Below are 57671 nucleotides of genomic sequence, written 5' to 3'. Positions count from 1 at the left end.
GGCCGGGTCGACGCGGACCCGGGTGCGCTCGAACAGGACCCGCGCCAGCTCCTCGACCATCGACCCGCGGGCGGGGTCCATCTCGCGCAGGGCGGCGGCTGCGTGGTCGGGCGCCGGGACGAAGTGCACGCGGGTCGCCTTGGGGAGCGAGCGGACGAGCGCGACGGCCAGCTCGTCGCGCAGCCCCGGCACCTGCCAGTCGAAGCCGTCGGACGAGAGCCGGTTGAGCACGGCGACGGGCACGTGGACGGTGACGCCGTCGGCGGCCTGGCCCGGCGCGAACTGGTAGGTGACGTCGAGCGCGAGGTCGCCCTGCCGCCAGGTGCGGGGGTAGTCGCTCGCCGAGACCGACTCCCCCGCGTCGGAGGTGAGGACGTCCTCGGTGAGGTCGAGCAGGTCGGGGCGGCGGCGCCGCTCACCGCGCCACCAGCGGTCGAAGTGCCGCTCGGAGACGACGTCGGGCGGGATCCGGCTGTCGTAGAAGGCGAACACGATCTCGTCGTCGACGACGATGTCGCGGCGACGGGCCCGCTCCTCGAGCTCGGCGACGCGGGCGAGGGTGCGCTGGTTGCGCTTCCAGAAGTCGTGCACCGGCTCCCAGTCGCCCTCGACGAAGGCCGACCGCAGGAAGATCTCGCGCGCGGCCTCGGCGTCGATGCCGGCGTACTGCACCGTGCGGTCGGTGACCAGGGGGACGCCGAAGAGCGTGACCCGCTCGGTGGCGACGGCCGCGCCGGCCTTCCGGCTCCAGCGCGGCTCGCTGACCGTGCACGTCACGACGTGCTGGCCCGCCTCCTCGGCCCACTCGGGGTCGATGGTCGCGACGGTGCGCGCCCACAGGCGGGAGGTCTCGACGAGCTCGGCGGCCATGACGAACTCGGGCTTGCGCCGGAAGAGGGTCGAGCCGGGGCTGATGCCGAACCGGGCCCCGCGGGCGCCGAGGTACTCGCGCTTGACCTCGTCGCGGACGCCGACGTGCGAGAGCAGCCCGGCGAGCAGCGCCTTGTGCACGGTGTCCCAGTCGGGGTCCTCGCCCTTCGCGGCGGTCGCGAGCTCGGGGTCGAGGCGGGCCTGCCGCGCCGCGCGCCGCAGCTGCGCGTGCAGGTCCTGCCACTCGCGGATGCGCAGGTAGTGCAGGTACTCGCTCTTGCACATCCGGCGGAACGCGCTGTGCGAGAGGTCCTTCTGCTGCTGCTTGAGGTAGATCCAGAGGTTGAGCAGGGCCGCGAAGTCGGAGCGCTCGTCCTTGAAGCGGGCGTGCTGCTGGTCGGCCTGCGCCTCCTTGTCGACCGGCCGCTCGCGCGGGTCCTGGATGGACAGCGCCGCGACGAGCACGAGCACCTCGCGGGTGCAGCCGAGCCGGCCGGCCTCGACGACCATCCGGGCCAGACGGGGGTCGAGGGGCATCCGGGCGAGGGTGCGCCCGGTGGCGGTCAGCCGGCGCGCGCGGCCTCGGTGGCGACCCGGGCCGCGCTCCTGCGTCGAGAACGCCCCGAGCTCCTCGAGGAGGCGCACGCCGTCGGCGACCTGGCGGGCGTCCGGGGGGTCGACGAACGGGAAGCGCGCGACGTCGCCGAGGCCGAGCGAGGTCATCTGGAGGATGACCGCCGCGAGCGAGGTGCGCTGGATCTCGGGCTCGGTGAACTCGTCGCGCGCCTCGAAGTCCTCCTCGGAGTACAGGCGGATGCACACCCCGGGCGCGACGCGGCCGCAGCGGCCGGCGCGCTGGGCCGCGCTGGCCCGGCTCACCGGCTCGATCGGCAGCCGCTGCACCTTGGTGCGCTGGCTGTAGCGCGAGATGCGCGCGGTGCCGGTGTCGACGACGTAGCCGATGCCGGGCACGGTGAGCGAGGTCTCGGCGACGTTGGTCGCGAGGACGATCCGGCGGCCGCCGCCGCGGCGGAAGACCCGGTGCTGCTCGGCCGAGGAGAGCCGGGCGAACAGGGGCAGCACCTCGGTGTTCGGCAGCCGGAGGGCGTTCAGCGCGTCCGCGGCGTCGCGGATCTCGCGCTCCCCGGAGAAGAACACGAGGATGTCGGTGGCGTCCGGGGCCGGCGGCTCCTCGGTCCACAGCTCCTCGACGGCCTGCACCACCCCGGTCACCTGGTCGCGCTCCTCGACGACGTGCTTGCCGTCCGGGCTCGTCTCGACGAGCGGGCGGTAGCGGACCTCGACCGGGTAGGTGCGTCCCGACACCTCGAGCACCGGGACCTCGCGCACGACCTCGCCGCGCTCGTCGGTGCCGAAGTGCCGGGCGAAGCGGTCGGGGTCGATGGTCGCCGAGGTGACGACGACCTTGAGGTCGGGGCGCCGCGGGAGCAGCTGCTTGAGGTAGCCGAGGATGAAGTCGATGTTGAGGCTGCGCTCGTGCGCCTCGTCGATGATGATCGTGTCGTAGCGGCGCAGGTCGCGGTCGCGCTGCATCTCGCTGAGCAGGATGCCGTCGGTCATCACCTTGACGCGTGTGGCGTCGCTGCTGTGGTCGCCGAAGCGCACCTGGTAGCCGACGGTGCCGCCGAGCTCGACCTCCATCTCCTCGGCGATGCGCTCGGCCACCGACCGGGCGGCGATGCGCCGCGGCTGGGTGTGCCCCACCTGGCGGCCGCCGGACCCGCGGCCGAGCTCGAGGCACATCTTCGGCAGCTGGGTCGTCTTGCCGGACCCGGTCTCGCCCGCGATGACGACGACCTGGTGGTCGCGCAGGGCCGCGAGGATCTCGTCGCGGGCCGCGACGACCGGGAGGTGCTCGGGATAGTGCAGCTCCGCCGCGGCGACCGCCTCGGGGGCGGCGTCGGTGCGAGCGGGCATGCCCGACAGGATAGGTCGCCCTCACCGCACCCCCCGACCCGATGCCCCCTGCTCCTGCGGCGACCGGTCGGTCGGCACGACCCGGGGCAGGCCCTTGCCCGCGGCGTGCAGACCGAGCCCCGCGGTGTAGAGGCCGACCGTCTGCGCGCCCCCGGCCCGGACCAGGCGCAGCTCGCGCCCGGCGGAGGCCACCCGGGCCCGGACGACCCGGACCCCCGCGGCCCGCAACCGTGCGGCGGCGCCCCCCGTGACGACGGGAGCGGACGGCGCGACGCCGGCCGCTGTCGGCGGCGCGAGCATGAGCCGGACCCGCGCGTCCTGCAGGCGCGTGCGGGCGGTCGCCCCCGCCCCGAGGAGGATGCGCTCCTGCGTGCCGAGCGTCCTGGCCACCGCCACGCCGTCGGGTCCCACGACCGTGCGGACCTTCGCCCCGGTGCGCAGGGCCTGCCCCCCGAAGCCGAGGGCCCACGCGCCGGCCGCGACCCCCACGTCGCGGACGCTCCCCTCGTCGTAGCCGACGAGCAGGACCCCGTCGGCGAGCGTCCCGACACCCTCGCCGACGAACCCGGCGGCCGCCAGCGGCGGCGCGACCCGGGTGGGCAGCGCGGCGAGCATCCCGACGCCGTGCCCGAGCGAGCTGGCCTGTCGCAGTGCGCGGTAGAGCGCCGAGTCGCCGATGTCGTCGTCGGCCAGGGCGCCGAGCACGCCGGCGCACCGGGCGTCGGACGCCGCCAGCCGCTCGAGGGCGGCGGCGTGGACGGCCTCCGCGTGCAGGACGGTGGCCATCTCGTCCTGCTGGGCGCCGCGGACGGCGAGCACCGTGGGGTCGGACTCCGCCCCGCCCGCCGCGACGAGCGCGGCCGCCCGCTCCTCGAGCATGCGGTAGGCGTCCCAGGCCTCCCGGTGGGCCACGACCGCGCGCTGCGCGTGCGCCTGCTCCTCCTCGAGGGCGGTCGCGTGGGCCCGCATCGGACCCGCCGCCCCGAGGAAGCGGTCGGCCGCGCGCTCGAGCACCGCCGGGGCCGTCTCGATGCGCGCCCCGAACGCCTCGCCCGCCGGCCCGTCCCAGACCGCGGCGTCGCGCAGCCGCACGAGGTCCGCTGCGGTGTCGGCCAGCCGCCGGCCGGTGGCCTCGCAGGCAGCCGCGACCGCCCGCACCGCCTCGGCCGACCCCTCGACGGGGGCGAGGGAGGTCACCACGTCGGACCACCGCCGAGCCCGCGCGAGACCCCGGCCTCGGTGTCGAGGTAGGCCCCTCCCGCCCCGGCCGCGGACTCCCCGAGCACCGTCAGCGCGTCGGCCAGCCGGAGCCGGGCGTGGCGCCACCCGCCGAGCAGCTCCTGCGCGGCGGCGCCCGAGCGCCCCGGCCCGAAGGCCCAGTGGTCGGCCGCGGGGTCGCCCATGAGCGCCAGGACCTCGGCGAGGTCGACGAGGCCCTCCCCCACCTGCAGCACGGAGCGTGCGTCCACCCGGTACGTCGTCATCCCCCGACGCTAGGCCGGGTCGGCGTCCCGCCCGCCGGGATATCCACAGGCTCCGGCGGGCGGGACGGCGGGTCAGCCCTGCGTGGCCCCCACGAGCTCGGGCGCGGCGTCGCCGGCGCCCCCGCCCTGGGCCGCGGCGAAGCCGGCGTCGAGGTCGGCGAGGATGTCGCCGATCGACTCGATGCCGACCGCCAGGCGCACGAGGCCGGGGGTGACGCCGGCCGCGAGGCGGTCCTCGTCCCCGCCCTGGCTGTGCGTCGTCGACGCCGGGTGGATGGCGAGGGAGCGCACGTCGCCGATGTTCGCGACGTGGCTGTGCAGCGACAGGCCCTCGACGAACCGGCGCCCGGCCTCGATGCCCCCGCGGATCTCGAACGCGAGCACCGCGCCCGCGCCCTTCGGGGCGTACTTGTCCGCGAGCGCCTTGCCCGGGCTGCTCTCCAGCGAGGCCCACCGCACGGACTCGACCTGGTCGTGCTGCTCGAGGTACTCGGCCACCCGACGGGCGTTCTCGAGGTGGCGCTCGAGGCGCAGGCTGAGCGTCTCGAGGCCCTGCCCGATGAGGAAGGCGTTGAACGGCGAGACCGCGGCGCCGAGGTCGCGCAGCAGCTGCACGCGCGCCTTGAGGATGTAGGAGAGGTTGGCGCCGAACGGGCTGCCGACGCCGAGGTCGGGGCCGAAGCGCAGGCCGTGGTAGCTCTCGTCGGGGGTGTTGTAGTTCGGGTAGCGCTCGGGGTCCTTCGTGTAGTCGAAGGTCCCGCCGTCGACGATGACGCCGGCGATCGAGGTGCCGTGGCCGCCGAGGTACTTCGTCGCCGAGTGGATGACCACGTCGGCGCCCCACTCCAGCGGCCGGATGAGGAACGGCGTCGCGATCGTGTTGTCGACGACGAGCGGTACGCCGACCTCGTGCGCGACCGCGGCGACGGCCTCGATGTCGAGGACCTCGGCCTTGGGGTTGGCGATCGTCTCGCCGAAGAACGCCTTGGTGTTGGGGCGGACGGCGTCGCGCCAGGCCTGCGGGTCGGTGTGGTCCTCGACGAAGGTGACGTCGACGCCGAGCTTGCGGAAGGTGTACTTCAGCAGGTTGACGGTGCCGCCGTAGAGGGCCGCGCTCGAGACGATGTGGTCGCCGGCCTCGGCGATGTTGAGCAGGCCGAGCGTCGTCGCGGCCTGGCCGGAGGCGACGAGCAGCGCGCCGACCCCGCCCTCGAGCGCCGCGACGCGCTGCTCGACGGCGTCCTGCGTGGGGTTCATGATGCGCGTGTAGATGTTGCCGAACTCGCGCAGCGCGAAGAGGTTCTCGGCGTGCGCGGTGTCGTTGAAGACGTACGACGTCGTCTGGTAGATCGGCAGGGCCCGGGCGCCGGTGGCGCTGTCGGGCTGCTGGCCGGCGTGCACCTGGCGGGTCTCGAAACCCCACTGGGACGGGTCGGTCATCGGTTCGCTCCTGACTCGTGGGTGCGACCGACCGGCTGGCCGGGCGCACGCGGACGTGTGCTCGGCGGGGTGCCCGAGGGCTCCCGCGCTTGCGTGCGACGGGTGCCGCACGCCTGGTCCTCACCCGGGGCACCCCACCGCGGAGGAGGGTTGCCGGCCAGCGAGCCGGGGCTTGACGCTGGCGCTCATGACCTGCCGCGAGGATACGCCGGGCTGCGCACGGGGTCAGCCCCCTCCCCGACCCCGTCTCACCCCCCGAACGCGGCAGGATGGGCGCATGACCTTCCACGCCGACGAGTACAAGGCCGCCGCGGGCCGCTACCGCGCCGGGATGCCCTACCGCCGCACCGGCCGCTCCGGGCTCGACCTCCCCGCCATCAGCCTCGGGCTGTGGCACAACTTCGGGGACGACGTGCCGCTGGAGCGCCAGCAGGCGACCCTGCGCCGCGCGTTCGACCGCGGTGTCACGCACTTCGACCTCGCGAACAACTACGGCCCGCCCTACGGCAGCGCCGAGCGCAACTTCGGGACCCTCTTCGCGCGCGACTTCCGCCCCTACCGCGACGAGCTCGTCATCAGCTCCAAGGCGGGCTACGACATGTGGCCCGGTCCCTACGGGCAGGGCGGCGGCTCGCGGAAGTACGTCACCGCCTCGGCCGACCAGTCGCTGCAGCGCACCGGCCTCGACTACTTCGACATCTTCTACAGCCACCGCTTCGACGAGACGACCCCGCTCGAGGAGACCTGCGGGGCGCTGGACTCCCTCGTGCGCTCCGGCAAGGCCCTGTACGTCGGCATCTCGTCGTACTCCGCGCAGCGCACCCGCGAGGCCGTCGAGATCCTGCGCGCGATGGGCACGCCGCTGCTCATCCACCAGCCGTCCTACTCGATGCTCAACCGCTGGGTCGAGGAGGAGGGCCTGCTCGACGCCCTCGGCGAGACCGGCGTCGGCTGCATCGCGTTCTCCCCGCTCGCGCAGGGGATGCTGACGAACAAGTACCTCAAGGGCATCCCCGCGGGCTCGCGTGCGGCGCAGGGCAAGTCCCTCGACCCGGCGCTGCTCTCGGACGTCGCGCTCAAGCACATCCGGGCGCTGGACCGGATGGCGAAGGCGCGTGGCCAGTCCCTCGCGCAGATGGCCCTCGCGTGGGCGCTGCGCGACCCCCGCGTCACCTCGGTGCTCATCGGCGCGAGCTCGGTCGAGCAGCTGGACGACAGCCTCGACGCCGTCAAGAAGCTGCGCTTCACGAAGGACGAGCTTGCGAAGATCGACAAGCACGCGCAGGACACGGGCATCAACCTGTGGAAGACCTCGAGCGACAAGTGAGTTGAGGACCGACATGAGCGACGACTACATCCCCTCCCCCTCCGACTGGGTCCGCGAGCAGGTCTCGACGATCGACGAGACCGGCGACACCCGCTCGGTCAGCGTCCAGGACCGCCCGGTCGTCATGCTGACGATGCGTGGCCGCAGGACCGGCGCCCTGCGCAAGGTCCCGCTGATGCGCGTCGAGCACGACGGCACCTACGCCGCGGTCGCGAGCAAGGGCGGCGCCCCCGAGCACCCCGTCTGGTACGGCAACCTCCTCGCCGACCCGACCCTCACGCTCCAGGACGGCACCGAGTCCTGGGAGGCCGTGGCCCGCGAGATCGACGGCGCCGAGCGCGAGGAGTGGTGGGAGCGCTGCGTCGCGGCCTTCCCGCCCTACGCGGAGTACCAGACCAAGACCGACCGGCTCATCCCCGTGCTCCTCCTGGAGCGCAAGGACGCCTGAGGCCTCCTCGCTCCGGCCGCCGCGTCAGTCGGCGGTCGGGGCGACGCCCTCGGACGCCTGCGCGCGGGCGCCGCGCTCGACGCGGCGGAACCACAGCAGGCCGAGGACCGGCAGGACGAGCGGCACGAAGCCGTAGCCCTGGCCGAAGTGCGACCAGACCGTCTTGTCGGGGAACGCCGACGGGTCGAGGTAGGACGCCAGGCCCACGAGCAGCACCCCGGCGAGCTCGACCGCGCAGGCGACGATGCCGACGCGCACCCAGCGCCCGCCCTTGGCGAGGCACCAGGTGGCGAGGACGTAGACGACGGCGGCGAGCGCCGAGAGGACGTACGCCAGCGGGGCGCGGTCGAAGTACTCCGTGATCTGGAGGACCGACCGGCCGGTGGCGGCCAGGGCGAGCACCCCGTAGACGACGACGAGCAGCACGCCGGGGCCGCCGAGGGCCCTGCGGTCGCGCGGGGTGGGGTCAGTCATAGAACATCCAGATCTGGGCGAGCCGGGCGGCCATCACGCCGACGGCGAAGGCGCCGACCGCGATCGAGCCCATCGCCCAGCGGGACTTCTCCTTGATGGCGAGGAACGCCGTCCCCGGGGGGATCACCGGCAGGCTCACGAGGTAGGCGATGTACGTCGCCCGCTCGGCCGCGTCGGTGATGTGCCCGATGCCGACGAGGCCGGCGACGAGCAGCACGACCAGCGCGAGCTCGAGGAACCCGGCGATCCCGAGCAGCAGGTCGTCGATGAGGCGGTCCCGGACGGCGTAGACGATCGCCGCGCCGCAGAGGACCACGGAGAGGCCCACGACGACGTACGTCAGCGCTGCGATCACCCGGTCATGCTAGACGGGGCTCCTGCGCCGACCGGGCGGGTGCCCACCCCACGCGCCGGGTCGGGGTGCGACACTGCGGACATGGCAACGGCGCAGCTCGGTGACGTGGAGATCGCCTACGAGGTCGACGGGCCCGACGACGGGGTGCCGATGCTCCTCGTCATGGGGCTCGGGACGCAGCTCGTCGGCTGGCCGCAGGACCTCGTCGACGGTCTCGTCGCGCGCGGCTTCCGGGTCATCCGGCACGACAACCGCGACATCGGCCTCTCGAGCTTCACCCCCGGCCCGCCGCCGGCGCGCTCGGCCGTCGTCCGCAGCTTCCTGCGCCCGGGCTCCGGCAACGCCGACTACCTGCTCGCCGACATGGCCGACGACGCCGCGGCCCTGCTCGACCACCTCGGCGTCGGGGCGGCGCACGTCGTCGGGGCCTCGATGGGCGGGATGATCGCGCAGCAGCTGACGATCGACCACCCCGAGCGCGTGCTCAGCCTCACCTCGATCATGTCCAACACCGGCAGCCGCCGGCACGGGCGCGTCCACCCGCGGCTGCTGCCGACGATGGCGATGTCCTTCACGCAGCCGCGCCCGACGGACGAGGAGGAGGCGGTGCGCCTCGGCGTCGAGGGCTGGCGGATCATCGCCGGGCCCCTCTTCGACGAGGAGGAGATGACCGCGCAGGTGCGGGCGGCGGTGCGGCGCAGCGTCAGCCCGATCGGCACGGTGCGCCAGCTGCTGGCCATCCTCGACAGCCCCGACCGCACCGAGCGGCTGCGCGAGGTGCGGGTCCCGACCCTCGTCGTGCACGGGCTCGCCGACCGCCTCGTCCAGCCGAGCGGTGGCATCGCGACGGCCCAGGCGGTGCCGGGCTCGCGGCTGCTCATGTTCCCCGACATGGGTCACGACCTGCCGCGCTCGCGCCGGGCCGAGATCGTCGACGCCATCACGCAGAACGCGGCCCGCACGGCCGAGGTGCCGGCGGGGTCCTGAGGCCCGTCCGTCGCGGTCAGCGCAGGCAGGCACCGACCGCGTCGACGAGCAGCCGCACCTCGTCCTCGGTGACGACGAGCGGCGGGGCCAGCCGGATGGTCGAGCCGTGCGTGTCCTTCGCGAGGACGCCGCGGGCCATCAGCCGCTCGCACAGCTCGCGTCCCGACGGGCCGCCGGGCGAGACGTCGAGGCCGGCCCACAGGCCGCGCACGCGCAGGGCGTCCAGGCCCTGGCCCACGAAGGGCCGCAGCCCGTCCTCGAGCAGCACCCCGAGCCGGGCTGCGCGCGACTGGAACTCGCCCTCGGCGAGCATGGTGCACACCTCGTGGCCGATCGCGGCGGCCAGCGGGTTGCCACCGAACGTCGAGCCGTGCGACCCCGGCGTGATGACGTCGAGCACCGCGTGGTCGGCGGTGATCGCGGAGACCGGGTAGAGGCCGCCGCCGAGGGCCTTGCCGAGGACGTAGACGTCGGGGCGCACGTCCTCGTGGTCGCAGGCGAAGGTGCGGCCGGTGCGCGCGAGCCCGGACTGGACCTCGTCGGCGACCATGAGCGCGCCGGCGGTGTCGCAGACCTCGCGGACCGCACGCAGGTACCCCTCCGGCGGGATGACGACGCCGCCCTCGCCCTGGACCGGCTCGAGCAGCACGGCGACCGTCGTGTCGTCGACCGCGGCGCGCAGGGCCTCGACGTCGCCGTAGCGAACGGTGCGGAAACCCGGTGTGTAGGGGCCGTACTCGTCGCGGGCGACCTTGTCGTCCGAGAAGCTGACGATGGTCGTCGTGCGCCCGTGGAAGTTGCCCTCCATGACGACGATGCTCGCGGTGTCCTCCGGCACGCCCTTGACCCGGTAGCCCCACTTGCGGGCGACCTTGAGGGCGGTCTCGACGGCCTCGGCGCCGGTGTTCATCGGCAGGATCGTCTCGTGCCCGGTCAGTCCGGCGAGGGCCTGGGCGAAGGGGCCGAGCTGGTCGTTGAGGAAGGCGCGGCTGGTCAGGGTGAGCCGGTCGAGCTGGGCGTGCGCGCGGGCCCGCAGCCGAGGGTGGCCGTGGCCGAAGTTGAGCGCCGAGTAGCCGGCGAGGCAGTCGAGGTAGCGCCGCCCCTCCACGTCGGTGACCCAGGCCCCTTCGCCGTGCGCCAGCACGACCGGCAGCGGGTGGTAGTTGTGCGCGGCGTACCGCTCGGTGAGGGCGGTGTGCGCGCCGGAGTCGAGTGGGGTGCGGTCTGACGTCATCGTCGAGCCTCCTTGCCCTCGACCCTACCGAGGCGGGCCGACGCCCACCGGGAGGCCGGGACGGAGGTCGTCGGCGTCACGCCGGTCCGGGAGCCACCACGAGGTAGACCGAGGCGGCGAGCGCGACGACGACGGCCGCCAGCTTGTCGGCCGGGAGCGAGGACCCGAAGTGCAGGCGGTCGACGAGGAGGATGCCGACCTGGAGCAGGACGATCCAGCCCATCGTCACGACAGCGAGCTCGGCGTAGCGCAGCGACGACGCGTAGACCCAGAAGAGGACGACGAACGCCACGACGCCGCCGACGAGCGCGACCGGGCTGCCGTCCTCCGCCCAGTGCTTGGCGGCGACGGCCCCGAGGAGGTCGAGGCCGGCCAGCACCGCCATCGCCACCAGCGCGACGACCGGCAGCGGCCAGGCGTCGGGGACGGGGAGCAGCGGGACGGAGCGGATCGAGGGCATGGCGGTCTCCGAGGGCGGTCTGGGCGACCCGGGGCCGGTCGCCCCTCGACCGTCAGGAGGCGGCGCCCCTCACCGGTGATACCCGCCGGGCGTCAGTGGTCCCAGACCTCGGCGATGCGCGGGGCGATCCGTGCGCCGTGGACGCGCGCGGCCTCGAAGGTCTCGGCGCCCCGGGTCATGTCGAGCGGGTTGGCGCCCATGGCCCAGAGGTCGCGTGCGTCGGGCACGATCAGCGCGGTGCGGCTCTCGGCCTTGAGCGGGCGCAGCTGCATCCGCGGCAGGTCGCGCAGGTGCGGGCCGACCGGGTACGGCGAGAGGACGAGGATGCGGCGGTGCCCGCGGGCGAGGTCGACGTTGGCGATGCTCCGCAGCCCGCCGTCGACGTAGCGGCGGCCCCCGACCTCGACGGCCGGGAAGACCCCGGGGACGGCGCAGCTGGCGGCGACGGCGCGCTCGAGCGGCACGCCGCCGCGCCCGTCGAAGACGACCGAGGTGCCGGTCTCGGCGTCGACGGCGGTCACGAGGAGGCGACCCTCCGGCCACGCCTTGCCGACGAGGCCGAGACCGACGGTGCCGAGCCACTCCTCCTCGGTCGGGGTGGCGGCCTCCAGCGCGGCGCGGGCGACGACGGCCCGCCCGCCGCGGCGGTCGGGGCTGAGGGTGGAGCGCACGTAGCGCCCGGCGTCGGCCGGCCCGAGCCGCCCGTAGCTCGTGAGCGGCGCGCCCTCGCGGATCCGGTCGAAGGCGGTGTCCTCGTCGGTGCCGAGGCGCAGGTGGGCGGCGACGATGGACCCGGCGGAGGTGCCGACCATCGTGTCGGCGGTGCGGACGTCGACCCCGCCGTCCCGCAGGCCGAGGACGATGCCGGCCTCCCAGGCGATGCCGGTCGCTCCCCCGCCCGCGAGCACGAGGGCCCGCTCGACGCCGTCGGCCGGTGGGGTCCACTCCTCGAAGTCCGCGCTCGTGGGGTCGGCGACGCGGTGGGTGCCCTCGGGTCCCGGCTCGAGGGAGCCCTCGAGGGAGTGCTCGGCCGGGTCGCTCGGGTCGGACTGCTCGCTCGGGTCGCTCGGGTCGTCGCCCGCGGCGGGGCCCGGCGCGGTGCCGCGCGCGTCGTCGGAGGTGCTCACGTCGTCCATTGTCGGTGGTCGGGCCCGACGGAACCACCTCCGCCCGTCGTGAAGGTCGTCACCGGACGAAACCCCGGGCCTCAGGCCACCTGGCCGGAGCGCAGCCGGCGCACCGCGTCGAGCGGCAGGGCGACGAGGTCGTCACCGACCCGCACCTGGCAGCGGACGGCCCCGACGAGCTCGACCTCGCCGACGAGACCCGCCCACGGACCGACCGACACCTCGACCTCGTCGCCGACACACGGCGGCTCGGCGACGGCCCGGGGCGCGAGCGCCGCCCGGCGCAGGTCGGCGAGCTCGGCCGCGTAGCGCGGGGGCATGGGGGCCGGGCGGCCGCGGTAGCTCCACGTGAAGAGGTGGGCGGCGTCGAAGGTGCGCGAGCAGCGGCCACAGGACATCACGCGTGTCGGCGCGCGGTGGCGGCTGCGCTCGTGCCCGGCCGGGCAGCGCCCCACCCAGTCACCGGGGACCCGGGGCGCGTCGGCGGGCACGCACCGCTCCCCCGAGCATCCGATGCGCACCGCGGTCGAGCGCCACACCTCGTCGTGGCCGTGCTCGGGGCCGACGAGCGCGTGGGCGATCTCGTGGAGGAGGGTGTCGCGCACCTCGTCCTCCGAGTGCAGCCGGGTGAGCGGCGCGCTGATACCGATCTGCCGACGCCCGAAGCGGCACACCCCGGCCCGCGTCTTCGCGCGGTCGGCGACGACGCTCCAGCCGTCCAGCCCGTGCTCGCGGACCAGCCGTCGCCCCATCGCCAGCGCCTGCTGCAGGTCCATCGCCACCTCCTCGGTCGGTCTCGTCGGGACGAGCCTAGGCAGCGCCACCGACAACCGGGCCGCGCCACCCCGGGCCGTCACCGCTCCTGTGGACGACCCGCGACCCGCGCTGCGGCTGTGGACGACGAACGGATCAGTGCGTCGCTCCCGGCCGCCCGGCCCCGGCCCGTGCCTAGTCTCGACCCCGGCGCGCCGAGGGGTGAGCGCCCGAGGCGCAACGACGCGCCGGGAGAAGTGGAAGGGGTACCCATGTCCGCCACCACCACCGCGAGCAGGCCCTCCGGCTCGGGCCTGCTGTCGCTGCTCGACCGCCACCACACAGTGGCGCCGCGCGACTACAACCGCTGGCTCATCCCGCCGGCGGCCCTGGCCATCCACCTGTGCATCGGGCAGGCCTACGCCACGAGCGTCTACAAGGCCTCGATGGTCGCCCACTTCGACAGCTCGCTCACCGCGGTCGGGCTGATCTTCTCGATCGCGATCGTCATGCTCGGCCTCTCGGCCGCCGTCCTCGGCACCTGGGTCGACCGCGTCGGGCCCCGCAAGGCGATGTTCGCGGCGGCGTGCGCGTGGTCGCTCGGCTTCCTCGTCGGGGCGCTCGGCATCGCGACGAGCCAGCTGTGGCTGGTCTACCTCGGCTACGGCGTCATCGGCGGGATCGGGCTGGGGATCGGCTACATCTCGCCGGTCTCGACGCTCATCAAGTGGTTCCCCGACCGGCCGGGGCTCGCGACGGGCCTGGCCATCATGGGCTTCGGCGGCGGCGCGATGGTGGCCTCGCCGCTCTCGCGGCAGCTGCTCTCGTTCTTCGACCCGGAGTACGACCCGTCGGTGTCGTCGTCCCTCGCGAGCGGGCACGCGCTGACGATGCTCTTCGTGAGCCTCGCGGTCGTGTACTTCCTCGTCATGATGATCGGCGTCACGAACGTCCGTGTGCCGGCGCCGGGTTGGGCGCCCGAGGGCTTCGACCCGTCGACGCTGTCCGACAAGAGCGAGCTCATCACCGACCGCAGCGTCTCGGCGGCCAACGCGATCCGCACGCCGCAGTTCTGGCTGCTGTGGGTCGTGCTGTTCTGCAACGTGACCGCCGGCATCGGCATCCTCGAGCAGGCCGCGCCGATGATCCAGGACTTCTTCCGCAGCTCCGACGGGACCTCGTCCGTGGCGGTCGCGGCGGCCGGCGGGTTCGTCGGCCTGCTGTCGCTGTTCAACATGGCCGGTCGCTTCGTGTGGTCGACGACGTCGGACAAGATCGGTCGCAAGCCGATCTACATGGTCTACCTCGGCGTCGGGATCGTCCTCTACCTCGTGCTCGCGCTCATCGGCTCGACGGCCACGGCGATCTTCGTCCTCGTCGCGGCGATCATCATCAGCTTCTACGGCGGCGGCTTCGCGACGGTGCCGGCGTACCTGCGCGACCTCTTCGGCACCTTCCAGGTCGGCGCCATCCACGGTCGGCTGCTCACCGCGTGGTCGGCGGCCGGGGTCGCCGGGCCGCTCATCATCAACGGGTTCCTCGACGCCGCCGGGACGCCGGGCAAGCTGACGGCGGCGGACTACCGTCCGGCGCTCTTCACGATGGTCGGGGTGCTGGCGGTCGGGTTCGTCGCCAACCTCCTCGTGCGCCCGGTCGCGTCGAAGTTCCACGAGCCGGAGGGCCGGACGACCGCGGCGACCGAGGAGGTCGTCGCCGACGAGGCCGAGGGCTCGACGGCGCGTGGTGGCTCGCTGCGGGTGTACCTGTCGTGGGGCGTCGTGCTGCTGCTCCTCGCGTACGGCGTGGTGCAGACTGTCCTCACGGCGGCCAAGCTCTTCGCTTGACGGGCTGTTCCCCCTTCTCCGCGCGACCTGCGGGGCTCCGGGTGCCACCGCACCCGCACCCCCGCAGGTCGCCGGGAGAACAGGCCCGCTGGCGCCCGCTGGCGGCGCGGGACCCTGCCCTCCGGCCCGTCAGCTGCCGTACAGGCGGGCCTTGGCCTCGCGGACGGTCAGCGTCACCGGGTCGCCCTGGAGGTCGACCTCGCCGGGGATGTCGATCCACCCGCTGCCGCCGACCCGGAACTGACCGGTGTAGACGATGTCGACGCGCACCTGCTGCTGGCCGGGACGGGTGTAGGTCTGCACCACGGAGCCGTCGGGGTAGGGGCCACCGAGGTCCGTCGTCGGGCCGAGCGTGCGCTCGCCCAGCCGGTAGGTGACCGACTCCAGGCGGGGTCGGATCTCCACCCGGTGCCCGAGCAGGGTGGCGGGGTCGGGGCGGTCGATCTCGTCGGGACCGAAGCCGGCCTCGGGGAACTGCACCTGGAAGTAGGTCGGGAGGTTCACGAGCGTGACGTCGCCCTCGGGCTGGATGTTGACCGTCGGCTTCGTGAAGTCGGTGTCGCGGAACGCCTGCCGGATCATCGCCATCGTCAGCCCCGGAGTTGCACCCGGCACCAACTGTGGAAGGCAGGTCACACCCAGGGTCTCCCAAGGCGACGGGGGATCACCATCTGTTGAGGCCGTTCGGCGCCAAACGAACATCGCCGGACCCGCCCCAATCGCCGGATTCGTCTCGGAGCAAGGGATGAACGAAGCTGCGCAAAGGTTGTCTGCGCCTTCCTCCCCTGGCTCGTGTTGGCCACAGACGGAGGCGAGCCCGTACTCGTACTTGGGTCCTTTGGAGCCGGGCAGCTGCTGGCTCGCGATGCGCTCAAGGTCTGATCGGAACAGGTTCACCCGGACGTTGGTGTCACCCGTTTCGCCTCCCCACCCATCCGCCGCCACCGCATCGGCATGACCGACAGCAATCAGGCAGACAGTCGTCGCTGCTATTGCGAGATGCCGTCGATTAACCATCGGTCCTCCCGCCATAGCAGTCGAGCCGCGCGCTTGAGCGCTTCTGCTTTCTGCTGATCAACCGCGGCCCCAGACGCGTCAACGATGTCGACACTGCGTTGCTGCAGTCGCATCTCGAAGACAACCTGAGTCTTGCTGGCGCTTAGGCGTGTCAGTTGATCAATTTCGACGGGAGTAGCGGCATATCGACGTCCCTGGGCTACTAGGTCTGTCGCTTCAGACCTGAGATTCCTACACGTCACGCAGTTGCTGGTCGCCAACCCATCAAGTAATCCGGGGTCCGGCGCCATCCACGCCTTGCCCGACGAGTCCAGGTAGTAGCGCAGCATCGCCTCGGCACCGGCGGGGGTCTGCTCGCGGGCCGCCGCGGGGATCTGCGGCCCGCTCTCGCTCGGCGTCGGGCTGGCACTCGGCGAGGCCGACGGGCTGGGGCTGGCGGACGTCGCACCCGCCGTCGGGGTCGGCGACGGCTCGCCGCTGCCCGACGCGTCGCACCCGGTGAGCAGCAGCGACCCCAGCGCGACACCGGCGACGACCCAGCGCGTTCCCCTCGTCATGCCTGCCTCTCCGGGCGCCCCCTCGGCGACCTGAGCACAAGGTACCGAGCATCGCGACGAAGAGCACCCGGTCATCCACAGGCCCGAGCCAGCGCCGCGGACGCGTCAGCGCGAGCGCGCCACGATCCCCTCGGCCCGCTCCGCGACCCAGCCGAGCAGCGGCACGAGGTGCCCGGCCAGCTCCTCGCCCATCGTCGTCAGGCTGTACTCGACGCGCGGCGGGATGACCGGGAAGGCCTCGCGGTGCACGAACCCGTCGGCCTCGAGCGTCCGCAACGTCTGCGCGAGCATCTTCTCGCTGACGCCGTCGGCCCGCCGCCGCAGCTCGCTCCAGCGCAGCGGCCCCTCCGTCAACGACACGAGGACGAGCAGGCCCCACTTGCTCGTCACGTGGTCGAGCACGGTCCGGCTCGGGCACCCGGCGGCGATCACACCATCGGGGTAGATCGCCCGCAGGTCGCTGACCTCGCCACTCACCGTCACGTGAGTACCTTACTCGAAAGTGCGTACTGTCCCTGGGGAAGCACCTCCCCCACTGCCCGGTTGCACCCGTCGACCCCGCACCACCCCGAGAGGACACATCCCATGACCATCGTCGTCACCGGCGCCACCGGCCAGCTCGGCCACCTCGTCGTCGAGTCCCTGCTGCGCCGCGGAGCCTCCCCCGCCGACGTCCTGGCCACCGGTCGCGACGCGGACCGCCTCGCCTCCCTCGCCGGCCTCGGCGTCCGCACGGCCGTCGTCGACTACGCCGACACCGAGTCCCTCCGCAGCGCGTTCGAGGGCGCCGACCGCGTCCTCTTCGTCTCCGGCAGCGAGGTCGGGCAGCGCATCACGCAGCACGGCCACGTCGTCGAGGCCCTGCGCGCCGCGGACGTCGGTCTCGTCGCCTACACGAGCATCGCGGGCGCCGACACCTCGACGATGCAGCTCGCCGCGGAGCACCAGGCGACCGAGCAGATGCTCCGCGACTCCGGCGTGCCCTTCGTCCTCCTGCGCAACAGCTGGTACCTCGAGAACTACACCCCCCAGATCCCGACCTACCTCGAGCACGGCGCCGTCGTCGGTGCGGCGGGCGACGGGCGGGTCAGCGCCGCCACGCGGGCCGACTACGCGGATGCGGCCGCCGCCGTCCTCCTCGACGCCGACGTGACCCCCGAGACGGTCTTCGAGCTCGGCGGCCCGACCTTCTCGCTCCCCGAGCTCGCCGCCGCGGTGGCCGACGCCTCCGGGCGCGAGGTCGTCTACCGCGACGTCCCGGAGGAGGACCTCGTCGGCATCCTCGCCGGCGCCGGCCTGCCCGAGCCCTACGCCCGCGTCCTCGCCGACTCCGACCGCGGCATCGCCCGCGGCGACCTCGAGGTGACGAGCGGCGACCTAGAGCGCCTCATCGGCCATGCCCCGACCTCGATGCGCCAGGCCGTCGACGACGCCGTCGCGGCGCAGTCGTGACCACGCCCCTGCTCGGCGTCACCGGCTCGACCGGCGCCGTCGGCGGCCGCGTCGCCCGTGACCTGGCCGACCGAGGCCTGGCCCAACGCCTCGTCGTCCGGGACGCCTCTCGCGCACCGCGACTCGACGGAGCCGAGGTCGCCACCGCGTCCTACCGCGACGGCGACTCGATGCGCGCCGCCCTCGACGGCGTCGAGGTGCTGCTCTTCGTCTCGGCGTCCGAGTCCGCCGACCGGATGACCGAGCACGCGACCGCCGTCCGGGCCGCCGCCGAGGCCGGTGTCCGCCACGTCGTCTACACCTCGTTCCTCGGTGCCTCCGCGGACTGCACCTTCACGCTGGGCCGCGACCACTGGGCGACCGAGGGGCTGATCCGCGAGAGCGGGATGGCGCACACGTTCCTGCGCGACAGCCTCTACCTCGACTTCCTGCCGCTCATGGCCGGCGAGGACGGTGTCATCCGCGGCCCGGCCGGCGACGGCCGCCTCGGTGCCGTCGCACGCGAGGACGTCGCCCGCGTGGCGACGGCCGCCCTCCTCGACCCCGCGGCGCACGCAGGTCGCACCTACGACCTCACCGGCCCGGAGGCCCTCTCCTTCACCGAGATCGCCGCGACGATCGCCGACGTCACCGGCCGGGACGTCACGTTCCACGACGAGACCGTCGAGGAGGCCTACGCCTCGCGCGCGCCCTACGACGCGCCCGGTTGGCAGCTCGACGCGTGGGTGTCGACGTACACGGCCGTCCATGCCGGCGAGCTCGACGTCGTGACCGACCATGTCGAGCAGGTCACGGGAAGGGCGCCCACCTCGTTGCGGGACCTGCTGTCCCGCGGCTGACGTCGGCGCGCTGAGCGTCCGCAGGTATCACCGGGCGTCGCCCGCACCTCCTCCTCACCAGACCGGCAGCGGGTGCCGGTCCGGTGAGAGGAGCTCACGATGTTCGGCGAGGACTTCAAAGACAGGGCCGCCGCAGCGGCACGCAGCGTCGACGGCCGGGTCGACGACGGCCAGTGGGGCGTCCCATGGGCGCTCAGCGCCGACTCCCCTCTCTGGGACGTCAAGAGCCCTGTCGTCGACCGGCTCGCCGAGGAGTTCGTCGACCTCCAGATCGGCCACCAGCACCAGCTGGTCACGGCCCTCGAGGAGCTCGTCGACACGATGTCGTCGCTGCCCGAGGTCGCCACGCAGCTGCCGCCGCAGGTCGTCGGCCGCCTCGAGCAGCCGGACGGGTCCCCCACCGCCCGCGTCCAGGTCGCCCTCGAGGTCGCGGCGATGTCGACCGCCGACGCGCGGGCGGCGTCCGGCATCACGTCGAGCGACGGCAGCTTCGTCCTCACCGTCCCGCAGGCCGCCCGTGCCGGTGACCGCGATGTCACCCTCGTCGTCACCCACGGGGCGGGCGTGCACCGGGTGACGGACGCGCTCGAGCAGCTACGCCCCTCCGGCACCCTCCCGCCCGTGCGCCTCCCCGAGCCCGCTCCCGCGCTGTCCACCGACCTCGTCGCCGCCCTCCAGTCAGTCGCCGAGGCCTCCCCGTCGAGCGGCCCGGTCGAGACCCACTCCACCCCGGCCATCGCCGTCGGCGAGGACGAGTGCCAGATCGTCTTCCGCAAGGACTCCTCGTCCGACCGCTTCCCGTACGGCGTGCTCTTCCGGCTCACCGACCCCGCCCTCAGCCAGCCGTCGGTGCGCTTCCACCTCCCGAACCGCGACCGCGACGAGCGCGGCTCCTCCCTGACCTACTACGGGCCGCACTCCCCCGCGGCGCGTGTCGCGGGTGCGGTGAACCGTCTGCGCTTCCAGCTGACCGAGCGCGTGCCGCTGGACCGCCCCCTCGACGTCGAGGCCTTCCGCGAGGGGCTGGCCGTCGAGCGCCCCTGGGGCGGCATCCCCGTCGCCGGCTCGCTGTCGGTCGGCTACGTCGTGCAGATGGCGCAGCGCTGGACACCCCTCGGCCTCGCGCTCGGCGACCTCGTCTACTCCCTGCCCCTCGCCCCCGGCGAGCAGCAGCGGATGGCCGTCACCGAGCGCACCTCGACCTCCACCGTCATCGAGTCCGAGCGCGTCGACTCCGCGGAGCAGATGAGCTTCGCCGAGCGGGACGACACCTCCGCCACGGCCACCTTCGCGTCGGCCTTCAACGAGGTCGCCTCCGGCGGTTCGCACTACGACACCGAGGCCAGCTCGTTCTCGGTGGCCGCCGCGGTCGGTGGCGGCGGTGTCTTCCCGTTCGGCTGCGTCGCCGGCGGGGTCGCGACGAGCTTCGGCACCTCCTCGAGCTCGGGCAACACGAACACGTGGATGAGCGGTGCGCGCAGCTCGACGTCGAACGCCGCGCAGGCCACCCACTCCTCGGTGCAGCGCCAGGCGGCGGCCCGCCGCACCTCGTCGCGCACGGCGATGCGCCTCGCCAGCGCCCACGAGAGCACCGAGGTCGTCACCAAGGTCATCACGAACCACAACAAGACGCGGGCGCTGACGATGCAGTACTGGGAGGTGCAACGGCTCTTCGACGTCTCGACGGTCGTCGAGGGCGTCAACCTCGTCTGCCTCGTGCCGCTCGAGATCGTCAAGTTCCTCCCGCCCGGACTCCCCCCGCGTCTGACCGACGCCCCCGACACGCGCGACGAGGTGCTCGACCGCTACGGCCGGATGCTCACCCACGCCGACGTCCTGACCCGTGTCGTGCCGGCCCGCCACCGCCGGGGCCTGACGCTGCTGACCGACTTCGCGTCCAACCCGTCGACCGCGGTCGCCGACCAGTCCGCGGCGACCGTCGAGACGCTCGACCTCGCCCTCACCGGAACGTTTCTCGCGACCGACGAGGTGTCCGTCACGGTCCTCGGACCGCGCGGCGTGCGGGTCGGCCCGATCCGGCTGGAGGGTGACCCGTCGTACGACCTGCCCACGGGCCCGAACGCCTTCGCCTCGGAGGAGGCCCTCTTCGGGGCCCTGCGCACCGCCCGCCGCGCCACCGGCGCCTCGCGCACCTGGACGGCCTCGGTGACGCTCCCCCCGTCGATGGCCCGGCAGGACGTCGTCGGCTTCGAGGTGCGTCGCCGCGCCGCACGGCTCGACTACTCCTTCGCCCCACCGGCGGTCGCCGACCTGCGCATCGCCGGCGTGGTCCTCGGCAGCCTCGGCGAGCAGGCGCTCAAGGCCGCCTTCGAGAAGCCGTCGGTGTCCAAGGCCTTCGCGGCCGACCGGGTCGAGCGCGAGCTCGGCGGACCCCTCGTCACCGCGTTCTCCGCGCAGCTGCCGGCGGCCACCAGCGGTGGCTCGGCGGTCCAGGTCGTCGGCCGCGGCTTCCCCGGCGCCGTCGAGCTGCCGGTCTCGGCCTACCCCGTGCCGGCGCGGGGCATCCCGCCCGTGCTCTCCTACGCCTCGGTCCTCGAGATCGAGAAGACCTTCCAGTGGGTCGTGCGCAACACGATGACGTGCAGCGTCGCCGTGTTCGCCTCCCTCACAACGGAAGAGCGCGCCGTGATGCTCGAGCGCTACGAGATCGGGCTGCCCCCGGACGCCGAGGGGCGCCCCCGCCGGGGCGTGCCGCTCATCTCGTGCATCACCAACAACGTGCTCGGCTACTTCGGTAACTGCATGGTGCTGCCGTTCATGATCCCGGCCGAGATGACCATGGCCACCGGCCTGACGAGCGCGCAGGTGCAGGACGCGCTGACCCGGTTCCACACCGACGGCTTCGACCCGCCCCGCTCGACGATCGCGCTGCCGACGAAGGGTGTCCTCGGCGAGGCCGTGCTCGGGCACTGCCCGTCCGCGGAGAAGATCGACCTCACGCGGTTCTGGAACTGGCAGGACAGCCCGGGCGACAGCGCCCCGGAGATCGCCGCCGTCGGCGCCCCCGGTCAGTCGCTGGCCGGCGCCCTCACGGCGCCCAACACGCTCACGGGCCTCACCCCGCAGATCCAGAACTTCTCGATGGCGCCGGTCGCCGCCGACACCACGCTCGCGGCGGCGCTCGTCGCAGCGGCGAAGGAGCAGAAGGGCTTCGACGTCGGCGCGCTGACGAACGCGGGCAACCTCACGACGCTCGGTGGCAAGACCATCGACACCGGTGAGGCCGCACGCAAGGACGCCCTGGCGTCGGCCACCCAGCTCGCCGTCAAGGCGATGGAGACCTCCGCCTCGCTCTACACGGGCAAGAAGGCCGACGAGAAGAAGACCGACCCCACGAAGCCCGAGAAGAAGCCCGACGAGGACCCCGACCCGGGCCCCGCCGAGCCGCCGCCCGCCCCGAAGCCCGCCCCTCCGGCGACCGCGACCGTGCACTTCGCCCTCGACGAGGACGACCTGGCCGTCGGCCCGGCCCCCGCGGACGTCACGGCGCTCGACGCCGTCGTCACCACGGCGAAGGCCGCCGGGGTCACCGGCGCCGTCGTCCGCGGGTACGCCTCCCCGGAGGGCACCGCCTCCCACAACGCCGACCTGGCCCACCGCCGCGCCGACGCCGTCATCGCCCACCTCGCCACGCAGGGCGTCACCGCCACCCGTGCCGAGGGCGGCGTCCTCGCCGGGGCCCCCGGCGACTACCCGAGGCTGCGGCGCGCCGACGTCGCCTTCCAGTACTGACCAGCGAAGGGACAGACACCATGACCACGACACCGGACGCCGCGGGCGACGCCCTCGTCCTCGCCCTCACCGAGGTGATCAGGGGCGCGACCAGCCCCGAGATCCAGCAGGCCCAGGCGATGCTCCTGCGGCGGCTCGCGACCCAGGGCGACGTCATCCCGTCGCGGGTCCCCGCGCCGCGGAACATCACCGAGGTGGGCGGCTACCTCAACCTCCTCGAGTGGATGCACGAGGACCGGATGCGCACCGACACCATCGGCTCGGCGCTCGGGCTCGCCACCGAGTCCCTCGCCGACCTGCCGAGCACCTCGGTCCCGCCGCTGCGCCTCACCGCCGTCGCGACGCAGCGGCCGGACGGCCCTGCGGGGGGCGGCGTCCCGCTCTCGGTCGCCGTCCGCGAGGACCTCGCGGGACCGCTCGTCGCGGCCCTGGCCGACCTCGCCGGCATCGGTGGGATGCTCCCGCTCTGGGGCCCGGCCGCGGCCCTGCCGGCGCCCCCCGCCGGGACGTCGGGTCCCCCGGACCCGATGCCGTGGCTCGGGCGCGAGGTGTGGGTGGCCCCGACGGTCGTGACCACCGAGCCCGAGACCGACCCGGTCGTGCTGGGGCGCTCCGCCGCCGACGTCACCCCGGGGTACCGCCTCGGCGTCAAGGTCACCGCCGGCTCGCCCGGCTCGGTCACCGAGCAGTGGACGGCCCTCGCGTGGGACGCCGTCGGCCGCGGCTTCGTCGAGCGCGACCTCGGCGACGTGGCCGCGGTCCCGCTCGAGACCGTGCTCGCACCGACGACGTTCCGCTGCCGACGGGTGCCGGTGGCCCCGTCGGGCCGCGCCGACCACGCCTTCGCGCGGGTGCGCTCGGTGGCCGGTCTCGTGCCGGGCACCAGCCGGCTGGGTGACGAGCTCGCACTCGTCTGGTCCGGCAACGACATCGCCCGCAGCGCCTACGCCTCGATGCTCGACCGGGTCTGGGACGGAACGGCGTTCGCTCCCTGACCCGGTCGGGCACCGGTCCCGGGCTCAGGCCACGCGGGCCTGCGGGGAGTTCTGCGCGGTCATCGCGGGGTCGCGCACGACGGAGTCACCGAGCGCGTCGTCGATGGCCTGCATCGCCGACGGCTCGAGCGTCACGCCCGCGGCCTTGACGTTGCTCTCGACCTGCTCGGGCCGCGAGGCGCCGACGAGCGCCGCAGACACGTTGTCGTTCTGCAGCACCCACGCGATGGCCAGCTGCGCCATCGTCAGGCCGGCCTCGTCGGCGATCGGCTGCAGCTTCTGGACGCGGGTCAGCAGCTCGTCGTCCATGAAGCGCTTGATCATGTCGGCGCCGCCCTTGTCGTCGGTCGCTCGCGAGCCGGCGGGCGGGGCCTCGCCCGGCTTGTACTTCCCGGTCAGCACCCCCTGCGCGATGGGGCTCCAGACGATCTGGCCGATGCCGAGCTCCTTGCTCGCCGGCACGACCTCGTCCTCGATGACGCGCCAGAGCATCGAGTACTGCGGCTGGCTCGAGATGAGCTGGACACCGAGGTCCTTCGCGAGCGCGTGCCCGGCCCGGATCTGCTCGGCCGTCCACTCCGAGACCCCGATGTAGAGGGCCTTGCCCTGCCGGACGACGTCGGCGAACGCCTGCATCGTCTCCTCCAGCGGCGTCTCGGTGTCGTAGCGGTGGGCCTGGTAGAGGTCGACGTAGTCGGTCTGCAGGCGCTGCAGGGAGCCGTTGATCGACTCCATGATGTGCTTGCGCGAGAGGCCGGTGTCGTTCTTGCCGCCGGGGCCGGTCGGCCAGTAGACCTTCGTGAAGATCTCCAGGCTCTCGCGCCGCTCGCCCTTGAGGGCCTCGCCGAGGACGGTCTCCGCCTTGGTGTTGGCGTAGACGTCGGCGGTGTCGAAGGTGCTGATGCCGTGGTCGAGGGCGGCGCGCACGCACGCGGCGGCCGCCTCGTTCTCGACCTGTGACCCGTGGGTCAGCCAGTTGCCGTAGGTGATCTCCGAGATCTTGAGACCACTGTTGCCGAGGTATCGGAACTCCATGACCCCACAGTAGGAGGGGTCCGCCCGCTCGAGCTCGACAGGTGCGGGCGGACCCCCTACTCGGACGGAACCGGGCCCGGGGACAGGACGGTCGGCGGCGCCGTGGTCGAGGAGGCCCCGGGCGAGGACACGACGGTCCGGACCGGGGCGGGGGCCTGGGCGTCCGCGGAGGCGGCCCCGCCGGACCCGAGGTAGAAGCCGAGGAGGCCGGTGGCGATCGCCAGGACGATGCCCAGACCGGTGAGCAGGCGCGGACGCGTCCCGTAGAGGCCCGCGGGGCCGGGCACGGCGACGCCGTAGTCGTTCTCCCAGAAGCTCCAGCCCTTCGGCGCGGGCGGCCACCCGGGCTCCGGGCGCCACCCGGGGTCGGGCAGCCAGCCCTCGGGCATGGGGGGCCAGGTGGGGGGCGTGACGAAGCGCATGGTCAGGCGGACGCCTGGCGCTCGGCGCAGCACAGCTCAGCGAGGCGCTCGGCGAGACCGGGGACGACGTCGAGGCCGACCGGCTCCATCGCCGCCTCGGCGCCCCCCGTGCCGAGCACGGTCCCCCGGCCGATGCGCGCCAGCAGGGAGACGGCGTCGAGGCCGAAGTCGGCGCGGTGCAGGTCCTCGCGGGCGATCTCGGCGACGGCGAGCAGGGAGACGTCGTCGTAGGGGCCGGAGCAGGTGGAGCGCAGCACGTGGACGCGGACGGAGCCGGCGCCCGGCGCCGCCGCGAGGGCGCGTCGCGCCGTCGCCACGAGCAGCCCCGCGACGTGCTGGCGGTACAGCTCGGAGCGGTGGCCGGCCGATGCACGCCGGATGGTCAGCGTGCGGGCGGCACCCATCCGCACCTCCTCCGCCGGGAGGACGTGCTCGCCGGGGGCGAGGACGGCGACCTCGAGGACGGGACCGGCCGCCCCGAGCGCCGCGGCGCGTGGGCCGGACTCGCCCGCGAAGACGCCGTTCACGTGCTCGGTGACGACGGTGGGGTCGTTGGCGCACAGGGCGTTCCACCACGCGTCGAGGCGGCGCTCCTCCGCCTGCACGCGCTCCTCGGCGGCGCGGCGCGCGATGTCGATGTCCGCGTGGGCGAGACGGCGGGCGATCTGCGCGGCCTGGCGGCGCTTCGACACGTCGAACCACGGCACACCGCGGACGGCGGCCTCCGCGTGACGGGCGACGATCGTCGACTCGTCGACCCGGTCGGGGCGCGGCCCGCAGGGGCGCTGGGCCGGGGCGAACCACGAGCGGTGCACGGACGTCAGAGCGTCCTCCGCGTCGAGGATGGACTCGGCGAGGGCCGACTTGGCGGCCGTGGCGTGGGTGAGGGTGAGGCGACCCGCACCGGCGTCCTGGGCGGCCTGGTGCTTGAGGGCCACGGATCCCGTGGCGAGGGGCGTCGAGGAGCTCGTGGTGACGTCACCATCGGACTCGGCCGTCCGCCCCGACGACCGCTGCGAGAAGGTCTCGCGAAAGGCCTGGCCCGACACCCGGACGACGGCTCCGTCCACCGTGACGACTGACACGCTCACCTGATCTCCTTTGCCGGGGTCCGTCCCGTTGCTCCTCGAAAAGTAGTGACCCAGAGCAGTTCTCGACCGTCACTTGACCAATCCTTTACGAAGCCGAGAGTGGCGCTTGACGGACACCGTTGTCACCCTCCTCCGAACGGTGGAGGGCGACTGTCCGAGCATCCGATGGACGCGTCCCGACGGCCCGTGCTGTCATCGGTCCTACGGATTCCGCACCCGTGGAAGCGACCCCGCCGACCCACGACCGGGAGCAGGATGGTGGGGTGCCCGCGTCGCTGCCGCTCGTCCCGGAGAACCTCCGGTCGCTGCGCCACTACCCGCGCGGCCACCTGACGGGCGACGTCCTCGCCGGGCTCCTCGTCGCCTCCCTCGCCGTCCCGCAGTCGCTCGGGTACGCGGCGGTCGCCGGCGTCCCGCTCGTCGTGGGGCTCTGGACGTTGCCTCCCGCACTGCTCGCCTACGCCGTGTTCGGTTCGTCCAAGGTGCTTTTCGTCGGTCCGGTCTCCACCGTGTCGGTGCTGTCCGGGTCCATCGTCCGGGTGCTCTCGGGAGGCGACCCCGCGGCCGCCGTCGGGCTGACGTCGGGGCTGGCCCTCGTCGCCGGCGTGGTCCTCGTCGTGGCAGGTCTCCTGCGGCTCGGCTGGGTCGCGCAGTTCCTCAGCGAGCCGATCGTCACGGGGTTCGTCGCCGGCCTCGTCGTGCTCATCGTCGTCGGTGAGGTGCCGGCGCTGGCCGGTCTGCCGGCTCCCGTCGGCACCCTCGGCGACCGCCTCGTCGCCCTCGTGCGCGGAATCGGTGGTGCCGACGGTCCGACGCTCGCCGTGGGCGCCGTCGCCCTGCTCGTGCTCTTCGGCGGTCACCGCCTGGCACCACGGGTTCCGTGGTCGCTCGTGGTCCTCGTCGGCGGCGTCGTGGCGGCCCGGTGGGCGGGTCTCGCCGAGCTCGGCGTGCGGACGGTCGGCGCCGTACCGAGCGGCCTCCCCGTGCCGCGGCTGCCCGCCGTGGACCCGCACCTGCTGTCCGGGCTCGTGACCGGCGGGGTCGCGATCGCCGCGGTCGCCGTGGCCGAGGGGCTGGCCGCCGTGCGCCTGTTCTCCGCCGAGGACGTCGACGCGCGCACCGACGACCGTGAGCTCGTCGCCCACGGCGCGGCCAACCTCGCCTCCGGCGCCTTCGGCGGGATGGGGGTCGGCGGCTCCCTGTCCAAGACCGCGGCCAACGCGAGCGCCGGGGCCTGGACGCAGCTGAGCGGCATCACGGCGGCGGTCGCGACGCTCGGCTTCCTCGTGGCCGCGACCGGCCTGCTGGCGGACCTGCCGCGCACCGTCCTGTCCGCCGTCGTCATCCGGGCCGTCTGGGGGCTCGTCCACCCCGGCGCTTTCGCCCGCTACCGGCGGGTGCGCCGCAACGACTTCGTCGCGGCGGTCGTGGCGCTGGTCGGCGTGCTCGTCCTCGGGCCGCTCAACGGGCTCCTCGTCGCGGTCGCGCAGTCGGTGCTCGGGCTGGTCTACCGCTCGGTGCAGGTGCGCGTCGACGAGATGGGGCGGGTCGAGGACGAGAAGGCGGCCTGGGGCTCGCTCCGCTCGGACCCGACCCGACGCACCTACGCCGGCGTCGTCGTCGTCCGCCCCGACGGACCGCTGTTCTGGGCCAACGCCTCGACGGTGCTCGCGCAGGTGGAGCAGCTCGCCCTGCGCCGCCGGGACCGCGACGGCGGCGCCACCCTGGTCCTCGACCTCGAGGCCACCAACCAGATGGACTCGACGACCTGCGACCGGCTGGCCCACCTGGTCCGCTCGCTGCGCCGCAAGGGGGTCGACGTCCACCTCGTGCGCGTGCTGTCCGACGTGCGCGGGGTGCTGGAGCGCTCCGGTCTCGTCGACGAGCTCGGGCCCCACCACCTGTGGCACTCCATCGCCGCGGGCGTCAAGGCCGCCCGCTCCGGATGCGAGGCGTAAACGCTTCCACTAGAGTCCGGCCGTCCTGCTCCGCTCGCACCGTCGCGAGCCCCGGCCCCCGGCCCGGCGCTCGTTCCGCGCCCCTCTCCCCCGGAGGTCCCCCGGTGTCCGTCCCCGTCCGTCCGCACGCGCTGCGGGTCGCCCGCGCCCGGCTCGTCCTCGTCGGCCTGCTCGCCCTCGCCCTGGGGATGCTGCCCGCCGCCCCCTCGGCATCCGCCGCGACCGCCACCAACAACCCGGCCTTCACCGCCAACGTCATGGCCCCGCTGTGGGTCGACGCCTCCCAGTGGCCGACCTTCGAGTCGCAGATCCGCACGGCCCGCGAGTACGGCGTGGACGCCGTGAGCGTCGACGTGTGGTGGGGCAAGGTCGAGACCACGGACCAGGTGTTCGACTGGTCGTACTACGACACGATGTTCGCGAAGATCAAGGCCCAGGGCCTGAAGATCGTCCCCATCCTGTCCTTCCACCAGTGCGGCGGGAACGTCGGCGACACGTGCAGCTTCCCGCTGCCCACGTGGGTCTGGTCGAAGTACACGGGCCGGACGCTCAACGGCGTGACGCTCGACGGCAACGGCCTGAGGTACCGCAGCGAGCAGGGCAACCTCTCGAGCGAGACCCTCCAGGTGTGGGCCGACCCGCTCGTCGTCGGCGAGTACGCGGACTTCGCGACGGCCTTCAAGAACCGCTACGGCACGACGTACGCCAACGACCTCCAGGAGCTCAACGTCTCCCTCGGTCCCGCCGGTGAGCTGCGCTACCCGTCGTACAACGCCCACGACAGCGGCACCGGGTACCCCACCCGCGGTGCGCTGCAGTCGTACTCGCCTCTCGCCGTCGCGTCCTTCCGCTCGGCGATGCTCACGAAGTACGGCACGCTCGCGAGCGTCAACACCGCGTGGGGCACCTCGCTGACCTCCACGAGCCAGATCACCCCGCCCTCGGACGGAACCGGCTTCTTCACCTCCAACTCCTACCGCGCCGTGAAGTACGGGAAGGACTTCGTCGACTGGTACAACCAGAGCCTGGTGACCCACGGGAAGACCGTCCTCGACGCCGTGTCGGGGGCGCTCGGGTCGTCCTTCGGCAACGCCCCGCTGGGCTACAAGGTCCCGGGCGTCCACTGGGCGATGACCAACCCCTCGTACCCGCGGGCGGCCGAGGTCGCCGCCGGTCTCGTGCAGACGTCGGTCGACATGGACGCCGCCGCGACCGGGCACGGCTACACGAAGGTCGTCGGCCTGGCGAAGCAGGTGGCCACGACGCGCCAGGTCGTCCTGCACTTCACCTGTCTCGAGATGACCAACACCTACTCCTCGCCGGCGTGGTCCGGTGCGCAGGACCTCGTCTTCTGGGTGGCCCAGCACGCCCAGTCGCTCGGGGTGACGATCAAGGGCGAGAACGCGCTGTCCGGAGGGGTCGCCACGAACGCCGGCTGGGACACCATCGTCAACGCCTTCGACTACGCCCCCTACACCGGCCTCACCGTCCTGCGCGTCGGGGACGTCTCGTCGGGACTCGGGATGTCGCGCTACGCCGCCTTCATCGCCCGCTACCGCCAGCGCGTCACCGTGCACTACGCGGAGCCCGCCTCCGCCACGGGCTACACGATGCACCCGTGGAACGGCCTGACCGGCGACCGCGCGATGACCTACGAGGGCTACCTCAACGGCCGGCACTGGTGGAGCACCACCGTCCAGGGCACCCCGACGTTCAACTTCGCCTTCGTCAGCTCGGGCGGCGCCTGGGACGGGGCGACCCGCTGGTACCCGGCCTCGTCGACCCACGTCTACGTGCTGCCGGGCTCGACGGACGTGGCGATCACGCGGCCCTAGCGCACCCACGCCCCGGTGGCCATGGCCCGGTCGGGCCATGGCCACCGCTCGTGAGCGGCAGTAGGTTCGGGGCCTCGGTCGTTCCCGTGCGGGCCGGGGGTGCACGGTGGGTATCACGCGGTGTCGTGCGGGCTCCTCTCCAGCAGGTCGTCGGCTCCGCGATCCGGCCGGCAACCCCCGAGGCCGGGTCGCGGACCGGAGCGCCCGATGAGCCACCGCACCGTCCCCGGCCTCCCCGACGCCGGCAAGCTGCACCCCTACGACCACCGGCCGCGCGAGGACGACCTCGTCGTCGACCTCGTGCGCCCGCAGGACCTCGTCGCGCTGACCGTCACCGTGCGCGGAGCGACCCTCGAGCCGCCGGCCGACCCCGGGGCCGAGGGCGCGCACGCGGTCGTCGTCGCGGGCCCCGACGCCACGCTCGTCGTCGACCTGCCCTTTCAGCACGCGCACGAGGAGGCGTCGTACGAGGCGAGCGCGGCGCCGCAGCCGGACCCGATGCACCCCGACCGAACTCCCCCCGCTCCCCCGGCGACCACCGTCGTCCTCGCGGCCGGGCGCCCCGCGCGCTATCGACCGGCCCGCGGCAGCCGGCTCGTCTTCCGCCTGCCGGAGGGCGGCCGCATCCCGCACACGACCGCCGGCATCCTCGGGGCCCTCCCATGGCTCGATGCCGTCCTCCACCCGCGCGGCGCCGCGCCGGGGCGCCGACCCGCGCCCTACCAGCTGCCGAGCGGGAGGCTGCGGCTCGACCCGGCGCTCGAGCTGCCCCTCCCGGGTGGGGTGTTCGCGGTCCTCGGCGCCGAGGGGGTCACGATCATGCGCCGCGGCAGCGCCGGCACGGTCGTGCCGGACGAGAACACCGTCCGGGGCCGCACCGCGCTGGCGGCCAACGACCGGCTCGTCGCCGGCTACGCGAGGACCCACGGCATCCGGCTGGTCCGTGGGCTCGACCGCGCGGTGCTCGGCGGCCGCGTCGGGGAGCTGCTCGACCCCTCCGCCCGCGGCCTCGGGGTCTTCCGTCGGGGGACGTACAGCCGGAGGGCGAATCCCGACGAGACCTCGATCGAGGCGCCGTTCCGGCTCCAGGTCTCCCCGACCTCCGAGGGCCACTGGGTGCACGCCGCCACCCCGGTGACCGCCGGCGACGCCACCGGCCACGTCGAGCTCTGGCACACCCGGCTCGACACGGGCGCGCGGACCGAGGCCGACCTGCTGCGACCCGGCAGGCCCGCCGACGCCGAGACGCGCGTCGTGCGTGCGGTCTGGGCCCGCGACCGCGACGACCACCCCGTCTCCGTCTGGCGCGACCCCGGCGCCGACGACGCCGACACCAAGCCGCTGGGCCCGGACACGGTGACGAGCGCGGGGGCGTCGGCCGACCCGTTCCTCGGCTCGCTCGACCGGGCGGACCGGCACCGGCTCGTCCGCCAGACCGCCGAGGTGTGGCCGGGGAGCGGTCGCCGCCGGATCGACCCCGTGCCGGTCGGCGCGGACCGGCTGTGGCTCACCGCACTCGGGGCGTGGCTCGACCTGCACGGCCACTGGGACACGCAGCCGTACTCCGAGCAGGGCATCGCGTCGGTCCTCGCCTGGGACCACGTCGCGACCGCCGGCCGTGACCAGTACGTGCGCGTCGTCTACCCCGGCTACCTCTTCCCGCTCGGCCAGCCCACCGTCCGCGTCAAGCTCACCCAGCGCAGCATCCGCCCGCAGGCCGACCCGCGCGCGGGGCTCGTGCAGCGGCAGTTCCTCGTCGTCATCGACCCCCACCGCGACCACACCGCCGTGCACGGCCTGCCCTGGACGAGCACCCGCATCGCACCGGGTGCCACCCCGGCGCTCGACCCGCCGGGTGACGACACCATCCCGGGGCTGACTGCGTCACAGGCGTTCTGGCCACGCGTCGTCGGCCAGACCTTCTCGTGGCGGGTCGACGGCGTCGACCGTGACGGACGGCCGCAGAGCCAGCCCGTGCCGATGGTCTGGGTGGCGGAGCACGTGCGGGCGGCTGCCGACCTGCGCGCGCTCGAGAAGGGGTACGCGCAGGACGCGCGGCGCATCATCGACCTCGGCGGCCAGCACGTGGCCTTCGCGCCGGCCGGGCACGAGGGCGACTCCCGGGTCGAGACGCGGACGCTGCGGCTGCTGGGCACCGCGCGGCAGGGCGGAAGCACCCCGCGGATGTCGACCGCCGACGTCGTGCTCCCCGCCGCGCAGGCGGTCGCCGGGACGGGCGCGACCCGCATCACCTACTTCCCCGAGTACCGGACCCGCGGCTTCACGCCCGGCAACGCGGGGCGGGTGTGGGCCTCGACGCTCCTGCCCGGGCTGGACTCGACGGCGGAGTACCGGGACGACCTCGCCACGACCGGCCCGGCGCTGGACGAGCCGCAGGAGCTGCCGCGCATCGGTTTCGGTGGCGCGCCGGGTGACACCGGGTCCGACAGGGCGGGCGGCTTCGTCCAGCCCAACCTCACGGTGGCCGGCCTCTCGCAGGTGCGAGGGCCGGTCGGGGACCTCGCCTCGGTCGCGGCGGGGACGTTCGACCCCGCCGCGTTCCTCGGCGACGCGCTCCCCAAGCTCTTCGGCCTCGTCGAGCTCGTCGACCTCCTGCCCGCGACCGGCCCGCTCGCGCAGGCGCCCGCCCTCGTGACCGAGGCGCTCGACACCTTCTCCGCCATCGAGTCGGAGGTCCAGCGTGCGGTCGCGGTGGCGCAGGATGCCGCGGGCTCGGCTGCGGCGGTGCGCGACCGCGTGCAGGGGTCCGGCGGGGCCGCCCTGGCGGAGGCGCAGGCCCTCCTCGACGACGCCGAGGCCCTGGCCACCGCCTTCGCCGACCTGCTGGTGTTCGTCGGGGGCCTGCCCGCTGCGCTGGCCGGTCTCGACACGGGGTTCGTGGCGTCGGCCCTCGACGCACCGAGCGGCCTCAAGCAGCGGCTGACGGTCGCCGCGACCGCGGCCCGTGCGCTGTCGCGGGCACCGCTGCCGATGATGCCGCGCTCCCGGCTCACGCAGACCGCCGACGCGCTGACGCGGCTGGCGGCGTCGGCCGACCTGCTCGCCGACGTCGTCGGGGTGCTGCAGGGAGTCGACCTCGAGCGCAAGGAGATCAGCTTCCGCTTCGAGTGGACGCCGACGCTCGAGTCGTGGCCCAAGGGCGAGGCGCCGCTCGTCCGGCTGGCCCCGGACTCGCTCGTCATCGCCCTCGCCGGCACGCTGCGCGCCTCCGCCGCGCCGAGCGTCGAGGTCCTCGCCGAGCTGCGCGACTTCTCGCTCATCCTCTTCGCGTCGGAGCCCCTCGTCACGATCCCCTTCGAGCGGTTGGGGTTCCACGGGGGGACGAGCGGCAAGGCCGAGGTCGACGTCGTCATGGGCGACATCGTCTTCGGCGGCTTCCTGTCCTTCGTCGAGACGATCAAGGACCTCATCCCGCTGGACGGCTTCTCCGACCCACCGAGCGTCGAGGTCACCCCCCAGGGGCTCACCGCCGGGTTCAGCCTCACCCTGCCGAACCTCGCCGTCGGCGTGTTCAACCTGTCGAACATGTCCCTCGGCGCCGACGTCCGGGTCCCGTTCCTCGGCGAGACGATCAGCTTCGGCTTCAACTTCTGCACGCGTGAGCGCCCCTTCGTCCTCTCGGTCGTCTTCCTCGGCGGCGGTGGGTGGTTCCTCATCCGCCTCTCCCCCAAGGGTCTCGAGGTGCTCGAGCTCGGGCTGGAGGCGGGCGCGTACCTCGCGGTGGACTTCGGTGTCGCGTCGGGCTCCATCTCGGCCGCCATCGGCATCTACATCCGGCTCGAGGGCGAGAAGGGCTCCCTCACCGGCTACTTCCGCCTGCGCGGCGAGGTCGACGTCCTCGGTCTCATCTCCGCCTCGATCGAGCTGTCGATGGAGCTCGTCTACAGCTTCACCACCGGCAAGATGATCGGCCGCGCGCGCATCACCGTCGAGGTCGAGGTCCTCTGCTTCTCCGCGAGCGTCAGCATCGAGGCGGAGCGCCAGCTCGCCGGGTCCAACGGGGACCCGAGCCTGCGCGACGTCGTCCTCGAGGCCGACGGCACCGCCCCCGCCTGGGACGACTACCTGCTCGCCTTCGCCACCGAGGAGGTCCCGGCATGAACGCCGAGTGGTTCACCGCCATCGCCCTGCCCGTGTCCGTCGCCGACGACGCGCCCGCCCACGTCACCGTCTTCGTCGCGCCGACGCTGCGCCCCGACGACGACGGCGCCGTGCTCGGCGAGTTCGACCTCTTCCGCGACTGGGCCGCGGTCCTCGCCGACGGCGTCGAGGTCACCCTCGTCGACCAGGACGGCGACATCCCCGCCACCGTCGACCTCAACGGGATGGATGCCGCCCTCTGGCGCAGGGCCTTCGGCGAAGACACGCCGGTGCGCGCCAACCGCGTCCCCGAGTGGCGCGACCGCGACTGGCGCACGTTCGCCGCGAAGGACTGCGCCGACATCGCGAAAGCCGTCCACCTCGCCACCGTCGCCGCGGACCCCGTGAACCCGGTGACGCCCTCCGAGCACCCGCTCCTCCAGAACGTGCTCGGAATCGTCAACGAGGCCAAGGCCATCACCTGGGACGGACGGGGCGGCCACGGCGACCGGGGCCGCCGCTCCCCGCGGTACGACGAGTCCAGGCTCACCGCCTACCTCGACCGGCAGCTGCACGGCGGCGCCGACGGGGCCTGGACGACTCCCGCCGCCGGGACGTTGCCGGCGACCCCGGCCGGCGACGTCGGGACCGTCCTGTGGCACCTGCACCTCGCGCGGCGCTTCTACGAGCGTCCCGAGAGCCAGGCCGAGCACCAGGTCCTCGCCGACCCGCCCGACCGGGTGGAGCCGCTCGAGCCGCCCGCGCCCGAGTTCCACGCTCGCGTCGGAGCCGCCGGCGACCACCCGCTCTTCCTGCGCCGCCTCGGGCTGCTGCTGCCCGTGCGGTCCGACCCCTCCCGCCTGCGCCGCAGCCAGTGGCTGGCCGCGGTCGTGCGGACCCGTGGTGGTGACGACGCCTGTCGCTCACCGCGACTCGCCGTCGGTGCGCTGCGCGACGGGTCCTTCGTGCCGCAGCCCAACCCGGACGACCCGGCCATCTGGTCGGAGGGCGCGCTGACGCTCGGCGACCCCGAGGTCTTCGACGTCGTCGACGTCGACCCCGACGGCTCCGCCATCAAGGCCGAGCGCTTCCTCACGACGATGCCTCGGCTGGCGCTCACCCAGCTCCAGGAGATGCCGGCGGACGCCGCGTCACCGGCGCTGCGCGCCACGGGGTTCACGGTGACCCGGCGCCGACAGGCCGGTCGGGGGCTGACCCAGCTGACCCGGCAGGAGGGGTACCAGGCCGCGCTCGAGACCCCGGGGCCACCGTCCCGGATGCCGCTGCTCCACACGCAGGACGTCACGCGGGGCATGCGGGTCGAGGTGTGGGACAGCGTCTCCCGCGCATGGCACTCGCTGCACTCCCGCCGGTCGACGCTCCGGGTCGACGGCGAGGAGGTGTACGTCGACGAGCCGGGCGAGGGCTTCGTCCAGGGCACGAGCGCGACGGAGACCCGCGGGGTCGAGGGCGGCGCCGTGCACGTCCACGAGGCGATGTTCGGATGGGAGGGTTGGAGCCTGTCCGTGCCGCGCCCCGGCAAGCAGGTGCGGGGTGTGCTCGAGGACGCACCCGGTGGTGGCACCCACGTGGCCGAGACCGCCGAGCCGACGCCCACCACGCCGACCGGGCGCGAGCCGCACCCCTTCGTCGTCACCCACGAGTACGCCCCGGGCACCCTCCCGCGGCTGCGGTACGGGCGCGACTACGGCTTCCGGGCGTGGGGGGTCGACCTCGGCGGCAACGTCCGGGCCCACCACGTCGGTCCGCGGTCGCCGGAGCTCTTGGAGGTCGCCGAGGCCGCCACCGCGCTGGCCCCGTTGTCCGACACCGCTCTCACGCGCCGGCTCAGGGCGGCGGGGACCGCCGACGCGTCCGGGCTGGCCGCCGTCTTCGCGCGCGGCGCCGCATTCGACGCAACCCGAGGGGTCGCGCACGTCGAGACGCTCCTCCCTCCCGACCCCGACGCGCCGGTCGTCGGCGAGGTGGTCCGGGGCGGGACGGCCGAGCACGCCGTCTCGGCGAACGACCTCCTGCTCGGGGCGGCCGACCTCTCGATGCTGCGGACCGTCGTCGCCGCGACGTCGCTGGGACGACCCGCGGCCGAGGCCGTCGACGCGGTCGAGGTGCCGTCGCTGCGCGACCTCGGGACGCGGGGGGCCGAGACCCGTCGGGTGCTGGCCGAGCCGCCGCCGCCCGCACAGGGGCTGGTGTCCCGCACCGCCGCCGTGGGCGCCGCGTTCCGTCGCGCGGCGGCCGCCGGCACCTTCGGGCGCAGCACCGTGACAACGGACCTCGCCCTCCACCGCGACCTCCTCGCGGGTCACCTCGCCGACCTCGTCGGCGGTCTCGACCGCCCGGGCCTCACGGTGCCCGGTGCCCGGAGGGCCGCGTCCCTCGTCACCCCCGCCCGCCCCTTCCTGCGCTGGGACCCCGTGCCCCCTCCGGTCGTCGTCCCGCTCGCGCAGTTCACCGAGGGCGAGTCGCTACGGGTCGTCGTCGTCCGCTCCGGGGTCACCCAGGACCCGGGCACGCTCGAGGTCACCGTGCAACCGCCGGACGAGTACGCCGCCGCGGTCGCCACCGAGGCCCCGCTGTACGCCGGCAGCGCCCGGCGCCACCTCGCCCCGCCGAAGACCAGCCAGGTGCAGGCCGAGCTGCACGGCGTCTTCGACCCCGGGATCGACGAGGGCACGCCCGCGGCCCGCCGCCGGATGCTCGCGTGGGCGCTGCGCGAGAGCGGGACCTGGTACGACCGCGAGGTCCCCCACCCGAGCGACCCGACGGGGGCGCCGTCGCCGCAGGCCGGGGTGCGACTGCTGCCCGAGCCCGTCGGCGGCGACCACCACAACCCGCACGACCCGCAGCGCCCGCTCAAGGTGCTGCCGCCCGCGGCCCCCGGCACCCCGCCGGAGCTCGTGCTGCACCCCGGCGACGCCCCGGCCCCCGGGCAGTACGTCGTCCACGAGACCGCGTCCCTCGACCTGCCGTACCTGCCCGACCCGCTGGCGTCCGGGGTCTCGCTCGCCTTCACCGAGGCCGGCAGCGGGCGCCACGTCGCCTTCCCGTGGGGCGCGGAGCAGGTGACCGCCCCGTACGGCGGCGAGTGGCCGGAGCGCGAGCCCTTCCTCCTGACGCTCGGCGGCGCGGACCGGCTCGGGGCATCCATCGACGGGCGGGCCCTTGACCTCCGGCTGCCCGCCGGCGACGTGCAGACCTTCCGCCTGGCGAGCACCTTGCCGGAGGACCGCCTGCCCTGGATGGGGGTGTGGCGCAGCCTCGCCGACGTGCTGACCGGCGACCCGGACGTGCGAGGGGCGGCGGCCGACGGTCTCCTGTGGTCGCTGACGCCCGGCGAGGAGGTGCGGCTGGTGCACGCGGTGCCGCGGCCCGTCAGCGCTCCGCGACCGACGGTCGTCGTGCCGTTCCGGGCGCGCGGGTCGGTGCTGACCTCGCTCGTCGGCGGGGTCGAGGTGCACGGTCCGAGCACCGACAAGGTCACCGCCACCCTCGCGTGGACCGACCTCGTCGACGACGTCACGCTGCATGCGCCGGTCGAGCGCTCCTCGGCCGCAGCCGGGTTCGAGGTCGCGGTGCGCCCGCAGGACCGCATCCTGCCGCTGTGGCTGGCCGACCAGACGGTGCCGCTGCCGGGATTCGAGGGAGTCGTCCTGCGCGACACCGTCCATCCGATGCCCGACACGCGCCACCACGTCGTGCGCTACCGCTTCCGGGCCTCGACCCGGTTCCGCGAGTACTTCGCCCCGGCCCTCTTGGCCGGCCACCCCGCCGACCCGCTCGACGACGGGCAGAGCGTGATCAGCCAGGAGCTCGTCGTGTCCCTGCCGTCGACCGAGCGGCCGGACCCACCGACCGTGCACTCCGTCCTGCCGCTCTTCCGGTGGGAGGAGACCGAGGAGCCCGAGCAGCCGTTCGGGCGGCGACGGGTCCGGCGTCCCGGTGTCCGGATCTACCTCGAACGGCCGTGGAACTCCAGCGGTGACGGCGAGCTGCTCGCGGTGCTCCTGGCCGTCGGTGACGACGAGAAGGCGCCCTACCCGCTGCCGGACCTGTCGAACCCCGAGGCCGACCCCGCGGGCGGGTTCCCGTTCGTCAGCCAGTGGGGGTCGGACCCCATCTGGTCGGCGCCCGGCGTGCCGCGCCGGCCGGTGACGCTCACCGAGCTCGACGACGCCCTGTCCAGCGCCGGGTGGGACGACCGGGTCGACCCCGGGCGCCCGGTGCACCCACCCGTCACGCTGCCCCTCCCCCTCCAGGGCGGAGGGCTCGCGAACCCGCCGGCGACCGTGCCGGTCGTCGTCGCCGGGTACCGCCCGCAGTACAGCGCCGAGCGGCAGCAGTGGTACGTCGACGTCGCGTTCGACGCGCGGGCGACCTTCTGGCCGTTCGTCCGCCTGGCCGTGGCGCGCTACCAGCCGGACTCCGTCGCGGGGGCCCACCTTTCGACGCCCGTGCGGCTGGACCAGGTGCAGCTGGCGCCGGAGCGGACGGCGTCCGTGGCGCGGACCGACGCGACGCACGCGCGGGTGGTCGTCAGCGGGCTCGCCGGGCATCGCGAGTCGGCTTCGCGGCAGTACGCGGTCTCGGTGTCGCGCAACCGGACCCTCGTCGCCCGCCTGCAGCGTCACGACCCCGCGCTCGGTGGCGACCTGGCGTGGGCGAGCGTCGACACGGTCGAGCTCGTGCCGCGGGGGTACGCGAGCCGCCTCGAGGACCTCGTGTGGGTCGGCGAGCTGGAGTCGGACACGGCGATGGACGTGCGCACCCCGGTCGGTGGCGTCACCGCGTCCGGCGCGCCCGGCGGCTCGACGTGGCGGGTGCGCATCGAGGAGTGGGAGCGCTTCCCCGGTGACCCCCCGCCGCGAGAGCAGGTGCCCGAGTTCGGCGAGGCCCCGGTCTGGCAGCAGCGGCTCGTCTACGCGGACGACATCCACCTCTGACCCCGCCCCGCTCGGGCCCGTCTGTGCGGCAGCAGAACTCCCCGCCCGGTGATGTGACCGAGGCGACAGGGTTGCACCTTTTCAACTACTACGCGTAGTAGTAGTTTCAGTTCTGCAAGGCCACCCAGCACAGACCACGGGCCCTGACCCCGGGCCCTCCCGAAGGGACGCGAACGACATGCGCAAGGCATTCGACCAGCTCATCTCCTGGACCGGCATCATCATCGCCACGGTCCTCCTCGTGGCCGCAGGCCTCCTCACGTGGGCCTCGACCTTCGCCACCAGCACCGTCCACGACCAGCTGGCCGCCCAGCAGATCACGATGCCCGTGGCCGCCGCCCTCACGACGCCGCAGATGAAGGCCGAGCTCACGCAGTACGCCGGCCAGGAGCTGACCACCGGCGCCCAGGCCAAGGCGTACGCCGACTACTACATCCAGGCCCACATGGACGAGGCCTCGCAGGGCAAGACGTACTCGCAGGTCTCCGGTGAGTACATGGCCGCCCTCAAGACCGCCCCGACCGCGCAGGCCACCCAGGACCTCGGCCAGCTGCGCCAGACGCTCTTCATGGGCACGACCCTGCGCGGGATGCTCCTCAACGCCTACGCCTTCGCCACCATCGGTGCGATCGCGATGTGGGCCGCCATCGCCGCCTTCGCCGGCTCCCTGGTGATGTTCGTCCTCGGCGCCCTCGGCCTCCGCCACGCCCACCGGGTCAACCTGGTCGAGGCTCCCGCCATCGAGAAGATCCACTCCCCGGCCTGAGACCGCACCCCCTGCCACGCGGTCTCACCAGCGAGGCCCCGGTCGGACTACCGACCGGGCCTCGCCCTGTCGTGCTCGGACCTCTCTGCGCCGCAGCCGCTCTCGTTCCTCGAGTGGGCTGTCGGTGGGCATCCCTACGATGGTGAGCAGCAGGAGGGAGAGCGCCATGGGGGTCACTGAAGGAGTCGCGAGCCGGTCGGCCGCGCCGTCGGTCGCCTCCTTCCGGGCCTCCCTCGCGGACGTCCCCGCCGACGCGTTGGACGACCACGAGCGCATCGACCTGCTGGCCGAGCTCGAACGGCTCAAGGGCGCCGTCGCCGCGGCGCAGGCGCGCGTCACCGACGCCCTCCGTCTCTCCCGCGAAGGGCTCGCGCCGCAGGACGTCGCACGGTCCGTCGGCTCGCAGGTGGCCCTCGCCCGCCGCGAGTCCCCCACCCTGGGAGACCGGTTCGTCGGGATGTCCCGCGCCCTCGTCCACGAGATGCCGTCCACCATGGCGGCGCTGACCGAGGGCGTGATCGGCGAGCGCCACGCGGTCGAGGTCGTCCGCGAGACGGCGACCCTGACCCGCGAGGACCGCGCCGAGGTCGACCGTCGCCTCGCCGGTGTCCTCCCCCGGCTCGGGCCGCGAGCCGCCGGCCGGGCCGCCCGTCGCGTGGCCGCCGAGCTCGATGCCGCCTCCGTCGTCCGCCGGATGGAGGCCGCGGCCGCGTCCCGCCGGGTCTCGGTGCGCCCCGCGCCCGACGGGATGGCCTGGCTGACCGTGCTGGCCCCGCTGCGCGAGGCCGTCGGCGCCTACGCGGCGGTGCGCGCGCGGGCGCAGCTCGTCGTCGGCGGCGGCTGCGACGACAAGGCCCCCGACGGGCGCGGCCTCGGTGCGGTGATGGCCGACACCGCCACGCGGCTGCTCGCCGGCCTCGCCGTCGGCCAGGTGCAGCCGGTCGAGGTCCACCTCGTGATGACCGACCGCTCACTTCTCGGCACGGGCGACACCGACGCCTCGGTCGACGCCCCGGCTCGCGTCCCCGGGCACGGGTCCGTCCCGGCTCCGGTCGCGCGTGCCTGGATCCGCGACGCCGGCGACGCATCCGTGTGGCTGCGGCGCCTGTACACCGGCCCCGACGGCCGCGACCTCGTGGCGATGGATGCTCGCCGCCGTCTGTTCACCGGCCTCCTGCGGCGGATGCTCGTGCTGCGCGACGACGTGTGCACCACCCCGTGGTGCGACTCCCCCGTCGTCCACGCCGACCACGTCCACCCCGCCCGCGACGGTGGCCCGACGAGCATCGTCAACGGCTCCGGACTCTGCGCCCGCTGCAACCTCGTCAAGGAGGCACCCGGCTGGCAGGTGGTCGTCGTCCGCGGGTCACCCCACGAGGTCGAGGTGCGCACGCCCACCGGCCACGCCTACCGCTCCCTCGCACCGCCACTTCTCGGCTGGGGCAGCGACCCGCCGCCGGATGACGACTCCGCTCTCGAGCGGCACCTCGCCGCACTCCTCGACGCCGCCTGACAGCGGCCCGCCGCCCACACGAGCCGGGCCGGGTGGACGACGCCCACCCGGCCCGCCATCGACACGCGAGGTCAGCCGATGCGGCGCACCCGGTTGACCGTCAGCCCGTTCTCGTCGATGAGCTCCGGGATCCGTGCGATGAACGCCGTGAGATGCGGCGCCCCGAGGTGCGCGTCGAGGTGCTCGCCCGAGTGCCAGTTCTCGTAGAAGAAGAAGCGGCCCGGGTCCTCGACCGACTCGTGGAGGTCGTAGTTGACGTACCCGTCCTCCTGCGACGTCGGCTCGATGAGCTCCTGGAGGGCGGCGCGTAGCTCGTCCTCCTTGCCGGGAGCCGCCTTCATGTAGGCGATGACGGTGAGCAGGTCGCGGTTGTCGTCGGTGGGCGTGGGCATGCAGGCCTCCTGGCTCGGGACCGTCGGGACGACGCCGGTGTCGACCCGCATCCGGTGCCGACGAACCTAACCCTCCGCAGCCGCCGCGACGCCTGTGCGGACGGTTAGGGTTCCGGCATGGCGGACGAGGCGGTCCCCGGGCGGCGCGAGCTCGCCGCCCTCATGGCCGAGGCAGCGCAGGCGTGGCTCGACACGCTCACCCCCGAGCAGCGGTCGGTGGCCGTCGGCGCCGGGCCGGGCGACGGGCCCGACGACGCCGAGCGCCGCCGCTGGTTCTACACGCCGACCGACCACGGCGGCCTGACCGTGCACGAGCAGCGGCCCACGCAGCAACGCGCCGCGATGCGCCTCGTCGCCTCGGGCCTGTCGATGGCCGGCTACGTGACGGTGGCGACCGTCATGGGCCTCGAGAACGTCCTCGACCGGGTCGAGGGCTTCGTGACGATCTTCGACCGCGAGCGCGGCCGCGACCCGGGCCTGTACTACCTGCGGGTCTTCGGCGACCCCGCCACCGGCACGTGGGGATGGCGCTACGGCGGCCACCACGTCTCGCTCAACAACCTCGTCGTCGACGGCGAGCTCGTCGCGACCACGCCCTGCTTCCTCGGCGCCGACCCCGCGACCTCGCCGCTGCTCGGCGGGGCGCTCAACCGGCCGCTCGGCCGCGTCGAGGACCTCGGGCGCGATCTCGTGCGCTCCCTCTCCCCCGAGCTGGCCGCCCGCGCGGTGCTGCTCGACAAGGCACCGTCCGACTTCGTCACCGCCAACCGCACGACGGTCTCGCCGGGCGACCGCGTCATCCCGCTGGCCGGCATCTGGCGCGACGAGCGCTTCCCCGACGACGAGCAGCAGGCGAAGCTGCAGGCGCTCAGCGACGCCATCGACGACGCCGCCGACTTCTCCGAGGCCGGCCACGCCGCCGTCGAGCTGACCGAGGATCCGCAGGGCGTCGCCGGGCGCGACCTCGATGACGGCCAGCGCGAGGTGCTGTGGGCCCTGCTCGGGACGTACTTCGACCGCGTCCCGGAGGGCGTCTCGCCGGCGCGCGCGTACGACGGGCCGGCGCTCGACGACGTCCACGTCGCGTGGGCGGGCCCGACCGAGCCCGGCGCGCCGCACTACTACCGCCTCCAGGGCCCCGGCCTGCTCATCGAGTGGGACAACACGCAGCGCGGCGCCAACCACGCGCACTCGGTGTGGCGCGACCCATCCCGCGACTTCGGGGCCGACCTGCTCGCCGCCCACCACGCGCGCCACCACTGAGGCACGCACCCCGGCGCTCGGCCGTTCGGCCAGCCCTCCCCCGGATGCCCCGCCCCCGCCGGGCCGCGCTACTAGCCTGTCCGGGTGCCGACCGGGGGTGACGACGAGCTGGCGCGCCTCGCGCGCGACGTCCCGGCCGTGGCCGAGCTCCTCGACGAGTACGGCCCGGCCGGCCCGAGCGTGCCTGCGCTGCAACGCCCTCCGCGTGCCCACCGTCCGCGCGGCCCCCGCACCCCGCTCCTGGTCGGGGTCCTGCTCGTCGCCCTGCTCGGCCTCAGGCTCGGCTGGCCGCACATCGTGACGCTGACCGACTACCTGGTCAACGGCGACCCGACCTTCCGCGTCGGCGCCTCGGCCGGGCCGGTGCCGGAGGGCGGCCGGATGCGCGCCGCCGCCCCGCTGCCGGACACGCCGGACCCCGACGAGTACGCGTACATCGACGAGGTCGACACGGACGTGCCGGTCACCTTCGACCCGTGCCGCCCCATCCACTACGTCGTCCACGACCCCTACGACCTCGGAGACACCGGCCGCGACGCCATCGCCGACGCCGTCGCCGAGGTGTCGGACGCGACGGGGTTGGCCTTCGTCTTCGACGGCTACACGGACGAGAAGCCCTCGCGGTCGCGCAGCCTGCGGATGCCCCAGTACGAGCGGCAGTGGGCGCCGGTCCTCATCGCCTGGAGCGACCCGAAGGAGACGCCGCGCCTCGACGGAAGCATCGTCGGGCTGGGCGGCCCCCGGGAGTCCGACCGCCCCACCGGCCGCCGCAGCTGGGTCACCGGCACCATCGAGCTCGACACCCCCACGCTCGGTCCCTGGCTCGGCAGCCCGCTGCGCCGCGCGGACGCCCACGGCGTGATCGTCCACGAGCTCGGGCACGTGCTCGGCGCGGACCATCCCGTCGCCGGCGACCAGCTGATGAGCGCGCAGAACGGCCCGGGCACTCTGCAGGACGGTGACCGGTACGCCTTCGCCAGGCTCGGCAGCGGGCCCTGCCTGCGGTGAGCGTCCGCGGCCTCGGAGCCGGGGTGGCTACCGTGTGGGCGTGCACCGGATGATGCCCGCCCGTCAGCGGCCGACCCTCGAGCAGGTCGCCGCGCGCGCCGGTGTCTCGCGGGCCACGGTCTCCCGGGTGGTCAACGGCTCCCCGACGGTCGAGGAGGCGATGGCCGAGCGCGTCCGTGCCGCCGTCGACGAGCTCGGCTACGTCCCCAACCCCGCTGCGCGAGCGCTGATGACGCGCCGCGCCGACGCCGTCACGCTCGTGGCGGCCGAGGCGACGAGCCGCGTCTTCGGCGACCCGTTCTTCGCCGCCGTAGCGCGCGGGGCGAGCCAGGAGCTGGCGCGCTCCGGGCTGCACATGGTGCTCTCGATGGTGCAGACCGAGGAGGACCTCGACCGGCTGGCCGGCTTCCTGCGCGGCGGTCACGTCGACGGCGCGCTCGTCATCTCCGAGCACGGCGACCACGACGTCGTCGGGCTCGTCGAGGGCTGCGGCATCGCCGTCGTCGCCGGGGGCCGACCGGTGGCCGAGCACCCCGGGGTCGGCCACGTCGACCACGACAACGTCGAGGGCGGCCGGCTGGCGGCGCGCCACCTGCTGGCGAGCGGGCGGAAGCACATCGCGACCGTGGCCGGGCCGCAGGACATGACGGCCGGGACGGACCGGATCGCGGGGTTCCGTGAAGCGCTCGGGCCGGCGTTCGACCCGGAGCTGGTCGAGGTCGGCGACTTCACGACGACCGGCGGAGCGCTGGCGACATCCGCTCTCCTGCAGCGCCGCCCGGACGTCGACGGCCTCTTCGTCGCCAACGACCTCATGGCCCTCGGCGCGCTGACGGCGCTGCGGGAGGCCGGGCGCTCGGTCCCTGATGACGTCGCGGTCATCGGCTTCGACGACGCCGACGTCGCGGCGGTGGCCGCTCCCCCGCTGACGACCGTGCGCCAGCGCACCGAGACCCAGGGCCGGCTGATGGCCCAGCTGCTGCTCCAGCGCCTCGGCCGGCCGGTGCCCGACCCGCTGCCGGAGCTCGCGACGGCGGAGGCATCGGGCGCCGTCGTGCTGGGCGTCGAGCTCGTGGTGCGCGACAGCGCCTGAGCGGGAACCGTGCTCAGGCGCTGTCGCGGACCCGTCCGGGGTCAGTCGGTGCGGCTCACGGGTACTCGCTGACGTACGCCGGGGTGCCGGTGTTCGAGTTGTCCACCTGGCTGCCCTGGTCGTTGACGACGTGGCGGGTCGTGCCGGCGCCGAGGTTGACGGTCAGCAGGTGGTGCAGCCGCACACCCGGGGTGGTCGGCACCTGGAAGCCGTGCTCGGTGACGATCGACGGGTTGTTGCGGTTGTAGACGTACGACCCACCGCCCCAGAGCTCGTGGGTGCGGACCTTCGGGGAGACGACGTACCCGGCGTAGCCCAGGGTGCCGTCGGGCTGGGTCCAGTCGGCCTGCGTGGGCGGGTCGTACGGGAGCTCGTTCTGGTAGAGGACGGTCCGTCCGCGCTCGCCGTTCCAGATCGTGTTGTGCTGCTGGAAGTGCTCGACGAACAGGCCCGTGGCGGTGACGTCGTCGCCGTTGACGATGAGGCCGTTGGTGCCGGTGTTGACGGCCCAGCGCTCGTCGTCGCCGAGGAAGCCGCCGGTGAAGTCCTCGTTGCCGTGGTCGGCGCGCCAGACCCAGGTGTGGTCGACGAGGACGTGGTCGGCGTCGATCTGGAGCGCGACCTTGACCTTGCCGATGTGCGGGCCGCCGACGCGGAAGTAGACGTCGCTGAGGGTCAGCGGGTCCTTGGCGCTCGAGCCGCGGCCGGAGCGGTCGCCACCCTTGCCCTTGTCGTGGTCGTCGACGTGGAGCAGGTTGCGCGACAGCTTGCTCCCCGCGTCGATGGTGACACCGGCGATGACGGTGCCGGCGCCGTCGGCGACCTCGAGGGGCGTGGCGCCCTTCTGCGCGGTGAGGGTTGCGTGGCCCATCCCGAGGACGACCGTGCCGGGGCGCTTGACCTCGATGCTGCGGTCGACGTCGTAGATGCCGGGGGTCAGCAGGAGGTGCTGGCCCTTGGCGAGCGCCTTGTTGATGTCCTTGACCGACTCGCCGGGCTTCGCGACGTGGAAGGCGCTGAGCGGCAGCGTCTTTCCAGGGGTGATGCCGTTGGCCCAGCTGCGGCCGCGGGTGTCGGTCTGCGCCGACGGGACGCGCACGGCCCAGCGGGTGCCGTCCATGAAGAGGTACGGCTTCTCGCGGCTGACCGGCGTCTTCTCGAGCGTCGTGTACGGCGGGTTCGGGAAGGCGCTGTCGTCGGGGGCTCCCTCGACGCCGGCGAAGACCTGGTTCCAGACGCCGTTGCTCCAGCTGCCGACCGTGCTGTTGCGGGTCAGCCACTGCTGCTGCGAGCCGTTGATGACGGCGTCGGCGGAGGTGTCGGCGATGAACCCGCCGCTGGCGAACTGCGGGCCGGCGGTGCAGTAGTCCATCAGGCTGAGGTTTCCGCCCTTGACGGCGACGCGGCGCATCGAGACGGCCTGGCTGACGGCCCAGAAGTTGGCCGACTGACGGCAGCCGTCCTGGCCGGTGCCGTTGACGTCGATCGTCAGGTTGCTCAGGGTGCGCCAGAAGTTGTTGAGCGCGATGCAGTTGCTCGTGCCGCCGTCGTCGAGGCAGCGGTTGTAGACCTCGATCTTGCCGACGACGTGCACGTCGTCCGGGCTCGCGCCGAGGCCGGCGACCTCGGTGTTGTAGCCGACCTTGAGCTGCAGCGGCTCGGTGGCGGTGCCGTAGGTGCCGGGCTTGAAGAGGATGCTCCAGCGGCCGGTGCCCATCTCGTCGTCGGTCTGGGCGTTGCTGATCCTGTCGACGGCAGCCTTGATGTCGGCCGTCGCCATGCTCGGGTCGAGGACGAGCACCTTGCTGCCGAGGTCGAGGCTCGGGGCCGGCGGCTTCGGCTTGGCCGGCGCCGCGGCGGCGGGCACCAGCTGGGCGGCCGTGCCGGTGAGGGCGAGGAGGCCGGTCACGACGCCGGCGACGGCTCGGCGGGTGGCTCGGGTGGTCCTCGCGGGCGGGGGTGAGGTCATGTCGCAGTCCGTTCGCGCCGGGGCTCGCTCATCGGTGAGAGAGCGCTCTCTGACGCGTACCCAACCACACCCCCGCTCCCCCGACAACCCGGGCGTGGACCGGCGTCGAACCCTCGACAGATGCTCGATCAGGCCCGGCGGCAGACGCTGCCGGTCAGCTGAGGATGCCGTGCCGCGCGTTCCAGGCCTGCGCGCTGGAGTACGCGTCCACCATCGACCAGATCCACACCACCGGGAGCACGACGAACCCGACGAAGACGAACAGCAGCAGAAAGCCCACGAAGGAGGTGAGGAGGAACGCGAACCCCTTCGCCGCCTGTCCGTTGACGAACTGACCGAGCCCGGGGAGGAAGAAGGACGCGAGGAGAGCAAGGCCCGCGCTCTTGGGCGCGACCCGCATGGCCGGGGCGTAGCCGTAGGGGCCGGCCACGAGGGGAGCCGGCCGGCCCGTCGGCACGGGGTAGGTGGACGGAACAGCGGGTGCCTGCGGAGCGGACCCCAGCGGCACGATCTCGCCGTGGACGACCGGACCAGCACCGGGTGCCGAGACCTCTCCCCACGTGGAGCCGGTCCACCACCGCTGGCTGCCGTCGGGCTGCGGGTACCACCCCGCGGGAGCGTTCTGGCTCATGCCGTGGCCCCCTGCCGCTGCCCGACAACCCACTGGTCGTGGCGCTCGACCCACGGCGCACGGACTGCCGGGTGGACCAGGGCGTGCCACGTCAAGGTGCGGGCACCGATTATGGCCGACCGGGGCTTCTCGTAGGTGGCGTCGTCGAGCGCCCCGTCGGGCTGCCCACTCAAGGCGGCCACCACGCGGGCGGCGGCGTTGCCCAGGGTCACGACGATCGATGCGCCGGATGCCTCGACCTGCCGGCGGAGTCGCTCGTGGTGGTCGACTGCAGCGGTGACGATCGCGTTCTCCGAGGGATGTTCCTGCATGACGACCGGTGGCAGCCTGTGCCTCCCAGCCAGCGGCGCGGAGACCTTCTCGACGGCCGTGGCAACGCCGGTGCTCTTCATCGAGGTCGGCAGACAGTCGGTGACGAAGTAGTCGTCCGGCTCGACACGCAGCCGCGCGAGCCATCGAGCGTGGAGCACTCGCCCCGACGACCCGTTGAGGCGCGACGGCCGCACCGTCCCCCACTCGGGTCGGAACCACTCGCCCCGCCAGCGCTCGACGAAGTGGTCCATGCCCGAGCCGTCCCAGAAGGGATACGGCTCGTTGTCGACGGGCAGCGCAGCCACCCGCCGGCCCATGCCCTGGGGCGGGGTCCACTCGACGTGGACAGCCGACGGATAGGCGCCGACGACGATCGTCGACACCTCTCGCAGAGGCGTGCCCATGGCCAGGTCGCGCACCGGCGCGCCGAACGGAAAGGTTCCCACCGTCATCCCCCATCACTGTGACGTCGCGACGGAACGCTAGAGGGCAGGTCCGACAGGGTCCAGGGCGCAGGACAGATTCAGCCGTTCGGCCGGTCTCGCTCCGACCGAGGCGAGCGCCCATCCACGCGCTCCTAGGTTGTCCGGATGCCGAACGGGGGACTTCGCGCGCGGATGGACGCGCTCTCAGGTGGACCAGGTCGTCGACAGCGCGAGATGTTGCGCAGGCTCGAGGAGCTGGACCGCCTCGACCTGCGCAACCCTGACCCCGAGCAGGTGCTCTGGCCGGACGGGCGGTCGTCACGTCACGACCCGCGCGCCTGGCAGCCCGGTCCGTCGCGAGCGCTCGGCACGGACCCGTGGTGGCGGCGCCACAAGCGCGGCAGCGCGCTCCTCGCCGTGGTCGTCCTGGCCGGCGGATGGTTCGCCGCTCCGCACGCCGGCGAGTGGAGCAGCAGCCTGTCGTCGGCGCGAGTCGCGGCCGGTGAGCCGCACCCACCCAGCTCTGGCTCCAGCAGCCGGCAGCTTCCGGCCGTCGCCCTGACCGACATCCCGCGCTCCGACCGCTTCGCCTTCCTCGCGACGCAGGACGACAGTGCTGCACCCGTCACCTTCGACCCCTGCCGCCCCATCCACTACGTCGTGCGCGACCGGGCCGGGGTGGGCCCAGGGGGACGCGAGGTCATCGACGCCGCCGTCTCCGAGGTGTCCCGGGCCACGGGACTGCGCTTCGTCGACGACGGGTCCACCGACGAGGCGCCCTCCAAGGACCGGGCGCTCTACCAGCCGCAGCGCTACGGCGAGCGCTGGGCGCCGGTCCTCATCGCGTGGAGCGATGCTCGTGAGGAGCCGGAGCTCGAGGGCAACACGGCGGGTCTCGGCGGGGGGCTACCGGTGCGGGACACGCATGGTCGCCTCACCTACGTCAGCGGCAATGTGTGGCTCGACACCGACGCTCTCGCCCCGGACCTGTCGACCGCCGGGGGTGCACGCGGCGTCCAGGCCGTCGTGATGCACGAGCTCGCTCATGTCCTCGGTGCGGCTCACGTCCCGAGCTCCCGAGAGCTGATGAACGCCGAGAGCTCCGGACAGACGAGCTTCGGTGTCGGGGACCGCTACGCGCTCTCGGTGCTCGGCAACGGCGAGTGCGTGCCTGGCCTCTGAGTGGGTGTCGTACCTCGTCGCTATGCTGGTCACAGCTCACGAGAGGCAGCGACGAGCCCTGGCTTGCTGTCCGGCAACCCCTTCCGCGGGGGTGCCCCAGGTGAAGAGCTGGTCATCCGATGACAACAGCGGATCTCCACGGTCTGGCCGAGGGGTCCGTGTGACCCCGAGGAGCCACCGTGCCCGAATCCGACAACCCCTACCGCGCCGCCGACCTGCCGACCGGCTGGACGACCGAAGCGTTCGACGCCCTGCCCGTCCCGGAGCTCATCGAGCACCTGCGACACCTCGACCACCGGATGGCTCGCCACCCCGATGCCTACGGCCGCTGGTGGATCTCGAAGGAGCTGTCGGAGGCGCGGCGTTCGCTGGTCCGCCGAGGGCTCGACCAGGACTCCTGGATCCCCGAGACCGGGCGCGCGCGATGAGCGCCTCTGTGCTGCGCGTCCTCGTCGACGACGTGCGCGTCTTCCGCGACGGCCGCGAGGCGCTCGTCGCGCAGACCTCGACCGAGGCCCTGGCCCTGCTCCGGACCCTTGACGGCCGGTTCGTCGACGAGCTCTGGCTCGACCACGACCTTGTCGGTGACGACACCGTCCAGCCGCTCGTCGACCATCTCGTGGCGCGGGCTTCAGCCGGCGCGCCCCTGCCCGTCGGCCGGATCTACGTGCACAGCGCGAACGTCCGCGCCGGGCACCGTGTCAACGCCGAGCTGGTGGCCGCGGGCTACCCGTCGCGGCGCTCGTTCGTCGCCGGCATGTGGAGGCACCGGTGGATGGCCTGACCTCCCAGGACGAGTTCCCCTCGCGCGAGGGTCTGCTCACCCTCGTGGACGACCTAGAGCGAACGGTCGGATGGCTCCGCCGTGAGGTCGAGCAGGACGACCCGACCATGGCGCGTCCGTACGCGGGCGCTGCGGTGCTCCGTGCGCATGAGCTGGCGATGGCTGTCGAGGCGTGGAGCGGTCCTTCCGACCCGCATCGTGGACGTCCCGATGGAGCGGTCTCCTTGGCCGGCGAGAACGTGGGCACAGCGGTCGGGCGGCTGTCGGACCAGGACCTCCGCGACCTTCACGGACAGCTGTCGTGGGACCTCCACACCGAGAAGCGGGTGGGGCCGGCCGAGTGGCTCCGCGAGTCACTGTCGCACGTCAAGGCCGAGATGGACCGCAGGGGGTGGCAGTGGTGAACGGGTACGACAGGGGCCAGCACCTGCCCACGGTCTCGATGGTGCACACCGCATCGAGCCTCTTCGAGCACCATCCGCCCGGACCGCAGCCCGCCCACACCCGGCACGACGAGGAGATGCTCGTGACCCACCGAGATGACGTCCGCCTGGCCGAGGCATGGCACCGAAGAGGCGCGACGAACGAGGAGATGATCCGCGACGCCGTGGAGCTCGGCCTCGAGCCCGACGTGGTGACGGGTGACCTCGACGACGCGGCAGCGTTCATCGGCGCAGCCGCTCTGCACGACCTGGGAGACCTGGCAGCGGTGTACCTCGAGCAGGCCGACGGCGATCCCGGCGAAGCGTGGGAGCTGTGGGCCGCCGATGGTGACGACGAGTGATCGGGGTCGGGGGCGCTCGCTCGACGCGAGTGAGGCCCTACTTCTTCGTCAGGAGCGTCGCCCGTGCATCCACAACGCGACGTCGAGGTGCCGCAGCCGGCGGTTGACGTGGCCGACGTTGACGTCCGCCCGCTGTTGCACCTCGTCGATGATGTCGTCCAGGCGCTTGCGGACCCCGTCGTTCTGGATGATGTGGCGGTAGACCTGCCAGTCCACCTGGTAGTTCTGTCTCGGGCCGCTGAGACCGAGCACCTCGCACACCACCGAGTCCCGCACCGGGAAGAGGTCAGGGCGCTTGCGTGCGCTCAGCTTCGAGGCCGTCACCCACGGGTTCTTCGTCTGGGTCGCGTCCAGGGACAGCGCCCGCTTGAGGCTCTCGTGGAGGGACGCCATCGCGAGGAGCGTGTCGTCGTCGGCGACCACGAGGTCGGCGTCCAGCGGCAGGTGCTCCTCCGTGAGCAGCACGCGGATCTCGCGGTTGGTCGTCGTCAGCTCGAGCAGGCGACGCACGGCCTGCGGCTCGGCCTGCACCCCGAGCAGGGTCAGTGACAGCAGGTCGCCGCTCGTGATGGCGTACGGGTCGACCGGGTCGAGGTCGAGGAACGTCGCCCCGGCGTAGTTCGAGGACCTGTCGTAGTGCAGCGCCACGTCGTCCACGACCCGTGAGCCGTGCAAGACGGCGAGGGCGGTGTCGAGCCCTCTGCTGAGCTGGTCGTCCGTCGCGGCCTTCCAGCCGTCGGGCACCGCGCGGAAGCGGTCGTCGGTCGTCGTCATGGTGTCCCCCTGTTCGTCGTGGTCACGGCAACCCCCAGTCCCAGCCGCTTGGCAACCTCCGGCCCGCCGATGTCGCGGATGAGGTCCGGCGGTCCGACGACGACGAGCTTGTCCGTCGCCCGTGACAGCCCGACGTAGAGCCGCTCACGCGAGCGGTCCTTGACCGAGGTCTCGTTCGCGCACAGCACGACACATCGCCGCTCGAGACCCTTGAACCCGAGGACGTGCCCGTAGAACACCTGGTCCGTGTCCCAGAACGTGTCCCAGTAGCCCGCCTGCCCGAGCATCTCCTGCCGCGCGACCTGCTCGTCGTGGCGCGCTCCAGTGGTCAGCAGGGCGACGTCCTCCGGCCGCCAGTCCTCCAGCAGCGCCTCGACGGCGTCGTCCGCCACGTCGAGAGCGTCGTCCAGCCCGCTGGGGATGAACGTCACCTCGGGTCCGTCTCCACCTCGAGACCGCATGCGCATGGGCGCCAGTGGGCCGAAGGTCTCGGCGATCTGCCGCGTGTTGCGCAGGTTGTGGTCGAGGACGATCGGCACGAGCGGGACCGGCGGCGCCCCGAACCGCTGGAAGACCCGCTGGTTCTCGTCGCTGTAGACGTACAGACCGCCCGTCTCCTCGTCCCGGAGACTGCGCATGATCGGCGCCCACCACAGGTCGGCGAAGTCCTGCGCCTCGTCGACGACCACCGCGTCGAACTTCTTGCCGTCGGGCAACGACGACGCGAGTTCGAGCATCTGCTGCGGCAGCCGCTCCTCCCAGAAGTCCGGCTCGTCGCGACCGCCGAACTCCTCGACGCCCACATACCGCGCCAGGTCCTCGAAGGTGCCGCAGAAGGCCGGGCGGTGCTTGCGGTCGACCGTCTCCATGAGCCGTCGAAACCAGCTCGCGAGCCCGATCGAGTAGCACAGCAGCGCCACGCGCTGCGCCGGCCGACCGTTGCCACCGCGGGTCAGCTCTTTGGCCTGGGTCGTCGCGAGCACCGTCTTGCCGCTGCCCGCTCCCCCGCGCACCTCGAGCCGCGGGATGAGCCGGGTCGCCCCGAGGATGGCCGACTGCTCGAGGGTGAGCCGGTCGGCACGGCTCTCCCGCTCGTCGGCCTCCGCCAGCAGCGTGCGTTGGGGCAGGTTGCGGCCGAGGAGGATCTCGGCGATGAGGTCACAGTCGTCCGCGCTCGGCGCGCGGAACCCGGACTCCTGCTTGGCCGCGATGTCCCACAGTCTCCCGGCCAGGTCCCCGAGGTCGTTCTTGCCGTGGATCATCCAGCGGGGGCAGTCCGGCGTCGCGAAGTCTTCGTGGATGTTCGTCCTGGGCGTGATCACCGTGTGCCCGAACCGGACCCGCGTCCGGCTGGACCCCTTCCACCGCGGGTCGCTACGGACGTATGCCCACAGGGCGTGCTTGCCGTCGCGCGCCTGGTCGACCGGATGGATGACCCGCGTGCCCTCTCGGGAGGTCGAGGTCCGCCACTCGCCGTCGGCGATGGTCACGTTGCCCCCCTTGACCTCGCCCACGATCACCCCGACGTCCGGCATGAGGACGACGAGGTCGAACTCCCAGTCCTTCTTCTCGTCGGTGAGCCGGACGTTGGCCAGGATGGTCCACTCGTCAGGAGCCTGCTGGACGAGCTTGTCCCAGGCCTCCTTCTCCGAGGCCGTGGCGAAGACCGGCTGCACCGGTCGCAGTCGGGCCGTCACGAGAGCCGCCTGGTCTCGTCGAGGTCGACGGTCACCCGGTCGACGTCGCCCCACCGGTGACCGCACCGGGCGCACTGCCACTTCTTCATGTCGCCTCCCACCACGCATCCACCGAGCACGACTCCGGGACCAGGCGCTCGCACCGGGTCCCCGTAGGCGATGTCCAGCACCGCGTCACCACCGCAGCTCGGGCACGGTGACCTCTCCTCGTCGCTGTTCATCGGGGAGGACTCACAGTTCCAGCAGCGAGTCGAAGGAGCAGATCAGCTCGTCATCCCGCCGAACGACGTACCCCATCGAGCGTGCTTCCTCGACGACGCGGGCGACGTCCTCGTCGCGGAGCTCGGCCCACTCCTGGCCGACCATGCTGTGCTCCAGGTGCATGAGCGCGACGAGCTCGGAGGGCAGGGTCTCCAGCGCGACCATCCCGGCGTTCGGTGGCCAGTCACCGTCCGCGACCTGCCCCAGCTCGCGAACGTCGTAGGCCGCGTCGTCGGCGATCTCGTCGTTGTCGATCGGGGCATCGACGGCCCGTGCCTCACCGTAGGTGGCGGCCGCCAGGGCGGCATGGACCTGCGCCGCCACCCTCTCGAGGGCAACGCGCGGCGCGATCGTCGTGTACCCGTACCTGGAGGCCCCGTAGACCAGCTCGTCACTCATGGGCCGGAGGTTATCGGCCACCCACAACACTCGAGACAGGTTCGTGGGCAATGCTCCTCGCGACATGCCGACCCACTCATGGAGCCGGCGGACCAGGGACATGTCCCAGCGCGGTCAGCAGACCCTCGACTTTTCTCCACCCCACCGATCCCCGCACCTCGGGGTTCGCTGCGACCACCTCGAGAGCCTGGCGAAGGGCCACATCGGCCGGGTCGGCGCCGGCTGCGTAGCGGTCGTCCAGGAGGAACTCCGCAGCGAGCTCCCCTTGGTCGAGGCAGGCCCAGGCGACACGGTCGAGGAAGATCTCAAGAGTCCGGGGCGCAGCCGGGAGCTCGTCCGCCTCCCCCATCGCGACGACGTCCACCTCACCCAGCCATCGGTCCTCGTCGACAGCACCCGGGTGCAGCGCGAGCGCGGTCCCTGAGGGCGGGCGGGCACCCAATGTCTCGGCGCGGTCGCGAACCAGCTTGACTCCATGGGCGACGTCGGCGAAGTCGTGGTCGACGAGGCTGTAGCCGACGAACATCACGTGGCTGGTCAGCATGAGGCTCTCGACGACACCGTGCAGGGCACGGCCTTCGTCGGCCAGGCGCTCGTAGTCGGCGCGCGTGAGAACCATCGACTCGGGGTCCTTCACATCACCGTGGATCTTGAGCAGCCAAGGCCGCTCACCGGTCGCCAGGTTCCGCGTCATGACGGCGTAGTCGGCGCGATGGACGCCGTCGAGTGCGAGCTCGAGACACGGATCGTAGTTGGTCGTGACCATGCGCTGCACCCCGAGCGCGGCGAGGAGCGCGTGCCCCAGCGCGTGGTGCTTCCGCTCGAAGGTCTTGCGCATGAAAGGTGCGTAGTCGGATCGCAACAACCACCGAAGGCCTGCCGCTTCATCGAGAAGGTTGGCATCCTCCGGCACTTCGTACGTCACGCCTGCACGCTGGCCCATCAAGACCATGAGTTCTCGCCAGTTCGGCAATCCCAGGGGAACGCTGACCCCAGATCCGACGAACAGTGACAACGCACCGCGTGCGGCGAGGCGCCCAAGATCGTCCGCCTGCCGCTGCCCATCGGTGGACAGCCCGCTCCACGGATCCGTGGCCGCGGTCGACGAACGGCCGCGCTCCGCCTGCACCGCGGCGTAGTCACGGCGATCATTGAGCACGAGTGCCACGTCCACGCCCTCGCGGCGTGTGAGGTCGATGAGCGCAGGCACCAACAGCTCGACCACCCTCCGGCGCTCCGTCGAGTGACCGCCCAACCCCGTGCCGACCAACGGCAACGAGACGAGCGGAAGATGGCGCCCCCGATGGGAGGCGAGGTCGCGCGCGGCGGCGAGCACCGCCTGCACGGCTCGGTCCACGACCTCGCAGGGAGGCAACGGCTCGCGGGCAGCCGTCACCGCCAAGGACAGACGCCGGTCCCCAGCGGCGATCGTGACCTCGCCGGGCGGCGCCGTGAGGCCGTCCCGCAGACGGTGGCCGTACGGCCCCGGGTCGAAGCGCTTCTCCGGCAGCAACGGTTTCCAGTAGTGGCTGACGTTCCCTTCGAAGTCGCACGGGATGACGACGGCGTCAGTGTCCAGTCGAGTCAGGTCGCCCAGAACCGCGAAAAGGTGCCCCTCCATGGGCGCAATGTGCCAGAGGACGGGCGGCCCTAGGTGTCGACACGACACCTGCGCGGCCAACCGGCGTGTTGGACCCTTCGGGCACGCTGTGGTCGCAGCCGAAGACGAAGGAAGAGGGGTGGCGCACATGGGGCGGAACGAGCAGTCGGGGGTCGACCTGGAGCGGTCGATCGAGGAGGCGTGGAGCCAGTACGAGGGGCAGTTGCTGCGCCGGTTGGATTGCCTGGAGGACGGGCAGAGCATCTTCGTCCAGACCCAGGGCGAGGAGCCCACGGAGGGCGCCCTGCCCTACGTGCAGGTCCTGTCCTTCGCCGAGGGCTCCGCCTTCCGGCTCGAGGCGAGCAGTGAGGCCTTCCTGGAGCCGACGGCTCGGACGGGGCTGATCGGTCCGGAGGTCCTCGACGCTCTTGGATTCGCACCGCCGAGCGAGGACCCTGCGGACGACGCGCCCAACTGGTTCCGCTACGCCAATGCCACCGAGTGTGAGCTCGTTGCCGAAACAATCGTCCGGGTGCTGCGCGAGGCGTTCGGCGTGGTCCACCCGCTCCTCCTCGCCGGTATGCCGCCCGGACCGGAGGGGCTGGAGCCGACGCCCTCTCCCATCCCGGCCAGTGACCTCGACACGGTGGACCTGGATCTTGCCCACCCTGTGGCCAGTTCGTTCGAGCTGATGGAACTCGTGCGACGCACCATGGCGACGGCCGGCGAGAACACCGAGCTCGACGAGGACGGCGACGTGCCGTTCACGGTGGGGCACCGTAGGGCTTACGTCCGGGTGATGGACCACGAGCCGACCGTTCGTCTGTTCTGCGTGCTCGTCCACGGCATCAAGTCGCAGCGCGCCGCCCAGCGCGAGGTGGGTCTGCTCAACCGCGACGCGGTGGGGCTGCGCTTCGTCACTGACCACGGGCTGCTCATGGTCGAGCAGGACGTGCAGGCAGCGCCGTTCGTCCCCCGCCACCTCGTCCAGGCCATCGAGCGGATGCGCGGTGCCGGCGGCAACACCGCCCGCGACTTCGCGCTCCGTACGGGCGGCGCGGCCTGAACAAGCGCGTTGGTCTCTGCGGTTTAGACGTCGGTGCGCCGCCGGTCAGGTAAGTCAGTCACCTCGGTGGTGGGCAAGGAGCTCGGCGGCAAGCTCGCGTCCGGCATCCATCAGGTCGCGGTCGACGACCATCGCCCGCGGGCCAGCGGTGACGAGTGCCGCGGCGACGCGGGCCTGCACCGGCTCGAGAAAGTGCGCCCGGAGGCTCACGTCCTCGGCGTCCCGGCGAATCTCCTCGACGTGCTCCGCCAGCCGTTCGAGGGCCCACAGCTCCTCCAGCGGAACGTCAAAGTTGACGGGCGTCGTGCGCCGCTGCTGGGCGAGCAACCACTCTAGGCCAGCCGGGAGCTCGAGTGACTCGTCAAGGAACTCCGCCTCTACAACGCCGGACAGGAGATACGTGCGGATCCGCCCGGACTCGTCCGGCGGGCCGCCGTCGACCTCCCAACCGCGCCGGGTCCGCACGACGCGGTACGGATCGACGGTGCGTCGACTCGTCCCCGGATGCCACGCCCGGACGTAGGTGATCGCGACCTTCGTCCGCTCCTTCGCGGCCCGGTCCCAGCGGGCGGGCCCGACGTCGCCGCGGTCGATGGCGCTGCCCGGCCGCAGCTCGTCGTCGATCGCTCGCCCGAGTTTCTCGAGTGCTCCTTCGAGGAGAAAGTTCTCCGGGTCGAGGTGGAGCTGATCGCGAGCGAGCCGGTACGTCCGCGCCCACGTTGTGACCGGGCTGTAGCGGAAGGCGAGATCGTTCGTCACAACGTCGCTGGTCAGCCGCACGCACGGCGCCGTCCGCGGGTCGGCCTCCTCCCCCGACTCGTCGAGGAACTCCAGCGGCGGGATCCAGCCCCGCCGGTCGTCCGGTTCGTCGGTGAGGAAGTACTCGACGAGGAGCTCGCGCACCTTCTTCGATGGCAGGCCCACTTCCTCCGCGACGACCGCGATCGGCACCGCCCGGTGGTATGAGAGCGCCTCGAGGAGCGCTGGGAGCCCAG

The 57671-nt window shown here is 73.3% G+C and carries 48 protein-coding genes and 2 riboswitches (2 of these 50 running past the window's edge); of the genes, 23 read left to right on the top strand and 25 right to left on the bottom strand.

Annotation, left to right across the window (positions count from 1 at the left end; translation table 11 throughout):
* From hrpA to HL663_RS11155, 4 genes are all read right to left on the bottom strand, one after another.
* Positions 1-2808 carry the 5' portion of an ATP-dependent RNA helicase HrpA gene (hrpA, locus tag HL663_RS11170; protein ID WP_173028452.1) on the bottom strand. 1038 nt of this gene lie to the left of the window's left edge, so the window shows 2808 of its 3846 coding nt (coding positions 1-2808); its start codon is at positions 2806-2808; the stop codon falls past the left edge of the window.
* A gap of 21 nt (positions 2809-2829) precedes the next feature.
* The gene (locus HL663_RS11165; protein WP_173028451.1) at positions 2830-4005 is read right to left on the bottom strand and encodes a hypothetical protein; all 1176 of its coding nucleotides are present in this window, start codon (positions 4003-4005) and stop codon (positions 2830-2832) included.
* On the bottom strand, positions 4002-4292 hold the full coding sequence (locus HL663_RS11160) for a hypothetical protein (RefSeq protein WP_173028450.1): 291 nt from the start codon (positions 4290-4292) through the stop codon (positions 4002-4004). Before HL663_RS11160 ends, HL663_RS11165 begins: the two co-directional genes overlap by 4 nt.
* A 72-nt stretch (positions 4293-4364) precedes the next feature.
* On the bottom strand, positions 4365-5732 hold the full coding sequence (locus tag HL663_RS11155; protein ID WP_173028449.1) for a bifunctional o-acetylhomoserine/o-acetylserine sulfhydrylase: 1368 nt from the start codon (positions 5730-5732) through the stop codon (positions 4365-4367).
* Between the two features lie 80 nt (positions 5733-5812).
* A riboswitch (SAM riboswitch) is annotated at positions 5813-5925 on the bottom strand.
* 84 nt (positions 5926-6009) lie between these two features.
* On the opposite strand from HL663_RS11155, the gene mgrA reads away from it, so the two are divergent.
* Positions 6010-7059 (top strand): L-glyceraldehyde 3-phosphate reductase, encoded by a 1050-nt coding sequence (gene mgrA / locus HL663_RS11150; protein ID WP_173028448.1) that lies wholly within the window; start codon positions 6010-6012, stop codon positions 7057-7059.
* 13 nt (positions 7060-7072) lie between these two features.
* Positions 7073-7507: a nitroreductase family deazaflavin-dependent oxidoreductase gene (locus tag HL663_RS11145; protein ID WP_173028447.1), complete on the top strand. Its 435-nt coding sequence runs from the start codon at positions 7073-7075 to the stop codon at positions 7505-7507.
* Between the two features lie 24 nt (positions 7508-7531).
* Here the strand turns inward: HL663_RS11145 and HL663_RS11140 are convergent, their stop codons facing one another.
* Entirely contained in the window at positions 7532-7981 is a 450-nt protein-coding gene (locus tag HL663_RS11140; protein WP_173028446.1) for a hypothetical protein, read from the bottom strand.
* Complete coding sequence (locus HL663_RS11135; protein ID WP_173028445.1) at positions 7974-8336, bottom strand: hypothetical protein; 363 nt, start codon at positions 8334-8336, stop codon at positions 7974-7976. The genes HL663_RS11140 and HL663_RS11135 overlap by 8 nt, the downstream gene beginning before the upstream one ends.
* A gap of 81 nt (positions 8337-8417) precedes the next feature.
* Between HL663_RS11135 and HL663_RS11130 the strand changes: the two genes are divergently transcribed.
* Positions 8418-9323, top strand: a complete 906-nt coding sequence (locus tag HL663_RS11130) for an alpha/beta fold hydrolase (RefSeq protein WP_173028444.1) — start codon at positions 8418-8420, stop codon at positions 9321-9323.
* A 16-nt stretch (positions 9324-9339) separates the two neighbouring features.
* Here the strand turns inward: HL663_RS11130 and rocD are convergent, their stop codons facing one another.
* From rocD to HL663_RS11110, 4 genes are all read right to left on the bottom strand, one after another.
* Entirely contained in the window at positions 9340-10557 is a 1218-nt protein-coding gene (gene rocD, locus HL663_RS11125; protein ID WP_173028443.1) for an ornithine--oxo-acid transaminase, read from the bottom strand.
* 76 nt (positions 10558-10633) lie between these two features.
* Positions 10634-11017, bottom strand: a complete 384-nt coding sequence (locus HL663_RS11120) for a hypothetical protein (RefSeq protein ID WP_173028442.1) — start codon at positions 11015-11017, stop codon at positions 10634-10636.
* Positions 11018-11109: 92 nt separating this feature from the next.
* Entirely contained in the window at positions 11110-12144 is a 1035-nt protein-coding gene (locus tag HL663_RS11115) for a patatin-like phospholipase family protein (protein WP_173028441.1), read from the bottom strand.
* An 80-nt stretch (positions 12145-12224) separates the two neighbouring features.
* On the bottom strand, positions 12225-12920 hold the full coding sequence (locus HL663_RS11110; protein WP_173028440.1) for a SprT-like domain-containing protein: 696 nt from the start codon (positions 12918-12920) through the stop codon (positions 12225-12227).
* Positions 12921-13169: 249 nt separating this feature from the next.
* Between HL663_RS11110 and HL663_RS11105 the strand changes: the two genes are divergently transcribed.
* Positions 13170-14741, top strand: coding sequence for an OFA family MFS transporter (locus HL663_RS11105; protein ID WP_173028439.1), 1572 nt, complete (start codon positions 13170-13172; stop codon positions 14739-14741).
* 129 nt (positions 14742-14870) lie between these two features.
* Here the strand turns inward: HL663_RS11105 and HL663_RS11100 are convergent, their stop codons facing one another.
* From HL663_RS11100 to HL663_RS11090, 3 genes are all read right to left on the bottom strand, one after another.
* Positions 14871-15323, bottom strand: a complete 453-nt coding sequence (locus tag HL663_RS11100; RefSeq protein ID WP_173028438.1) for a hypothetical protein — start codon at positions 15321-15323, stop codon at positions 14871-14873.
* A 407-nt stretch (positions 15324-15730) separates the two neighbouring features.
* Positions 15731-16315, bottom strand: a complete 585-nt coding sequence (locus HL663_RS11095) for a DUF6318 family protein (protein WP_173028437.1) — start codon at positions 16313-16315, stop codon at positions 15731-15733.
* A gap of 105 nt (positions 16316-16420) precedes the next feature.
* A complete protein-coding gene (locus HL663_RS11090; protein ID WP_173028436.1) occupies positions 16421-16798 on the bottom strand; it encodes a winged helix-turn-helix transcriptional regulator in 378 nt (125 codons plus the stop codon).
* 102 nt (positions 16799-16900) lie between these two features.
* On the opposite strand from HL663_RS11090, the gene HL663_RS11085 reads away from it, so the two are divergent.
* The 4 genes from HL663_RS11085 (at position 16901) to HL663_RS11070 (ending at position 23354) form a co-directional block, all read left to right on the top strand.
* Positions 16901-17767 (top strand): SDR family oxidoreductase, encoded by an 867-nt coding sequence (locus tag HL663_RS11085; RefSeq protein ID WP_173028435.1) that lies wholly within the window; start codon positions 16901-16903, stop codon positions 17765-17767.
* Positions 17764-18606, top strand: coding sequence for an SDR family oxidoreductase (locus HL663_RS11080; RefSeq protein WP_173028434.1), 843 nt, complete (start codon positions 17764-17766; stop codon positions 18604-18606). Before HL663_RS11085 ends, HL663_RS11080 begins: the two co-directional genes overlap by 4 nt.
* A 99-nt stretch (positions 18607-18705) precedes the next feature.
* Positions 18706-22359, top strand: coding sequence for an OmpA family protein (locus HL663_RS11075; RefSeq protein WP_173028433.1), 3654 nt, complete (start codon positions 18706-18708; stop codon positions 22357-22359).
* Positions 22360-22379: 20 nt separating this feature from the next.
* A complete protein-coding gene (locus tag HL663_RS11070) occupies positions 22380-23354 on the top strand; it encodes a hypothetical protein (RefSeq protein WP_173028432.1) in 975 nt (324 codons plus the stop codon).
* Between the two features lie 24 nt (positions 23355-23378).
* On the opposite strand, the gene HL663_RS11065 is transcribed toward HL663_RS11070, so the two are convergent.
* From HL663_RS11065 to HL663_RS11055, 3 genes are read right to left on the bottom strand one after another with little or no spacing between them, the layout of a single operon-like run.
* The gene (locus tag HL663_RS11065; protein WP_173028431.1) at positions 23379-24389 is read right to left on the bottom strand and encodes an aldo/keto reductase family protein; all 1011 of its coding nucleotides are present in this window, start codon (positions 24387-24389) and stop codon (positions 23379-23381) included.
* 56 nt (positions 24390-24445) lie between these two features.
* Positions 24446-24778, bottom strand: a complete 333-nt coding sequence (locus tag HL663_RS11060) for a hypothetical protein (RefSeq protein ID WP_173028430.1) — start codon at positions 24776-24778, stop codon at positions 24446-24448.
* A gap of 35 nt (positions 24779-24813) precedes the next feature.
* Positions 24814-25902: a hypothetical protein gene (locus tag HL663_RS11055; RefSeq protein ID WP_173028429.1), complete on the bottom strand. Its 1089-nt coding sequence runs from the start codon at positions 25900-25902 to the stop codon at positions 24814-24816.
* A 263-nt stretch (positions 25903-26165) separates the two neighbouring features.
* Between HL663_RS11055 and HL663_RS11050 the strand changes: the two genes are divergently transcribed.
* From HL663_RS11050 to HL663_RS11025, 6 genes are all read left to right on the top strand, one after another.
* Positions 26166-27860: a SulP family inorganic anion transporter gene (locus tag HL663_RS11050; RefSeq protein ID WP_173028428.1), complete on the top strand. Its 1695-nt coding sequence runs from the start codon at positions 26166-26168 to the stop codon at positions 27858-27860.
* Positions 27861-27964: 104 nt separating this feature from the next.
* Complete coding sequence (locus tag HL663_RS11045) at positions 27965-29695, top strand: family 14 glycosylhydrolase (RefSeq protein WP_173028427.1); 1731 nt, start codon at positions 27965-27967, stop codon at positions 29693-29695.
* 207 nt (positions 29696-29902) lie between these two features.
* Entirely contained in the window at positions 29903-33817 is a 3915-nt protein-coding gene (locus HL663_RS11040; protein ID WP_173028426.1) for a hypothetical protein, read from the top strand.
* The gene (locus HL663_RS11035) at positions 33814-38757 is read left to right on the top strand and encodes a hypothetical protein (RefSeq protein WP_173028425.1); all 4944 of its coding nucleotides are present in this window, start codon (positions 33814-33816) and stop codon (positions 38755-38757) included. The genes HL663_RS11040 and HL663_RS11035 overlap by 4 nt, the downstream gene beginning before the upstream one ends.
* A 178-nt stretch (positions 38758-38935) precedes the next feature.
* Positions 38936-39523, top strand: coding sequence for a hypothetical protein (locus HL663_RS11030; protein WP_173028424.1), 588 nt, complete (start codon positions 38936-38938; stop codon positions 39521-39523).
* Between the two features lie 166 nt (positions 39524-39689).
* A complete protein-coding gene (locus HL663_RS11025) occupies positions 39690-41036 on the top strand; it encodes an HNH endonuclease (RefSeq protein ID WP_173028423.1) in 1347 nt (448 codons plus the stop codon).
* 71 nt (positions 41037-41107) lie between these two features.
* On the opposite strand, the gene HL663_RS11020 is transcribed toward HL663_RS11025, so the two are convergent.
* Complete coding sequence (locus HL663_RS11020; protein WP_173028422.1) at positions 41108-41428, bottom strand: putative quinol monooxygenase; 321 nt, start codon at positions 41426-41428, stop codon at positions 41108-41110.
* 117 nt (positions 41429-41545) lie between these two features.
* On the opposite strand from HL663_RS11020, the gene HL663_RS11015 reads away from it, so the two are divergent.
* The 3 genes from HL663_RS11015 (at position 41546) to HL663_RS11005 (ending at position 44792) form a co-directional block, all read left to right on the top strand.
* Positions 41546-42691, top strand: coding sequence for a DUF3500 domain-containing protein (locus HL663_RS11015; protein WP_173028421.1), 1146 nt, complete (start codon positions 41546-41548; stop codon positions 42689-42691).
* A gap of 84 nt (positions 42692-42775) precedes the next feature.
* On the top strand, positions 42776-43699 hold the full coding sequence (locus HL663_RS11010) for a hypothetical protein (protein WP_173028420.1): 924 nt from the start codon (positions 42776-42778) through the stop codon (positions 43697-43699).
* Between the two features lie 49 nt (positions 43700-43748).
* Positions 43749-44792 (top strand): LacI family DNA-binding transcriptional regulator, encoded by a 1044-nt coding sequence (locus HL663_RS11005; protein WP_173030129.1) that lies wholly within the window; start codon positions 43749-43751, stop codon positions 44790-44792.
* Positions 44793-44847: 55 nt separating this feature from the next.
* On the opposite strand, the gene HL663_RS11000 is transcribed toward HL663_RS11005, so the two are convergent.
* The 3 genes from HL663_RS11000 to HL663_RS10990 all read right to left on the bottom strand — a co-directional run bounded on the left by HL663_RS11000 (position 44848) and on the right by HL663_RS10990 (position 48156).
* Positions 44848-46761: a pectate lyase-like domain-containing protein gene (locus tag HL663_RS11000; protein WP_173028419.1), complete on the bottom strand. Its 1914-nt coding sequence runs from the start codon at positions 46759-46761 to the stop codon at positions 44848-44850.
* Positions 46762-46915: 154 nt separating this feature from the next.
* Positions 46916-47392: a hypothetical protein gene (locus tag HL663_RS19145; protein ID WP_216842550.1), complete on the bottom strand. Its 477-nt coding sequence runs from the start codon at positions 47390-47392 to the stop codon at positions 46916-46918.
* Complete coding sequence (locus HL663_RS10990) at positions 47389-48156, bottom strand: hypothetical protein (protein WP_173028418.1); 768 nt, start codon at positions 48154-48156, stop codon at positions 47389-47391. Before HL663_RS10990 ends, HL663_RS19145 begins: the two co-directional genes overlap by 4 nt.
* Before the next feature lie 207 nt (positions 48157-48363).
* Here HL663_RS10990 and HL663_RS10985 point away from each other — a divergent pair, with 207 nt between their 5' ends.
* The 5 genes from HL663_RS10985 (at position 48364) to HL663_RS10965 (ending at position 50879) form a co-directional block, all read left to right on the top strand.
* The gene (locus HL663_RS10985; protein ID WP_173028417.1) at positions 48364-49311 is read left to right on the top strand and encodes a peptidase; all 948 of its coding nucleotides are present in this window, start codon (positions 48364-48366) and stop codon (positions 49309-49311) included.
* A gap of 34 nt (positions 49312-49345) precedes the next feature.
* Positions 49346-49446: riboswitch (SAM riboswitch) on the top strand.
* A gap of 44 nt (positions 49447-49490) precedes the next feature.
* Positions 49491-49739: a hypothetical protein gene (locus tag HL663_RS10980; protein WP_173028416.1), complete on the top strand. Its 249-nt coding sequence runs from the start codon at positions 49491-49493 to the stop codon at positions 49737-49739.
* Positions 49736-50095 (top strand): cyclic-phosphate processing receiver domain-containing protein, encoded by a 360-nt coding sequence (locus HL663_RS10975; protein ID WP_173028415.1) that lies wholly within the window; start codon positions 49736-49738, stop codon positions 50093-50095. Before HL663_RS10980 ends, HL663_RS10975 begins: the two co-directional genes overlap by 4 nt.
* Positions 50083-50499 carry a hypothetical protein gene (locus HL663_RS10970; protein ID WP_173028414.1) on the top strand — a complete coding sequence of 139 codons (417 nt, stop codon included), beginning with the start codon at positions 50083-50085 and terminating at the stop codon, positions 50497-50499. The genes HL663_RS10975 and HL663_RS10970 overlap by 13 nt, the downstream gene beginning before the upstream one ends.
* Positions 50496-50879 (top strand): hypothetical protein, encoded by a 384-nt coding sequence (locus HL663_RS10965; protein WP_173028413.1) that lies wholly within the window; start codon positions 50496-50498, stop codon positions 50877-50879. Before HL663_RS10970 ends, HL663_RS10965 begins: the two co-directional genes overlap by 4 nt.
* 48 nt (positions 50880-50927) lie before the next feature.
* On the opposite strand, the gene HL663_RS10960 is transcribed toward HL663_RS10965, so the two are convergent.
* The 4 genes from HL663_RS10960 to HL663_RS10945 all read right to left on the bottom strand — a co-directional run bounded on the left by HL663_RS10960 (position 50928) and on the right by HL663_RS10945 (position 55631).
* Positions 50928-51653 carry a DUF6308 family protein gene (locus HL663_RS10960; RefSeq protein ID WP_173028412.1) on the bottom strand — a complete coding sequence of 242 codons (726 nt, stop codon included), beginning with the start codon at positions 51651-51653 and terminating at the stop codon, positions 50928-50930.
* Positions 51650-53350 carry a nuclease-related domain-containing DEAD/DEAH box helicase gene (locus HL663_RS10955; protein WP_286175558.1) on the bottom strand — a complete coding sequence of 567 codons (1701 nt, stop codon included), beginning with the start codon at positions 53348-53350 and terminating at the stop codon, positions 51650-51652. Before HL663_RS10955 ends, HL663_RS10960 begins: the two co-directional genes overlap by 4 nt.
* Before the next feature lie 231 nt (positions 53351-53581).
* On the bottom strand, positions 53582-54010 hold the full coding sequence (locus tag HL663_RS10950; protein WP_173028410.1) for a hypothetical protein: 429 nt from the start codon (positions 54008-54010) through the stop codon (positions 53582-53584).
* A 76-nt stretch (positions 54011-54086) separates the two neighbouring features.
* Entirely contained in the window at positions 54087-55631 is a 1545-nt protein-coding gene (locus HL663_RS10945) for an SIR2 family NAD-dependent protein deacylase (RefSeq protein ID WP_173028409.1), read from the bottom strand.
* A 127-nt stretch (positions 55632-55758) separates the two neighbouring features.
* Here HL663_RS10945 and HL663_RS10940 point away from each other — a divergent pair, with 127 nt between their 5' ends.
* A complete protein-coding gene (locus HL663_RS10940) occupies positions 55759-56676 on the top strand; it encodes a T3SS (YopN, CesT) and YbjN peptide-binding chaperone 1 (RefSeq protein ID WP_502709047.1) in 918 nt (305 codons plus the stop codon).
* A gap of 54 nt (positions 56677-56730) precedes the next feature.
* Here HL663_RS10940 and HL663_RS10935 read toward each other — a convergent pair whose 3' ends face one another.
* On the bottom strand, positions 56731-57671 hold the 3' portion of the coding sequence (locus tag HL663_RS10935) for a WYL domain-containing protein (protein ID WP_173028407.1). It continues 28 nt past the right edge of the window; 941 of the gene's 969 nt are visible here — the last part of the coding sequence; its start codon lies off the right edge, out of view; it ends in the stop codon at positions 56731-56733.

Origin of the sequence: Arthrobacter sp. NEB 688 (genome assembly GCF_013201035.1) — a bacterium.
Lineage (GTDB): Bacteria > Actinomycetota > Actinomycetes > Actinomycetales > Dermatophilaceae > Phycicoccus.
Note: the sequence above shows the minus strand (reverse complement) of the source record. Positions and strands in the feature narration are given on the sequence as shown.

What these genes read in the sequence shown, in the direction of transcription:
- HL663_RS19145 (WP_216842550.1), bottom strand. Translation starts at nt 47,392, where the DNA reads ATGAGCCAGAACGCTCCCGCGGGGTGGTACCCGCAGCCCGACGGCAGC.
- HL663_RS10975 (WP_173028415.1), top strand. Translation starts at nt 49,736, where the DNA reads ATGAGCGCCTCTGTGCTGCGCGTCCTCGTCGACGACGTGCGCGTCTTC.
- HL663_RS11095 (WP_173028437.1), bottom strand. Translation starts at nt 16,315, where the DNA reads ATGACGAGGGGAACGCGCTGGGTCGTCGCCGGTGTCGCGCTGGGGTCG.
- HL663_RS10945 (WP_173028409.1), bottom strand. Translation starts at nt 55,631, where the DNA reads ATGGAGGGGCACCTTTTCGCGGTTCTGGGCGACCTGACTCGACTGGAC.
- HL663_RS11020 (WP_173028422.1), bottom strand. Translation starts at nt 41,428, where the DNA reads ATGCCCACGCCCACCGACGACAACCGCGACCTGCTCACCGTCATCGCC.
- HL663_RS11070 (WP_173028432.1), top strand. Translation starts at nt 22,380, where the DNA reads ATGACCACGACACCGGACGCCGCGGGCGACGCCCTCGTCCTCGCCCTC.
- HL663_RS11035 (WP_173028425.1), top strand. Translation starts at nt 33,814, where the DNA reads ATGAACGCCGAGTGGTTCACCGCCATCGCCCTGCCCGTGTCCGTCGCC.
- HL663_RS11075 (WP_173028433.1), top strand. Translation starts at nt 18,706, where the DNA reads ATGTTCGGCGAGGACTTCAAAGACAGGGCCGCCGCAGCGGCACGCAGC.
- mgrA (WP_173028448.1), top strand. Translation starts at nt 6,010, where the DNA reads ATGACCTTCCACGCCGACGAGTACAAGGCCGCCGCGGGCCGCTACCGC.
- HL663_RS11040 (WP_173028426.1), top strand. Translation starts at nt 29,903, where the DNA reads ATGAGCCACCGCACCGTCCCCGGCCTCCCCGACGCCGGCAAGCTGCAC.
- HL663_RS10990 (WP_173028418.1), bottom strand. Translation starts at nt 48,156, where the DNA reads ATGACGGTGGGAACCTTTCCGTTCGGCGCGCCGGTGCGCGACCTGGCC.
- HL663_RS11145 (WP_173028447.1), top strand. Translation starts at nt 7,073, where the DNA reads ATGAGCGACGACTACATCCCCTCCCCCTCCGACTGGGTCCGCGAGCAG.
- HL663_RS11155 (WP_173028449.1), bottom strand. Translation starts at nt 5,732, where the DNA reads ATGACCGACCCGTCCCAGTGGGGTTTCGAGACCCGCCAGGTGCACGCC.
- HL663_RS11030 (WP_173028424.1), top strand. Translation starts at nt 38,936, where the DNA reads ATGCGCAAGGCATTCGACCAGCTCATCTCCTGGACCGGCATCATCATC.
- HL663_RS11110 (WP_173028440.1), bottom strand. Translation starts at nt 12,920, where the DNA reads ATGGACCTGCAGCAGGCGCTGGCGATGGGGCGACGGCTGGTCCGCGAG.
- HL663_RS11065 (WP_173028431.1), bottom strand. Translation starts at nt 24,389, where the DNA reads ATGGAGTTCCGATACCTCGGCAACAGTGGTCTCAAGATCTCGGAGATC.
- HL663_RS11140 (WP_173028446.1), bottom strand. Translation starts at nt 7,981, where the DNA reads ATGACTGACCCCACCCCGCGCGACCGCAGGGCCCTCGGCGGCCCCGGC.
- HL663_RS11105 (WP_173028439.1), top strand. Translation starts at nt 13,170, where the DNA reads ATGTCCGCCACCACCACCGCGAGCAGGCCCTCCGGCTCGGGCCTGCTG.
- HL663_RS10960 (WP_173028412.1), bottom strand. Translation starts at nt 51,653, where the DNA reads ATGACGACGACCGACGACCGCTTCCGCGCGGTGCCCGACGGCTGGAAG.
- rocD (WP_173028443.1), bottom strand. Translation starts at nt 10,557, where the DNA reads ATGACGTCAGACCGCACCCCACTCGACTCCGGCGCGCACACCGCCCTC.
- HL663_RS10985 (WP_173028417.1), top strand. Translation starts at nt 48,364, where the DNA reads ATGTTGCGCAGGCTCGAGGAGCTGGACCGCCTCGACCTGCGCAACCCT.
- HL663_RS11000 (WP_173028419.1), bottom strand. Translation starts at nt 46,761, where the DNA reads ATGACCTCACCCCCGCCCGCGAGGACCACCCGAGCCACCCGCCGAGCC.
- HL663_RS11060 (WP_173028430.1), bottom strand. Translation starts at nt 24,778, where the DNA reads ATGCCCGAGGGCTGGCTGCCCGACCCCGGGTGGCGCCCGGAGCCCGGG.
- HL663_RS11085 (WP_173028435.1), top strand. Translation starts at nt 16,901, where the DNA reads ATGACCATCGTCGTCACCGGCGCCACCGGCCAGCTCGGCCACCTCGTC.
- HL663_RS10950 (WP_173028410.1), bottom strand. Translation starts at nt 54,010, where the DNA reads ATGAGTGACGAGCTGGTCTACGGGGCCTCCAGGTACGGGTACACGACG.
- HL663_RS10940 (WP_502709047.1), top strand. Translation starts at nt 55,759, where the DNA reads ATGGGGCGGAACGAGCAGTCGGGGGTCGACCTGGAGCGGTCGATCGAG.
- HL663_RS11100 (WP_173028438.1), bottom strand. Translation starts at nt 15,323, where the DNA reads ATGATCCGGCAGGCGTTCCGCGACACCGACTTCACGAAGCCGACGGTC.
- HL663_RS11015 (WP_173028421.1), top strand. Translation starts at nt 41,546, where the DNA reads ATGGCGGACGAGGCGGTCCCCGGGCGGCGCGAGCTCGCCGCCCTCATG.
- HL663_RS11120 (WP_173028442.1), bottom strand. Translation starts at nt 11,017, where the DNA reads ATGCCCTCGATCCGCTCCGTCCCGCTGCTCCCCGTCCCCGACGCCTGG.
- HL663_RS11025 (WP_173028423.1), top strand. Translation starts at nt 39,690, where the DNA reads ATGGGGGTCACTGAAGGAGTCGCGAGCCGGTCGGCCGCGCCGTCGGTC.
- HL663_RS11160 (WP_173028450.1), bottom strand. Translation starts at nt 4,292, where the DNA reads ATGACGACGTACCGGGTGGACGCACGCTCCGTGCTGCAGGTGGGGGAG.
- HL663_RS11005 (WP_173030129.1), top strand. Translation starts at nt 43,749, where the DNA reads ATGATGCCCGCCCGTCAGCGGCCGACCCTCGAGCAGGTCGCCGCGCGC.
- HL663_RS11130 (WP_173028444.1), top strand. Translation starts at nt 8,418, where the DNA reads ATGGCAACGGCGCAGCTCGGTGACGTGGAGATCGCCTACGAGGTCGAC.